Here is a 55,338-nt window from a genome sequence, read left to right on the forward strand (position 1 = left end):
AATCTGCGTTCCCCAGCGGCCATGCCCGCCCCAAGCCGCGGCGCCGCCTGCCGCTTGACCCGGTCACGCTTCGGCATTGCCAAAACCCCCCCGCCCCCCCCCCCCGCCGCTCCGCGGCGACCTCCCCCATCGAGGGGGAGGTAAAGAGGGCATAGCAACTCGGCTGGTCCCATGCAATCGGCGCATCCACGGACGATTGCCAAAAATATGCCGCTGCCTGTCGGGCCAGAGCGGGACCATCCGTCCTTGGGTCAAAGATCTCCATGAACCGAACGCGGCGCTGAAGCGACCAACGCTCAGGCAGAGAACTATTGGCTGAACGACCATGAAGACGGCATCGACATTCCTGCAGATCCTCGCGCTCAGCGCCTGTTTTGCGGCGCAGGCTCATGGCACGTTCACGATGCCCGGCGTTAGACAAGCGCTGCGGACAATGGCTGGTTCCAGCGGTCAAGGCGTATTGCCAATCAGCGCTTCAGTCGAAATCGCAAACAGCCTCTGGAGCTAGAGCATCGGACCCGGCGGCACGTTCGACTTGAAAGTCGCCGCTAAGCCGCCAGTCCACCTGCCTGCGTCAGCAAAAACGCCTCGCCGCAGGCTTTCGCCAGATTGCGCACCCGCAAGATGTAGCTCTGCCGCTCGGTGACCGAAATCACGCCGCGCGCGTCGAGCAGGTTGAAGACGTGGCTGGCCTTGATGCACTGGTCGTAGGCGGGAAATACCAGACGGTGGTATCCCTCCCCCTTGAGGGGAGGGTGGCCAGACGAAGTCTGGCCGGGAGGGGTCGCTCGGGCAGTGCTCGACGCCCTACTTGCGGTGCCTTCTGAGGCGACCCCCTCTGCCCGCTCCGCGGGCATCTCCCCCTCGAGGGGGGAGAAGGGCGCGCCGGCATCGAGCAGCGCCTTGCACTCGGCTTCGGCGTCTTCGAAATGCCGAAGCAGCATCGCGGTGTTGGCGAACTCGAAATTGTGCCGCGAATATTCCTGCTCGGCCTGCAGGAAGACCTCGCCATAGGTCACCTTATCGGCGCCGTCGCGGCCGTTGAAGTTGAGGTCGTAGACATTGTCGACGCCCTGCACATACATAGCCAGCCGCTCCAGCCCGTAGGTGAGCTCGCCCGCCACCGGCGCGCATTCGATGCCGCAGACCTGCTGGAAATAGGTGAACTGCGACACTTCCATGCCGTCGCACCAGCACTCCCAGCCCAGCCCCCAGGCGCCGAGCGTCGGGCTTTCCCAGTCGTCCTCGACGAAGCGGATGTCATGCAGAAGCGGATCGACGCCGATCGCCGCCAGCGAGCCGAGATACAGTTCCTGCAGGTTGGGCGGGTTCGGCTTCAGGATCACCTGGTACTGGTAATAGTGCTGCAGCCGGTTCGGGTTCTCGCCGTAGCGCCCGTCCTTGGGCCGGCGCGAAGGCTGCACATAGGCCGCGTTCCAGCGCTTTGGCCCGAGCGCGCGCAGCGTCGTCGCCGGGTGGAACGTGCCGGCGCCGACTTCCATGTCATAGGGCTGGAGAACGACGCAGCCATAGTCCGCCCAGTAATTATGCAAGGTCAGGATCAGCCCCTGGAACGAGCGGCTGGGATGCATATGGGCTGGGATATCAACTGTCACGGCGGCCTCGACGGGAAAGGCGGGGATGCGGCCCTCCCTAGAGCGCCCACCGGCAAGCGTCAAGGCAAGGGGCCGGCCGCAGCCAGGGCAATCGGGTGAGTTAACGCGTGACATACGGCGAAACGGCAGGGACGTGGCGGCCTGATCGTGGCCCTTCCTGGGAGCCAGAGATGAGAGCGCCCAGCGATCAGTCCCGCGCCTCAGCCGTCGGCGGCTCTCATGTGTGGTATCATCGGGTGGGGGGCCAGCACCCTCGAGGAGACAAAAGTCATGGATTCCCAAGGGACGGCTCAGATGTCCTCCGTCGATTCTCTTGCAGCGAGTTTATTGTCGGCAACATTGATGTTCGATCGGGCGTCGTTGCTGGCGCTCGAGGCTTTAGCTGCCGAATCCGACCGTCGGGTCCTGAGACGCGGTGAGGTTCTGGTTCGCGAAGGCGATGCGTCGGACAGGTTTTTCATCGTGCTGTCTGGACGCTTTACGGTACACAAAGGAGATTCGACTGGATCGGTCGCCGAGATCGCGCAGGGTGAACTCATCGGTGAAATCGGTTTCTTCGCGGGACTACCCCGCATGGCCACTGTCCTTGCAGCGCGCGATTCGATCGTCCTTGAAATCGGTCGCAATCATTTCGAGAAGGCGGCCGAGACATTGCCGAGCCTGAGAGAGGCGGTCACGGTATTTCTGGCGCGCCGGTTTGCCATCCAAGCTCCGAGTTCGTCGCGTCTCAAGGAACCTGCCAAGATCCGAACGCTTGCGATCATTGCAGCCGGCGGAAGTCGCATCTCACCGGTGTTCATCCAGCACCTGCGGCAAGCGTTCGGCGCGGCCACGCGCGCTCGGTTCGTTTCCCGGCTTGACATCCAAGCGAAGTTCCCAGGTCATCCGATCGACGACCAGCCGATCCTTAACTGGTTGAACGAACTGGAGGCGGAAGCCCAATTCATCGTCTATGTTGCCGATGAGGAACCTAATGAATGGACCCAAGTCTGCATTCGCCAGGCCGATACCGTCTTGTTGCTGGCCAACGCATCCTGCTCGCCTCGTCTGAACCCGTCTGAGGAACTGACGCTATCGGTCCATCCGCCATCGACCAGTCGGCTTGTCCTAATTCACGACACTCGCTCGGCTGCGGTCTCCGGTACCTCTGCATGGCTCGATGAGCGACCCTATGTTGACCAGCATCATCATGTTGCGCTGGACGACGCGTCTGATTTCCAGCGCCTGGTCCGATTTATTTCGGGCAAGGCACTGGGCTTCGTGGCGGCAGGGGGTGGGTCCCTCGGCAGCGCTCATTTAGGCGTCTACAAGGCTTTCGTTGAGGCGGGCGCTTGCTTCGACTATCTCGGCGGGACAAGTTCCGGCGCGGCGATGATGGCCGGCTTCGCAAGAGGCTTGGATGCCGACCAGATCGACCGAGGCACCCACAACATATTTATCAAGAGCCGGGCGTTTCGCCGTCCCACCTTGCCGCATTTCGCGCTTCTGGATCACAAAGCGTTTGATCGGGCCCTTCGGCTGGAATACGGCGACGTTCTGATCGAGGATCTTTGGCTTCCGTTCTTTGCACTTTCGACCAATCTGAGCAGCCGTCAGCCCCATGTCCACCGTCGTGGAAAGCTCTGGCACGCCGTTCGGGCGTCCGGCTCCATCCCGGGCGTCCTGCCGCCGTTCTTTACGGATGACGGCGATATGCTGGTGGACGGCGCTATCATGAACAATTTGCCGCTGGAGCAGATGAAGGAGCTCAAGACCGGACCCAATGTCATCGTTACCTTCGGGTCGAGTGCACCGCAGAAATACGACATAGACTATGACCGTATCCCCGGAGCTTCCGAACTGGCATTCGCCTTGCTGAACCCTTTCGGTCGTGCCCGCTTGCCTCGGGTTCCCAGCATGCTTCAGGTCATTGCCTCGAGCATGCTGGCACACCGGCCGCAGGACATTGCCGTCGGCGAAGAGGATATCCTGATCTGTCCGGAGGTTTCCAACACGATCAGCTTCATGGATTGGAGTCGGCATTCCGAGTTGTTTTCGGATGCCTACGACCGTACGACCCGATGGATCGAGGAACAGAACGACTCAGGGCTCCGAGCGGTGCTCGGCACCGCGCACGATTAGCATGGCTTATAGTCCAGACCCCTAAAGCGCGTCGCGTTCGATCGACCTCACGCGACGCGCTTTAGGTTGTTGTTTTATGCATGTCGTTAACGCAAAACCGTTGCACACTTTTGCGCGACATGCATTAGCGACAGCGGCGACGAGCCCCGCATAATCGAATTCAGAAGTATTCAGCCCTTTGGCGCAGTCGTCGGTTCGGGCTTGACCTTCGGGGTTTCCTGCGCCGTGTTGGATTCGATCGGCGGCAGGCCCTTCAGCAGTTTCTGCTGCAAGGCGGCGAGCACGCCGGGATCCGGCTTGAGGTCGCGAGCCTGGTTCCACTGGAAGGTGGCTTCCAATTTGCGGCCGACGCGCCAATAGGCATCGCCAAGGTGATCGTTGAGCACCGGATCTTCCGGCTTCAACGAAACGGCACGTTCCAATTCGCGCACCGCATCGTCGAATCGGCCAAGGCGGAAATAGGCCCAGCCCAGCGAATCGACGATGTAGCCGTCGCTCGGCCTGAGCTCGACGGCCTTCTGGATCATCTGAAGGCCTTCCTCGAGGTTGGTGTTCATGTCCACCCAGGAATAGCCAAGATAGTTCAGAACCTGCGGCTGGTCGGGGAACAATTCCAGCGCCTTGCGGAAATTCGGCTCGGCCTTCGGCCACTCCTTCAGTCGCTCATAGGCGATGCCGCGCTGGTAGAAAATGTTCCAATCGGCGCGGGTCGGGGCCTTCAGCATCGCCACCGCCTTGTCATAGAGACCGGCCGCGGAGCGGAAATCCTCCTTCGAGGCATAGACGCCACCGAGCGCCTGATAGGCGCGCATGTCGTCGGGACGCGCTTCGACGAGGGCGTTCAGATGGGCGATGGCCTCGTCATAGCGGTCGAGATCTGCAAGGTTGAGGCCGAGCTGCAGTTCCGACAGCGTCTTCAGCGGCGAACTGGCCGGGATGCGGCGATAGAAGGCGATGGCGCCCTCGCCGTCCTTCAACTGCTCGGAGACGGCGGCGAGTTGGACGAGGGCCGCGTCGCTGTCGGGCCTCAGTGCCAGGGCGTATTGCAGATAGAGGCGGACGAACGGCTCACCGCCGCCGCGATTGAGCGCGGTGGCGAGATCGAGCAGAATTTCCGAGGCGCCGTCGGACGGGCCGGCAACGAAGGGTTCGATCTTCTCGCCCTTGGCGATCCTGTCGCGAAGCGCCGATATCTCGACCTTGCCGGGTGCAAATGCCTCCGCCTGATCGAGCACGGACAGCGCCTTGTCCTTGTCACCCTTGCGGGCAAGGAAGGAGGCATAGGCCTGCGCGTTGCGCATCCAGGTTTCGGGCGCGGCGGCGCCGGTCGCGGTGTCCTGCAAGGTGGCGGCGTAGATCGCATCCGCCTTTTCGGGCAGGCCCGAGGCATCGGCGATAAGCCCGCGATGGAAGGATTTGAACAGGCCGAACCAGTCCGGGCCCTGCAGCTTTTCGATCGAGGCCATGGCCTCGCCGGGGTCGCCTGCGCCCTGCTTGGCCCAGCCGGTCATGACGCCGGAGATCAGCCGGTCGAGATCGGATTCGAGCGAAAGCTTGAGCCAGTATTCGGCCTTGGAAAAGTCCTTCTTGTGAAAGGAGCCGACGGCCAGCGCCAGGCGCGAGAACCGCTCGACGTCGGGAACCGTCTTGAGCTTGTCGGCATAGACCAGGGATTCTTCGAAGCGCCCCTGCGCGATCAGCGACAGCATCAGGCTTTGCTGCAACGAGGTGTCACCGGGAGCGAAGGCGAGCGCCTGCTTGTAGTAGGCGATGGCGCTGTCGAGATCATTGTCGCCTTCGGCGACCCGCGCGGCAAGATAGGCCCCCGAGAACGACGTGATATTGACTGGCTCGGTGGTCTCTTTGGCCAGGGCGGGCAGACCGGAGACCGCCATGCCCGTCACAATTGCCAGCCCTGTCAGCCAGCGCGCACATCCTTGCCGCATCATATCCCTTTCAGTCGAAGCCATACCCGCGTCAGCGGGATCGCCGTTGACTCGATCTTTTCCACGTTAAGCATGGCCTTTTTGGGGTGAGGCTTCAACCCGGCCCGAATTCACAATCGGGTAATGCTATCAAAAACAACGCGGAAAGGCGCCAAATTACGACCGTCGACCGCGATTTGCCGGCCTGACGCGCTGCCGGCCTGTCCTGCTGCAGCATCGGCGCCGCGATGCCGTAAGCGATCCGTAAGCGGCGGGCGTCGATAGTTTCCGCAGCGGAATGATGCGTGGAACCGTGCAGATGGATGCCGTTGCTTCGCCCAGGAAGATGCCGATGCTGGAAATGCCGCAGGGCCAGCAGGCCTTCGCCATTGTCGATCGAATCTACGAAGCGTCGTTCGCGGCCGAGCTGTGGCCGGAGGTATTGGCGGCGGCAAGCGCGATCTCCCGCTCGGCAAACGGCGCGATCTTTGTAGTCAGCGATCATTCGCCGGTCCGCGCCATCACCGAAACGCATCTCCAGCCCTTGCTCGATGAGTTCATGAAGGGAGACACTTGGCGGTTTTCCGAGAGCGTGAAGCGCTTGTGCGCCGCGCAGCCAGCAAGCTTTGTGCGGGTCGATAATTTCATCACCTGCGAGGAGATCGAGATCGATCCCGTTCGCAAAAGTGCCACCGCGTTTGGCATCGGGCCGCATCTATGCACAGCCATCCCCATGCCTGGCGGCGAGCTTGTCCTTTTTGTCTTCCAGCGCTGGCTGAAGGACGGGAGTTATGACCAGGCCGCAATCGATCTGTTGAACGGACTGCGTCCGCACCTCGCACGGGCCGGCCTCGTCGCCGGGCGCCTGGGTCTGGAACGGGCCAGGACCGCCGTGTCCATTCTCCGGGAAATCGGGCTGCCGGCCGCAATCATGAGTGGATCGGGCCGTGTGCTGACGGCCAATCCGCTTTTCGAAGGCATGGCGGACATCTTCCTTCCCACAGCCCATGGCGGCATGGCGATTGCCGATCAAACTGCAAACGCGCTTTTCCAGCAGGCCATCGCGCAGAACCGGGATAACCGCGTCGTGCGGTCCATCCCGGTTGCGGCCATCAAAGGGCGGCCCGCGCTGGTCATTCAGCTGTTGCCGCTGCGCCGCGCCGCAAACGATATTTTTTCGGATGCAGATGTATTGGTTGTCGCAACCACGGTCGGTACCGGCGCCGCTGTTCCGTCGCCCAATGTGCTTTCAGGCCTGTTCGACCTGACGCCGGCGGAAGCCCGGCTCGCCGTCGAGCTGGCCTCCGGCCATTCGGTGCAGGAGGCGGCCATGGAAATCGGCATCGCCGTCAAATCGGCCCGCACCTATCTCGAGCGAATCTTCCGGAAAACCGAAACCAGCCGTCAGAGCGAGCTCGTGGCGCTGCTGAAGAGCGCGTGGTCATTTTCATGACCCCGACAGTTTGCCGGGCGCGCTGACCGTCACGGAGCCCTGCCCTGCTTGCTGACCATGCTGCTGCGGAACGAGCATGATTTCACCGCCGCAATTCCGGGAAGACCAAAACACGGGCCGGCGCCGTGCCGGCCAAATGTCGGAGATATCTTTCAGTTCACCCGGCTGATGCAGAAATCGATGACGTCGAGCAGCGCCGATTTCTGCGGCGTCGCTTCGAGCGGCGCCAGCGCGTCGCGGGCGATCTCGCCGAAATGGCCGGCGCGCCCGATGGTGTCGGCGATAGCGCCGTGGCGGGTCATCAATCCGATCGCCTTTTCCAGCCCGGCGTCATCGGTGACATTGTCCTCGATGGCGCGCTTCCAGAAGCTGCGTTCGGACTTGGTGCCGCGCCGGTAGGCGAGGATCACTGGCAGCGTCACCTTGCCTTCGCGAAAATCGTCGCCGACATTCTTGCCCAGATCCTTGCTGGTGCCGCCATAATCCAGCGCATCGTCAATCAGCTGGAAGGCAAGGCCGAGATTCATGCCATAGGAGCGCAGCGCCGCGCGATCGTTTCGCGTCGCCTGGGCGATGACCGGACCGACCTCGGCGGCGGCCGAGAACAGGGCAGCGGTCTTGGCCTTGATCACCGCGAAATGCTCATCCTCCGTGGTTTCGAGGTTCTTGGCGGCGGCGAGCTGCATCACCTCGCCCTCGGCAATGATCGAGGCGGCGCTGGACAGGATGTCGAGCGCTTCCAGCGAACCGACATCGACCATCATGCGGAAAGCCTGGCCGAGCAGGAAATCGCCGACCAGCACGCTCGCCTGGTTGCCCCAGATCATGCGGGCGGTCTTCTTGCCGCGCCGCATGCCGCTCTCGTCGACGACATCGTCGTGGAGGAGCGTGGCGGTGTGCATGAACTCGACTGATGTGGCGAGCTTGACATGGCCCTCGCCGGAATAGCCGAACATCTGCGCTGAGGCGAGCGTCAGCATCGGCCTCAGCCGCTTGCCACCCGAAGAGATCAGGTGGTTGGCAATCTCCGGGATCATCTCGACGTCGGAACCGGCCTTCGACAGGATCAATTTGTTGACGCGCCCCATATCGGCCGAAGTCAGGTCGATGAGATCCTTAATGGAGGCGGCTTCCCGCTTCCCGTTTTCGATGTTGAGAACGACACCCACGACAAACTCCCGTCTTATGTCACGCGCACGACGGCACCCCGATACCGCCGCAGACTCTAGGGCGCTACCCACAGGCACGGCAAGAGGCGATTTGGCGCGGTGTCCTAAGCAGACGAGTTGTCCGGTTTGATCTGCAGCGAACGGAGGCTGGGGATGAGACGGGCAGCCTGGCTACAGGAGCGCCTGATGCAGCCGTTGCCAGGCGCCCCCCTGCCGCCCAAGTTCCCTGGATCAACGCCCCCAGAAGGCGTCTTCCTGCTCGGGGTCGGACGAGAACAGCCACACTTCAACGATCTTGCCGTCCTTGATGCGCAGGACGTCGATGCCGGACTGCGACAGTTTCAGGCCGCCATGATCGCCGGCGAACTCGAGTTCAACCGCCACCAGATCGCCGTTGGTAAGGTACCGATTGACCTTGGTGATGGCGAAACTGCCGCCCGAAGCCTCCATCATGCCCCCCAGCATCGCCCCAAGCTCGGCCATGCCGTTCTTGGCGCCGGAAAATCGGTTGGTTCCAGGCTGATGCCAGACGATTTCGGGCGCAAGAATCCCGCCGAGGGCGGCCTGATCGCCCGATTGGACAGCTTTGAAATACGCCTTCGCGATATCGATATTGCTCATCTTTTTTACCTCTGCTGCTTTGACGTTGACGCGACAGGCATCTCCAACCGCGCCCACCGAACCGATACTTTCCGGTTTCGGGATCGGTCTCCACGTTCCTGAAAAGCCGATGCCGGATAACTATGCGAACAATACGCCTGACTCTCGGTTGAATCTGGCGCATTTCAGATACATATTGGACATTCTTGGAGTTGCGCGCGCCGGAGTTCGCCATGCGGAAGTCTTCCGCGAATCTCACCTGGATGGGCTACACACCGTCCGGGCGCATGCTCGACGTAGAAATCTTCCCATTCTCCGACATTCGTCGCCGATCATCGCCGGCAAAGGTGCGGGCGACGCATCGCTACGACTTCCACATGCTCCTTCTGGTGACTGAGGGGGCGCCCAGGCAAATCGTTGACTTCGAACCGGTGAGCTGTTCGCCCGGGTCGATCCTGGTATTGCGCCCGGGCCAGGTGCACAGTTTTGGCCACGAAATACAGTGGGAAGGCTGGCTGATCCTCTTCCGTTCGGACTTCCTGCCGACCGCCTCCGACTTCCCCGCGGACCTCCTGCCTGGACGCATGCTCGACCGCATGCCGGACCATCTTGTGCTGGACGAGCGGGATTTTCGGACGACTTCCGAGGCGATCGTCACCATGGCAGCCGACGCTCGGGCCGATGCGACGCCGGTCGAGGTCGTTCACACACTCCTCAGACACCAGCTATGTATGCTTATCTTGCGACTTGACCTGCTCAGCGGCAGGCAGCGCGCCGCTGCCACCCGCCACAAACCCGCCTTGAAGCGGTTTGCGAGGTTTCAGGAATTGCTGGAAGCGAACTTTGCCGGTTGGCACCAGGTCGGCCCTTATACCGACGCGCTCGGCTGCACGCAAAAGAGTCTCAATCGGGCGACGAGAGAGGCGGCGGGACTCAGCGCCAAGAACTGCATTGCACGGCGCATTGCACTGGAGGCCAAGCGGCTCCTCGCGCATACGGATCGGCCGGTCTACCTGATCGCTGAGGGCCTCGGCTATGACGAGGCTACCAACTTTTCCAAATTCTTCCGAGCGAGCGTTGGACAGGCTCCGGCTGAATTTCGGGCGGCTTTCCGCTGATCGAGCCACTTGCCGGCTCAACTCTCCGCATCAGTTTTGCCAACGAATTGACCCGGCGCTGCTTAGGAGATCCCCACGGCAGTCTCGCCGTCTTGGCGCGGTCGAGGTGGCGACGGAAGCCACCCACGTTTACATAGACGCTGCAACCTGCGAGTTTCGTCCTATGATAGAGCTTATCCGCACCAACGACGCCGTGATCATCTCCTTTGTCGAATCGCTGATGCGCGATGCCGGCATCGGCTGTTTCGTCGCCGACCAGAACATGAGCGTGCTCGACGGTTCGATCGGCATCTTGCCCAGGCGCATCATGGTCGAAGCCGACCAGGCCGATGCGGCGCGGCGCATCCTGACGGATGCCGGCATCGCCAACGAGATGCGCCAGAAGTAATGCCAGCTGTGCGCGCCACCCTTGTCCAGGACACGCCGGCCCATACGGTCGATGCTTTCCATCGCGGGCGGTTCTGGTTGGTGCAGCCGAAACAGGCAGGCCATCGCGCCGGCATGGACGCCATGATGCTGGCGGCTGCCGTGCCGTCCTCCTTCGCCGGGCGCCTTGCCGACTTCGGCGCGGGTGCTGGCGCCGCGGGCCTGGCCGTGCTGTCGCGCTGTCCTGATGCCGAGGCCGTGCTCATCGAACGGTCTCCGGAAATGGCGGCCTTCGCCGCAACGACGCTTGCCCACCCCGGCAATGCGCATCTCAACGACCGCGCCTCGGTGCTCGCCGCCGACGTCGCGCTGTCGGGCCAGGCGCGAGCCGCCACCGGGCTTGCCGACAACTCCTTCGATTTCGTCATCATGAACCCGCCCTTCAACGCCGCCGAGGATCGCGCCACGCCCGACCCGCTCAGGAAGGCGGCGCATGTGATGGAGGACGGGCTGTTCGACAGCTGGATCCGAAGCGCGGCTGCCGTGGTCAGGCCGCGCGGCGGTCTTGCCGTGATTGCCAGGCCCGATCAGCTCGGCGCCATCCTCGATGCGCTATCAGGCCGCTTCGGCGACGCCGAGATGCTGGCCGTCCACCCCCGCCCCGAGGCAGCGGCGATCCGCATCGTCGTCAGGGCAATCCTCGGCGCCCGCGGAAAACTGTCGATCCGCCCACCGCTGATGCTGCACGCGCAATCCGGTGACGGCCCCACGGAGCGGACCGAGATGATCAACAACGGGATGGCTTCGCTGTTCGGCGACTGAGCCTTTTTGGCCGGCCGGGCGTCGCGGCATTGCCGTTGGCCGGCGAATCCCTACATGCCTGCAAGCCAATTTTGACCGGAGACCCCGTGAAACGCTTCCTGAACCGCCTGCTGCCGAAATCCTGGCGCTCCGACATCGTCACCATTCCCGTCATCCGGCTGCACGGCACCATCATGCCCGGCGGCGGCCCGTTCCGGCCGAGCCTGTCGCTGGCATCCACCGCCGGCCCCATCGAGAAGGCGTTTTCCTTCGACGCGCCCGCGGTCGCCATTTCGATCAATTCTCCGGGCGGCTCGCCGGTGCAGTCGCGGCTGATCTTCAGACGAATCCGCGACCTGGCGAGCGAGAAGAACAAAAAGGTCCTGGTCTTCGTCGAGGACGTGGCGGCGTCGGGCGGCTACATGATCGCGGTCGCCGGCGACGAGATCTTTGCCGATCCGTCGTCTATCGTCGGTTCGATCGGCGTGGTGTCGGCCTCGTTCGGCTTTCCCGAGTTGTTGAAGAAGATCGGCATCGAGCGCCGCGTCCATACGGCCGGCCAGAACAAGGCGGTGCTCGATCCGTTCAAGCCAGAGAAGAAGGAAGATATCGAGCGACTGAAGGCGCTGCAGCTCGAGGTCCACGAGACCTTCATCGACCTCGTCAAGGACCGGCGCGGGGCCAAGCTCAAGGACGACCCTGACCTGTTCACCGGCCTGTTCTGGACCGGCAAGAAGGGACTGGAGCTCGGCCTTGTCGATGCGCTCGGCGATATGCGCAGCGTGCTCAGGGCCCGTTTCGGGCCAAAAACCCAGCTCAAGCTGATCACGGCGCCGCGCGGCCTGTTCGGCCGCTTCGGCTGGTTTGGCTCAAACAGAGGCGGCTTTTCGGCGCCCGAGATCGCCGCTGCTGCCGCAAGCGGCGTGATCGATGCGGCGGAAGAGCGCGCGCTGTGGGCGCGCTTCGGGCTTTGAAAAACCGGCGAAAGCGTTTAACTTAAGCTTGATCGGCCCGACCGGCGCCGCAGTCGGCCTTGCGAGGGAGGAGTTTGACATGCCACAGATCATTTTCTTTATCGCAGTCGGCCTGCTCGCCTATTTCGGCTATCGCTCCTTCGTCAGGGAAGCCGAGCGGGTGACGGCCAAGATTCGGCGCACCGAAAAACAGGCTACCAACGGCACAATGGGCACGCTGGTCAGGGATCCGAAGACCGGCGAATACCGCCTGGCCAAGGACTGACATCATCCCCCTCGTGACTGAGACAGTGGCTTCCGGCAATAGGGTCCGGGCATTGCATGCGCATGCCAAGATAAATCTCGCGCTGCACGTCACCGGCAGGCGCGCCGACGGCTATCACATGATCGAGAGCCTGGCGGTGTTCACGCGCTTCGGCGACCGGGTTGACATCGAGCTCGCCGACAGCGACGGGTTTTCCGTGTCGGGCCGATATGCCTCCGCAGTCCCGCTCGACGACAGCAATCTGGCCGTGAAAGCGCGCGATGCGCTGCGAAAACAGGCTGGTGCGCGGCATACGCCGCCGGTCGCAATCAGGCTCGAAAAGAACCTGCCGGTCGCATCCGGCGTCGGCGGCGGCTCGAGCGACGCCGCAACGGTGCTGCGCGGGCTGGTTGAGACATGGCGGCTGGACCTCGACGATGCCGACCTGGCGCGGGTCGGCCTCTCGCTGGGCGCCGACGTTCCCATGTGCCTTATGGCAAGGCCGCTGATCGCGCGCGGCGTCGGTGACGAATTGTCGGCCGTGCCGGGCTTTCCCGCGCTCGGGCTGGTTCTCGTCAATCCCGGCACTGCCATCTCCACGGCAGAGGTGTTCAATGCGCTTTCTGATCGCGACAATGAGGGACTGCCACCGCTGCCGCGCGACCTCGACTTCCACAGTATCCGCAATTGGCTGGAGATCACGCGCAACGATCTCGAGCCTGCGGTACGGGCGATCCAACCGATCATCGGCAAGGCGCTTTCGGTGCTCAACAAGGCCGGAGCGGGGTTCGCGCGAATGTCGGGTTCCGGTGCGACCTGTTTTGGGCTGTTCGAGACCGGCAATGTCGCCAAGCGCGCCGCCGTCGATATCCGCAGCCGCCATCCCGACTGGTTCGTCGCCGCGACGCGAAGCATGACATCGGAGCCTGACGCATATGGCCAGGATTGACGAAAGCCGTTCCTTCATTCCCGTGCGCATCGCAGTGCTGACCGTTTCCGATACGCGCGGCCCTGCCGACGACAAATCCGGCCAGACGCTGGCCGACCGCATCGTCGAGGCCGGCCATATTCTCGCTGCCCGTGACATCGTCACCGACGACCGCGAGAAAATCCGCGACAAGGTTCAGAACTGGTCGAGGGACGAAGCGATCGATGTCGTCATCACCACCGGCGGGACCGGTTTTACCGGCCGCGACGTAACGCCGGAGGCGCTGGAGCCGATCTTCGAAAAGCGCATGGACGGCTTTTCCGAAGTGTTCCACCGCATTTCCTACGACAAGATCGGCACGTCGACGATCCAGAGCCGGGCGACCGGCGGCGTCGTCAACGCGACCTTCGTCTTCGTGCTGCCGGGTTCGCCCGGCGCCTGCAAGGACGCCTGGGACGGTATTTTGAAGCCGCAGCTCGACTACCGGCACATGCCCTGCAACTTCGTCGAGATCATGCCGCGCCTGGACGAGCATCTGCGGCGCGGCGGCACCAAGACAAGTTAGCAAGAGGCCACGCATGGCGGATTGGATCGAGCCGAAGCGATCAGACACCTTCGAGGATGATGATCGTGGGCCGGTCGGGCAGCGTCTTCAGTGAGACCGTCAGCGATCGGCCGGAGAGGAATTCCACCGCGAAATCATCGCCCATCCTGCCTGTGAATTCACTGATCGGGGTCGCATGGCGATGCATCGGCAGGATCATCGAGGAATAGAGCCGCGCGGTGATTTCGGTCATCCGGTCGAGCGACAGCGTCATGCCGCCGTCGATAGGCACCATGAGGATATCGAGCCGGCCGATGGCGCCGTAATGCGCGTCCTCCAGCCGGTGATGCAGATGGCCGAGATGGCCGATGCAGAGTCCAGCCACTTCGAAAATGAAGATGGAATTGCCGTCCTTGCCGAGATCGCCGCCATTGCGGATATCCGTCGGCACGTTGCGGATATAGACATCGTCGACGACAAGCGCGTGGCGCGCCGGACCGCCGTCCGGATTCCAGCCGCGCAACACATATTCGATGCCGGGATCGACATGGTCCGAATAGTGGGTGCGGTGGGCCTTGTTCATAGTCACGACGCGCGGCAGCGGGTCTGCGCCATAGACGCCGGAAAAGTCAGTGGCGATCCTGACGCCGGAGGGTGTCTCGATCACGTAGGTCGAATGGCCGGCATAGGTGATTGTAACGTCGCCATCGACGAAAGCCTGGGCCAGCCGAGACGTCTGCGCCTTTGGCGCCGTGAAGCTGGCAAAGGTGGCCGACGGCAGCGCTTCAGCGATCGCAACGCATCTCGACGGCGGCGGCTCTTCCTGGGCCGAAGCGGCGAACGGCCAGAAAGCCACAGTCAGCAGAACGGCGGCGGACAGGCGGAGCAAGGCTGTCTCCCGTGGCAGGATTGGCGCACGTGCCACGATAGCGCCAGCAATTGTGATGACTATCGTCGGGACAGTCACGTTTTCGCGAGCGCGGAGGAGCTGATCGTCTGGACCTTTGTCCCGACTTGCGCGACAAATCGCGTGGAATGCGCCATGGCCCGGGCTCCTGACTGACATCGCCAGTGATCAGGGTGTCGGGCGGAAGACGCCGTTCTCGTCGCGCTTGAGCGGCGCGGTTTGCCGGGAAAGCGGCGCACCAGGCGCTTCGGTGACCGAGACGCCCTCGGTCCAGTCGGCGGGTGCAATCGCGATGTAACGCGCGTATCCGCCTGACCCGCCGAGCGGCTTGGCGAAGCCGATTGTGACCAACGCACCGGCCTCTGGCACCTTGTCGAGATTTGCAACGCCTTCTGCCTGAGTGAAATCGTTGTGAAGCAGCCAGTGTTCGCCTTCGAGATTGGGCGTGGTGTCAGTGTCGAGCGGCTCATGACCATGAAACAGGATCTTCCGCTCCAGGTGCAGGAATTTCAGTGCGTTCAAACTGACGCCTGGAAACGGTTTTTGGTTGAAGCGGGCGGCATCGGACCATTTCCTGTACCAATCCGAACGCACGAAGACGACTGAACCTTCTGGTATGCGGCCGTGCCGCTTTTCCCACTCCTCGATGTCGGCGACCTGGAGGTGATAGCCTTCGTCAGTCCGCACCTTGCCGCTGATGTCGATGACGACGAGCGGCCGCACGGCATAGGTGGCCGGCAGGTCGCTGATCGTTGCGCCGAGCGGGTTCCAGTGCGAGGGCGGATCGAGCTGCGTGCCATATTGGTCCGTCGTCAACTCGTAGGCGCTCGCGACAAACCCGTGCTTGTCGTAAGTGAACTCTTCGCCGGCCTTGACGTAGCCATCGATGTCCTTCCCGGCGACAGCCGGCCTGAACCTGGCATTGGCGAAGCCCGGCCATACCGGCTGCACCGGCTCGAAGGCGTGGGTCAGATCGATGTACTTGGCCGATTTGAGCGTGTTCTCATAAACCGACCAAAGCGACGATTCCTGCGCCACCGCGATCGTTGGCACTGAGCAAGCGGCTGCCAGCAAGGCGATACGAACGAATTTGGATATATTCATCTGCGATCTCCCCGAAATCTCGCCGAGTATCGCGAGTTTCCCGCAGGACGACAAGCATGTGCATCCCTCCCACGAATATCGCGCCAATGCGGTTCCATCATGCCCGGCCATCACCGCATGCAGGAGTTCGTCGGCTGATTCAATTTGCTTCAATCGCTCCGGATAATTGTCGTAAGATCAAGCGTTGACCAACACGGAAAAATCGCGCTGCCGTCGTCTAAAGTTCCCGATTGCCGTTCTGTCCACACGCCGCTCGACGACGGCGCTGACGCGCGACCTCAGGAGAGAACCATGACCATCACCGTCAAGGTCGGAGAGGCCAAGACACACCTGTCAAATCTGCTGGCCAAGGTCGAAGCCGGCGAAGAAGTCATCATTTCGCGCGGCAACGAACCGATCGCGAAACTGAGCCGAATTCCCAAAATCAACGACCTGGGCGCCCTGATCGAAGAAGTCCGCGCCGCGCGGTCCAGGGCCAAGCCCGTCACCGCCGAGGAGGTTCTGGCCTGGAAGCATGACAGCCATCGCTACTAATGGTCTTCGTCCTTGATGCGTCCGTTGCGGTCGCATGGCTCCTTCGGAGGAACACAGACGACGCGACCGTCCCTCGCCCGCTTACCGGCAAAGAAACGACCGTCACTTCACCGGCGCCACCCAGATCTCGGCGTCGAGCCGCTTGGTCGCAAGGCCGCGGGCGATGGCTTCGGCGCTGCCGACATTTTTCGATAGAGCCGCGGCCTGACGCTTGCTGATCACCAGCCCTTCGGCCAGTGCCCGGTTTCCCAAAAACACCCGCGACAGGAACGACACGCGGCTACCGCGCGCCCGCGAAAATCGCGCCGGCATGGTTTGCCTGGCGGTGTGGGCGACGACCTCATCGATCCAGCCCTCGCCCAACCGCGCGCCCGGCTCCAGCAGCAGCAGCCAGTCGCCCTTGGCCTGCCTGATGCCGGCAGCGATGCCGCCGCTCGCCACATAAAGGCAGCCGGCATGTTCGGCAACGCGGTGCGTCTGGTCGGTCGAGCCGGTGTCGCAGACGATAACGTCGCGCACCACGCCCTCGACCGCGCCGCCGATCAGCGAGGCGAGCGTGCGGGCAAGTCTTTCCTCGTCATTCAGGGTCTGGATGAGAACGCTGAGCATCGTTAGCCGAATAGCGGAAAGCCGGGCACAGCGCCAGTTTTTGCGTCGCCCCATAAAAATGTTCTTGCTTTGTTCCAACGGATGAAATAGGATTATTTTCATGAACAGAGCGATTCGACAGCCAGCCGACAGTCCCTGGGAGAGGGCGAAAATGGAACAGATCGTGCGTGCCGACATTGCTGCCTTCGGGGCTGGAAGAGCCGAGATGGCCAATGCAATGATCGAGCAGAGTGGCGTCCGTATCCGTCCGGAGCGCAATCGCGGCCGGTCCGCCGGCATCAACCCGTCCGGCCGGTTCGAGCCGGTCAGCCGGCATGTGTTCGACGATGGCTGGAATTCGCTTGAGGAGTTGCCGCCGTTTAAGACCGAGGTGCAGGTCGAGAAGCCGCGCACCATCGTCACCCGCAACGAATCGCCCGACATTTCCTTCGACCGCTCGATCAATCCGTATCGCGGCTGCGAACATGGCTGCGTCTATTGCTTCGCGCGGCCGACGCACAGCTTCATGGGCCTGTCGCCGGGACTGGATTTCGAATCGAAGCTGTTCGCCAAGCCGGATGCGGCGCGGCTGCTCGACAAGGAATTGTCGAAGGACGGCTACCAGCCGCGCACCATTGCCATCGGCACCAACACCGATCCCTATCAGCCGATCGAGAAGCAGTACCGGATCATGCGCGAGATCCTCGAAGTGCTGGAGGCGCGCGGCCACCCGGTCGGCATCGTCACCAAATCCGCGCTGGTGACGCGCGACATCGACATTCTGTCGCGCATGGCCGAACGCGGGCTGGCCAAGGTGGCGCTGTCGGTGACGACGCTCGACCGTATGCTGGCCAGAACGATGGAGCCGCGCGCGTCGACGCCGACCAAGCGGCTGGAGGCGATCAGGCAGCTTTCGGATGCCGGCATTCCGGCCTCGGTCATGGTCGCTCCGATCATCCCCGGCCTGACCGATCAGGAGATGGAACGAATCCTCGATTCGGCACGTGCGGCAGGAGCGCGCGAGGCCGGCTACGTCCTGCTGCGCCTGCCGCTGGAGGTCGCGCCGATCTTCAAGGATTGGCTGCTGCGTCATTATCCGGACCGCTACCGACACGTCATGTCGCTGATCCGCTCGATGCGCGACGGCAAGGATTACGATTCGGAATGGGGCAAGCGCATGAAAGGCTCCGGCCCCTATGCCTGGCAGATCGGCCGGCGCTTCGAGATCGCCGCCAAACGGCTTGGCCTCAACGCCGAGCGGCGGTCGCTCAGGACCGACCAGTTCGTCGCCGCAGCCAAGGCAACCGAGCAACTGATGCTGCTTTGAAGACATCGTCTGCCGCCGACGCCGGCGGCAGATGAAAAAATCCCGTCCGGCCTGTCCTGTCCCCGGGCTTGCAGACGGTGCCCTCCGGGTCCGGTGCCTCACCCGACCCGGAGGGGCTTGCGGAGAATCGGAGCCGATGCGAACCTCGCCGCAACATGGCTCGCGCGCGTTCTGATTCTCCGCTTCTCTTCGAAATCGTTGAGAGACCCGATTTCTCCTTCGAGACGAAGGCGATGGCCGAAGGCCTGTGGCCGGTGGCGGGAATGGACGAGGCTGGGCGCGGCCCGCTCGCCGGACCGGTCGTCGCGGCAGCGGTAGTGCTCGATCCCGCCAACATTCCCGACGGTCTCGACGATTCCAAGCGCCTCAGCCACCTGCAGCGCGAGGCGCTGTTCCTGAAAATCCTCGGCTCCGCTCTTGCCGTGTCGATGGCGTCGGTCAGCGCGGAAGGCATCGATGGCAGCAATATTCTCAAGGCCAGCCTCGAGGCGATGCGCCGCGCCTTGGTCGGGCTCTCGGTGCAGCCAAAGCTGGCCCTGGCCGACGGCCGCGACGTGCCGCCCGGACTGCCATGCGAAGGCAGAGCGCTGATCAAGGGCGACCAGCGCTCGCAGTCGATCGCCGCCGCCTCGATCGTCGCCAAGGTGATGCGCGACCGCATGATGTGCGGCTGCGGCAGCCATCACGCGCATTACGGTTTCGAGCTCCATATGGGCTACGCCACGGTCCGCCACCGCACGGCGATCGAGGTGCATGGACCGGTGGCGCGGCTGCACCGCGCGTCCTTCGCACCGTTCCGGCTTGGCGGAACCGAAGTGCTCGACGAAGAGAGTTTTTCCGGTCTGGATTGAGGCGAGCGCCCATCTCCCCCCTTGAGGGGGAGATGGCCGGCAGGCCAGAGGGGGTAGCCGCGCGTGAAGCGCCGCGCCCCTCTTTCATTCGACATATTATCCGATAGGGCGTCGCGACGCCGAGGCGACCCCCTCTGTCGCCTTCGGCGACATCTCCCCCTCAAGGGGGGAGATTCTCCCCGCTTTAATTCAGCCTGGACTTGACGTCCTGAAGCGAGGCCTGGAACAGGTCGGCGCCCGCCTTGGCGTCAATCTTGGCGGCGAGCAGCGTGCGGGCGGCTTCGACGGCGATATCGACGGCACTGGCGCGCACTTCGCCGATCGCCTCGCGCTCCGCCTGACCGATCTTCTGTTCGGCAAGCGCGGTGCGCCGGGTGACATAGTCCTCGGTCTTCTTGTGCGCCTCGGCAGCCAGCATGTCGGCCTCGCGCTTGGCGGCGGCGACGATGTCGGCGGCCTCCCGCTCGGCTTCCTTGCGCTTGCGCTGGTATTGGCCGAGCAGTTGCTGGGCCTCCTCGCGCAGCCGGCGCGCTCCTTCAAGCTCGTTGCTGATCTTGTCGGCGCGGGCGTCGAGCGCCTTGGCGATCAGCTTCGGCACCTTGACGTAGACGGCAATGGCCAGAAAAATGACGAGGGCAACGGTGGCCCAAAGCGTCGCGAGTGATGTGGCGTCCATGATGCGCTCCTCACCGGGCCACGGATTTGACGGCTGCCGCGATCTCGGCCTTGCTGGCCTTGCCGCCGACAAGCGCCTCGACGATAGCCGAAGCCGTGTCCTCGGCGATCGTGCCGACTTCCTTCATGGCATTGGCCTTGATGGTCGAAATGCGAGCCTCGGCTTCGCCAAGCTTCTGGTCAAGCGCTGCCTCGACCTTCTTGCGGGCGGCCTCGGCTTCCGCCTTGGCGGCATCGTTGGCCTGCTGGCCGATCGCATTGGCCTTGGTCTTGGCCTCCGCCAGTTCCTGCTCATAGGCGGCAACGGCGGCATCGGCCTCGCCCTTCAGCCTGGCGGCATGGTCGAGGTCCTGGGTGATGCGGTCGTTGCGGACATCGATGATGCCGCCAACACGCGGCATCACCACCTTCTTCAGGAACAGGTAGAACAACCCGAAGGTGATCGCCAGCCACACAAGCTGCGACGGGAATGTCGCCGGATCGAATGGCGGGAACACGCCGTGCGCCTCGGCAGGCACACCGGTGCTGGAATGCGTATCGCCTTCCGTGCCGGTATGGCCGCCTTCGACAGCAGGCGCGGACTCTTGCGCAAAGGCAGATGTCACGAACATGGACTATCCCCTGATGTCAGGTCTGCCGCGGATTTGCGGCCGGCCCTTCCAATTCCCAATGTTAGCCGAACAGGGGCTCAGCCGAACAGGGCCAAAAGCGCGATGAGCAGGGAGAAGATGCCCAGCGCTTCAGTCACGGCGAAGCCGAAGATCAGGCGGCCGAACTGGCCATCCGCGGCCGACGGGTTGCGCAGCGCGCCCGCCAGATAGCTGCCGAAGATGTTGCCAAGGCCAATACCGGCGCCACCCATGCCGAGGCATGCGATGCCGGCGCCGATGAACTTTGCTGCTTCTGCTTCCATGTGTTCAACTCCTTTGGATCTAAAAATTCCGTTGCGATTTCTATCCCGGCAGCAGGGCCGGAAACTCTTGGGTCAACCTGGGTCAGTGCCCGGGATGCAGGGCGTCGTTCAGATACATGCAGGTCAGCACGGCAAAGACGTAGGCCTGCAGGAAGGCGACCAGCAGCTCCAGCGCCGTCAGCGCCACGGCCATCGCCAGCGGCAGGACCGATCCGGCAATGCCGAGCGTGCCAAGCGCGCTCAAGCTCACCACGAAGCCCGAGAACACCTTCAGCGTGATGTGGCCGGCCAGCATGTTGGCGAACAGACGAACCGAGAGGCTGACCGGGCGCGATACGAAGGAAATCACCTCGATCAGCACCACCAGCGGCAGCAGGTAAACCGGCACGCCATGCGGCACGAACAGTTTCAGGAAACCAAGGCCATGCTTCATGAAGCCGTAGACGACGACGGTTCCGATCACCAGCGCGGCAAGGCCGAAGGTGACGATGATATGGCTTGTGACGGTGAAGAAATATGGAAAAAGACCGAGCAGATTGGCAACAAGAACGAACATGAACAGCGAAAATACCAAGGGAAAAAACTTCATGCCTTGGGTTCCGGCTGCGTCCCTCAGCATGTTGCCGACGAATTCGTAGGCCATTTCCGAGACCGACTGAAGACGGCTGGGAACGAGGCTGCGGCTCGAGGTGCTGAGATAGAGGAACGCCGAGGCAACCGCGACGGTCGCGACCATGAAGAGCGCCGAATTGGTGAACGACAGGTCGTAGCCGCCGATCTCGATTGGAATCAGCTTGTTGATATGGAACTGGTGGATCGGATCGACCTTGTCAGCAGCCACTTTAAATCCCCATCAAAGCCGCGCGCGGCTTTAGTGTCCTGTTCACTGCGCCGGCAAGCGGCGCCTCAAGTCATTCTTTCGGATCGCGGGCTTTGTCGCCCTGTCCGAATTCCGCCATAAGTCCCGCGGAGCGCAGGACATTGAGCACGCCGGCGCCAAAACCGAGCAGCAAAAAAACAATCAGACCCCATGGCGATGTCCCCGCCACACGGTCGATGATCCAGCCAAGACCCGCACCAACCACTATCCCGGCGATGAACTCGCTGGATAGCTTGAGCGCCTGGCCATATCCGGCCGCACTGCCCGCTTTCGCGTCGTCTTTCCCCTCGAGCCGGTCCGGCCGCCTTGTCGCAAGCGATGCTTCAAGGTCACGCCGGCGGCGCTCAAGATCGTCGTCGCGGATGTCGGCTTGACGCTGTTTGCCGCGGCCGGTTTCTCCGGTTCCGTCTGGCCCATTCTTGTCGGCCATCGCAACCCCCTTGCCCGGTCAGATCGTCACCGTCCGTCCGCTCTTAAGTCGCCGGCAACATAGTTAGAGGGTCCCCGCCCGTCAAGCCACGGGCAGGCCTTCAGCGTCAAGTATTTTTCCCATGAAAATCAATAGCTTGCCAAGGTGCGACATCGTGCCCGCTACCTCTGCTGGCGTGCCGCAGCCGAATCCCTGCGGCGACGGGTCTTGGATCGGCCGCGCCCGGGGCCTTGCCGGGGCGCTCAGCTCCAGCCGCCGCCGTAGGTGCGGTAAAAGATATGCAGGCCGATCCTGGTCATTTTTTTCATCGTCCGCGCCCAACCCGGGTTGACGTAGTTGGCGTAGTAATGGGTCGACGATCCGACTTCCGGGATGAAGATCTTGCCGGCAGTGACCGCCATGGCGATGTCCTGCGCGGTCTTGTAATGGGCCGGACTCTGGATGCGCTTCTTCCTGCCGTCGCAGGCGAAGGAAAACTGGCAACGATTGAACCATTTGTCGTTCTGATAGACGACGCCGCAGATCGAGTTCGGATAGGCCGGATTGCGAACGCGATTGAGGATGACCTGGGCGACGGCGGCCTGGCCGCGCACCGATTCCCCGCGCGCCTCGAAATAGATCCCGTTGGCGAGGCAAGTCTGTTCCGCTTTGGAGAAGACGCTCGCCGGCAACGGAGTTTGCATCCACGAATGATCGCCCTTGGCCACCGGCGGAATGAAGCGGCCATCGTTCGGCTTCTCGTCCTGAAGCAAGGCCTCGAAGGGCGAAGCCTGGGCATAGTCAGGCGCGGCCGCTGCGTAGGCCGTCGCCAGGACGTCGGGGCGGTCGTTGTTGACCAGCGCGGCCAGCATGGCCGGCACGCCGGGATCCGGCTTCTTGTCGACGCGTCTATGGAACGCGGCGGCAATCTGGATCTCCTTGCCTTTGATCTCGGGCTTGGCGAAAGCCATTTTCAGGCCGCTGTCCATGCTCGGGCGACGCAGCGAGGACGTGCGCTCAAACACCGAGCCGGCATTAAAATTCTTCGGCGGCGCGACCGGCGAGACGATGATGATGCGGCCCTTCTTGTCGGCGCGCATGATGCGGTCCTCGTCGGGCGTCGTGCCGGCCACGCTGCCCTTGCCGCGAAACGATACGGCGCCGATCCCGGGCAAGCGGACGCCGGAACCCGAGATCGAGCCGGTGGCATCCGAATCGAGGAAAGGCATTTCGGCGGCATGGACCGAGCCGGCGACGGACTTCTCGACATAGGCGTTCCAGCGGGCGCTCGGCCGCTTGAGGCCGGAGACCAGGCTCGTCATGTCCTGATAGGCGATGACATTGGGAAAGCCGACCCAGATGCCAAGTCCAATGACCAGAGGAGACAGAAAGGAACGTCTTTTCTCACCGGCGAAAGCGACAAGCCGCTTCAAAACACGTCGATGCACGGAACTCTCCAGAAACGCAACGGACCCCACTGGAGAGGCACGATGATGCATTAACCTTGATGGGGCGTTAACGGACCTCGACAGCGGCAATCATTTCAAAGGCGTTGTTGGAGAACGGCTGCAACGGTCGCAATAACTGCTCCGCAGAGCGCTGTTGAGAGATGCAGGAGCCTCCCCCATGCCATCAACATGCTTAACGGCTATGCCACGTACATGCTTAACGGCCCGCCATCGGCGAGCGGTCTCTTGCTTCAATGAGGTTTTTCCGTGGCGTGCTGGTCCGGTCAGGTCAGGGGGTAATTCCCCGAGGGCCCCGGCGCAGCTGGATCTGGCGGGCACCGCAGCATTTCTTGAACTTCAACCCTGAACCGCAAGGACATTGATCATTGCCGCTGCGTTGCAGCCGGCCGACCAGGGGCAGCATCGCTGCGGAAGGCAGGAGCGTCGCCGCAAGGGCCACCAACTTGGCCGAGATTCCCGGCACGACCAAGCGACGACCCGATTTGAACCCTCGCCACGCCCGTTCGGCCACATACTGCGCATCCACCTTGGGCAAGACGTTGAAGAGCACCGTCTGATTGGCGCCTGACCTTGCGAGAAACTCCGTCGACACAGGGCCAGGCGCCACGCATGTGACCGTCACACCGGTTCGGCGCACCTCCTGGTGAAGCGCCTCTGAGAAGAAGCGCACGAAACCTTTGCTGGCGAAGTACAGAGCCATATAAGGCCCGGGGAGGAACCCGGCCACGGAACTGAGATTGAGCACCCCGCCCCGTCGGCGCGCCACCATTGCGGGCAGAAAATGGAGGGTCAGTTCTGTGAGGGAATGTATGTTGAGATCGATGATGCCGAGTTGACCATCAACAGGCAGCGCCGTCGTCGCGCCGCGCAAGCCATAGCCGGCGCTGTTGACCAGGACATCGCAGACCAGGCCATGTGCGGACAGAAAGCCCTCCAGGCGCGTTGGCGCGTCGCCTGCCACGAGATCCAATTCGAGCGTGAAGGCCTCGCCACCCGCCTGCCGAACCTCAGACGCCGCGGCGGCCAAGCCCTCGGGCGAGCGGGCAACCAGCACGATCGCGACGCGCTCCCGTGCAGCGACGCCTGCAATTGCCCGGCCAATTCCACCCGAGCCGCCAATCACGACGACGGCCGGCCGCAATTCATGGTGCGAAATCACGTCGCGTTCCTTCGTATTGCGGGAGCGACAACATCCTGACCGAGCAGCACCACTTCATTGGCGACAGTGCCGTTCAGGATCTTTTCGAATCGCTCCAGTGCTCGTGCGACGTTCGCTCCATCCATGACCCGGTGATCGTAGTGGATGCGGACATTCACCGATCCGTCGTTGCCGATCGGACCGTAGTTCAGAAGCGTGGTCAATGGTGTCAGCGGGTTGAGTGATTCCGCGCCGAGACCAGAATAGACGGACAGTTGGAAGGTACCGAAGTAATTTGCCCTTTGCCGGGCGATGTTCAACCCCAGCCACATAAGCAGCCACCTGACCGGCGCGGGCGCAGCTGCCATGCGCAAGGCACGCCGGAACTCCGGGACCTCGAGGACCGGCCGTGACCGAGCCGCGTGGATGGCCGCCTCGAGTTGCGTGATGGAGTAGCGCTCCGGGCACTTGATGCAGCTCAGCAGAACGGCCGGCTCGCCTTCATATTCGCGCTCGTGGGCAATCGAGGCTACGCTTGCCGGATACTCGTAAAGCTGCGGCCAGGGCAACTTCACATAGGCGCGCCGCAGTTCCGGCATCTCGATGGCGAGAAGCGCATATCCTTTCAGGAAGATCGCGGTCCACGAGGGCCGGGTCTGCTGCGCCATTCTGGCCCTTACCAGTGGGCCGAGGTTCATCTGACGCTGCACCGCGACCCGTGGCACGCCGATCGAAAACCTCATCAGATCGCCAACAAGGCGCCGGGGCGCCGAAAGCTTGAGGGCTCGGCCTCGCATGAAACGACCTCTAATAAAGATAAGGGATTATTCGCTTGGTCCTTTCCATATAGGCACGGTATTGCGGGCCTAAAGTCTCCAGCATCATACGCTCTTCCTTATCCACTCTCAGCAGGAAAAGCACGGCGAAACCAATCAAGCCGGATATGCCCGCAACCCAGTTCGGCAGCAGAAAGAGCTGGCCGAGCCCCATAAGCAGGAACGAGGTGTACATCGGGTGACGGACCAAGGCGTACGGCCCGGCGCTAACCAGTTCGTGCCGTTCGCGAATCTCGAGCGTGATCGACCAGTTACGGCCAAGTTCCTTGTGGGACATGCGAAAAATCCACAGCGCGGAGCAGAAGATGATGGTTCCGAGCGCCACCGACCACACGCTGGACGGATGGTCAGCCGCTGCGGGGATGCCGGTGGCGACATAGAAGCCAGGCAGGATCGCCAGGCCAAGGAGAGCCGATGCAAGCCCGACGGTGTCGGAACTTGAGCGGCCGCCAGCTACAATCCGCACGCGCCTTGCCCGGCGCTCGAACGGATACCGGATCACATACCAGGCAACGAGGCCGATCACCCATATGATCTCGCCAAATGAAGCTACAGAAATGGTCACTTCAGGTCACCGGAGCCTTTTCTCGATCTGGGATCACGATAGACCGTCGCAACGATGCCAGCGTCCGAAATGTCGACCGATAGACATTCAGAGCGCGCTCCTTTCGGAGTTGACCAGGCGAATGAGGCGAAAGCGGTTTGCCAATCGCATTTCAACCGCCGTTCATCTCCCGAAGGTTGGTTATGAATTGTTGCGGCCGGAGCCAGGTACCGGGGGTCTTATACCCCATCGATTTGGCGATGTCCGCTACGAATGCGTTGCAGTTGTAGAGCGAGGCGTGCCAAAGTGGAGAGCTGGCCTGCAGCTTTCGTATGCTCGCGACGACTTTCCTATATTCGGCTTCGGTAAGTAAAACGCGCCAGCTTGCCGACCGGTAGGCATCTTCCAGGTCGCCGTCCGTCCACCCGGTCGTGGCTGGCACAGGCGCCAAATGGCCGAGAACATAGACATTGGGATCATCGGACTTCGGAGCGAGCCCCGCGACTTCGGGGTTGACCATCCGTCCCGCCTGGTTCAATCGTCCAAAAATCACATAGGAATGGCCGTAGGTAAGGGCGTACCGGGAGCGGAACTCGATGAAATGCCGTTGGGCCGCGCGCGCCGGCATCGCCGCGGTACTCAGTGCCCGATTATTGGATACAAAAGTCGGCTGGGGTTTGTTGTCTTGCGACTGGCATGACGCCGCGACTAGCGCGAGCAGGGCCACAATTGCTGAACGGCCACTTACAAGCGTCATCTCATCCAGAACTCCGAGGACCGCAGACCTGCTGCCAGCCTATGCCCGTTAACCGCAGGTAGGCTGCGAATCCGGTGGCCCCTGCATATCGATAGGGAAGGGCCTGGCGGCCCTTCCCAAAATCTTCGAAAGCCGATGCTTACTTAATCACTGGCTCTTCTACGGCAACGGGTTCCGGCGGAGGAGCCTTCCCCTTTCCTTTACCGATCCCGTTCGCGCAGCCGCTCAGGCTGGTAACGGCGAGGGTAGCAACCATTACAATCAACATTCTGTTCATCAAGCAATCCTTTCCCCAGGGGCGGAACAGCCTATAGAATCGCCACAAATAAAAAATTACATGCAGCCCAACCAAGTTAGCTGCGATCTACACCAAAGCCTAGTGCAGAAATGACACAGTCGGCATTCGGTTGCAGCCGAAATCCTTGCGGTGACGTGCCGGCAGGTCTCACCATGCAACGGAGATCAGGCCTGCCCACCATCAAACCACCACCACCATCAAACCACCACCATCATCAAACCACCACCACCGTCGTGCCCAAAGGAGTCCGTTCGTAGAGGTCGATGACGTCGTCATTTGTCAAACGGATGCACCCGTTCGATACCGCGGTGCCTATCGTCCATGGCTCGTTTGTACCATGTATCCGGAAGTAGGTGTCGCGCCCGTTGCGATAGAGATAAAGGGCACGCGCACCAAGCGGGTTGTTTGGTCCGCCAGGGACCCCCCCTGCATACTTCACCAAGCGCGGCTTGCGCCTCATCATGCTGGTGGTGGGTGTCCACGACGGCCAGTCCGCCTTGCGGGCGATGGTCGCTGTACCCTTGAACGAAAGTCCCTGCTCGCCGACGCCGACGCCGTAGCGCGTCGCCCACCCGTCGGTCTCGACGGCATAGAGAAAACGTTGCGAAGTATCGACGACGATCGTTCCAGGCGGCTCGTTTCCGTGGTACCGCACCTGCCTCCGTCGGAAACGAGGATTGATGCCATCCCCTGGTCCGAACGCGGATGAAATCGGCTCCGTCACCTGTCGTAACGTCGACGTACATCCGGAGAGCATCAGAGCCAGAGTACCCAGCACGAGCCCCCGGCGCGCAATGTGGTGTTCTTCCATTTCTACCTGCTAGGAAACTGGTCGATCTACCGCCCCGCTCGTCTCTACCATTCCACGGCCTGCGGGCCAAGTCTCGCTGTGGGGTGGCAAAATGAATTCACAGGATTGACAAGCGAATTGGAGCGAAACTTCTTGCGATAACCGTCTGCCTCTGTTCGTTAGGTCACAAAGGGCATAGGACAGAGACGATGAAGCCTGACTTCCAAGGTAAAGTCGCGATTGTGACCGGCGCAGGCTCCGGAATAGGAGCGGCTGTTTCACGGCAACTCGCGCAAGAGGGAGCCGAGGTCGTTGTCGCCGACATTGATGCCGAGGCCGCGCGCCGCATGGCCGCCGAAATAGGCGCGCAAGGCGGCAGTGCCTACGACTTTGCGGTCGATGTCACGGATGCGGCAGCCGTCGAAAAGCTGATCGAGTTCACTGTCCAGAAATGCGGCGGACTGGATATGGCGGTAAACAATGCCGGCATCGACGGCGTTCGAAAAGCGACGGCAGACTATCCGCTCGACAACTGGCACAGGCTGATGAACGTCAATCTGAATGGCGTCTTCTACAGCATGAAGTACGAAATCGCCGCCATGCTGGATCGAGGCGGAGGCGCCATCGTGAACATGTCCTCGATTCTCGGTTCCGTCGGCTTGCCGACTGCGTCCGCATACACGGCAGCGAAACACGGGGTCGTTGGGCTGACCAAGGTTGCGGCGATTGAATATGCGAGGATGGGCATCCGGATCAATGCCGTCGGCCCCGGCTGGATCGAAACGCCGCTTCTATCGGAGCAAGCGGAGGCATTAGCCAATACCAGGCGCATGGCAGCCCTTCAGCCGATGGGCAGGCGCGGCAAACCGGAAGAGGTAGCGGCTCTTGTGTGCTTCCTGTTGTCCGATCAGGCCAGCTTTATCACCGGCAGCTACCATCTGGTGGACGGAGCCTACACCGCCCATTAAAGCGCGTCGCAGCTGATGCCGGCGCCCGGAGACGCGGCGCTCAGCGGCGTTTCTTCGCCTTGCCGGCGAACGGATTTTCCGAGGTGCGCAAGGCGATGCGGATCGGCACGCCTGGCATGTCGAAGGCTTCGCGCAGGCTGTTGGAGAGATAGCGAACATAGGATTGGGGCATCGCGTCCGGCCGTGAGCAGGACACGACGAAGCCCGGCGGGCGCGTCTTGGCCTGGGTGACATATTTGATCTTCAGCCGGCGACCGGCGACGGCGGGCGGTGGATGATGCGCCAGGATGCCTTCCAGCCAGCGGTTGAGCTTGCCGGTCGAGACGCGGCTGTTCCACACTCTGTGCGTTTTGATGACGGCATCCATCAGCTTGTCGAGGCCGCGCCCGGTCTCGGCCGAGACCGGCACCGCCTGGATGCCGCGCGCCTGCGGCAACAGCCGCTCGGTCTTCTCGCGCAGTTCCGCCAGAAGTTCCTGGGGACGGTCGATCATATCCCATTTGTTGAAGGCGATCACCGGCGCACGGCCCTCGCGGATGATCAGGTCGGCGATCTGCAGATCCTGCTTCTCGAAGGGAATGGTGGCGTCGAGCACGATGATGACGATCTCGGCAAAGCGGATGGCGCGCAAGCCGTCCTGCACCGACATGACTTCCAGCTTTTCGTGGATCCGGGCCTTGCGGCGCATGCCGGCGGTGTCGAACAGTTTGAGACGGCGGCCATGCCAGTCCCAGTCGACGGAGATGGAATCGCGGGTGATGCCGGCTTCTGGCCCAGTCAGGAGCCGCTCCTCGCCGATCAGGGCATTGATCAGCGTCGACTTGCCGGCGTTCGGACGGCCGACGACGGCGATGCGCATCGGTTTGGTATCGTCATAGCTCGGCTCGGCGTCCGGATCGGTGATGTCCTCGCCGATCAGCACCTCGCTGGCGGCGGCCTCCTCGTCGGCATCTTCTTCTTCGCCGAAGGCGCGCGCCTCGCCCAGTGCTGATATCACCGCATCGCGCAAATCGGGCAGGCCTTGGCCGTGTTCGGCCGAGACCGGGATCGGCTCGCCAAGGCCGAGTTCCCAAGCCTCCAGCATGCCGCCCTGGGCGCCGCGCGCTTCGGCCTTGTTGGCGACCACGACAACCGGCTTGCCGGACTTGCGCACGATCTCGGCGAAAGTCTTGTCGTCAGGCATCAGCCCGGACTTGGCGTCGATGGTGAAAAAGATCAGGTCGGCTTCGCGGATGGCGATCTCGGTCTGGGCGCGCATGCGGCCCGGCAGCGTCGAAGCAGCAGCATCCTCGAAGCCGGCGGTGTCGATAACGTCGAAATGCAGATCGTAGAGCTTGGCGGCATGGACGCGACGGTCGCGGGTGACGCCCGGCGTGTCGTCGACAAGCGCCAGCTTCCTTCCCACCAGACGATTGAAAAGGGTCGATTTGCCGACGTTAGGCCGGCCGATGATGGCGACTTTGAACGTCATCCGTCACGACACATTGCCCGACCCACGGATCAACTCGGACATCAACGTCGCCCGCTCGCGCGCGTTGCGCGGGGCGCTTTCATCCGAGGCGATCTGGTCGAACAGTTTCAGTGCGTCCGTTGCCTTACCTTCCTTCCAGGCGGCAAGGCCGAGCGCCTCGCGCGCGGTATGGCGCAGCGGATTGGTGTCGGCGGTGAGCGTCTCGACGCGGCTCGAGACATCGGCGAACGAACCGTGGTCGACGAGCAGCAGCGCAGCCCTGAGGCGCGCCATATCGCGAAGGCCTGATGGAATGTCCGTGTCGGCGGCGACTTCGTCGAAGTCCTTGACGGCGGCGGCGACGTCGCCCTTATCCGCCTTGACGGTTGCCGCCCGCATGCGGGCGAGCAGCGGATAAGCGCCGTAGCCATCTTTTTCCAGCGCATCGAGGGCCGCCAGCGCTTCGTCGCTCTTGCCCTCATTGGCAAGCTTCAGCGCCTGCGAGAAGGCATCGCCCGAGCGATTGGCGCGGGTCTCGTCCCAATAGCGATAGCCGACGAAGGCGGCGGTGCCGACCACAACCAGTATCGCGAGCGCAAGCAAGGCAGGACCAAAACGGTCCCACAGCGCATGCGCCTGATCGCGACGCATCTCTTCATTGACTTCGCGGATAAAACTGTCGTCCGACATCTCAAAACCATCCTGCCCGCCTCAGGGCGGTTTAGAGCGACGTGCGTCCATGGAAAGTACGCTCTAACACTTTGAATTTGCGCATCGTGTTTCCTGAAAAAAAATCAATTCTGCACTTCAGGCCGATGCGGTAGCCCGCGTTTTAGCGAAATTTTGCCGGCATGGAAGGGGTTCGACCGGAAAATCGGCTAATCGCCGGACGACGATGTAAAGGATGACTGCAAAGGGCGACCGCACCCACGCCACATTTCGCCGATAGCCGGTGCGCGAACCCTCCTCAAAATCCAGATCAGACATCGATGCCTCGTTTGTCCCGCGCTGTTGCGTTTTCGATCGCGTCGCTTGCTGCGGCGGGCGCTGCTGTCGCCGACCCGCCAGCGCCGGCAAAGCCGAAGCAGGCCGTCCTCATCTCGTTCGACAGCGCCCGCGATATTTCGCAATGGAAGCGCAGCCGGGCGCTGGCCCAGCGCACCGGCGCCCATTTCACCTACTTCGTGTCCTGCGTCTTCCTGCTCTCGCCGGAGACGCGCAAGCAATACACGGCGCCCGGCAAGGCATCAGGCAAATCCAATATCGGCTTCGCCGCCTCGAAACAGGAAATCGCTTACCGGCTCGAGCAGATAAACCTTGCCGCCTCGGAAGGCCATGACATCGGCAGCCACGCTTGCGGCCATTTCGACGGCAAGGACTGGAACAAGGCCGACTGGCTGAGCGAGTTCGGTTCGTTCAAGCGCATTCTCGAAAATGCCTATTCGATCAACGCTATTACCTCCGAACCCGCAGGCTGGCGCGAAATTGCACGTAAGGCGGTTGGCTTTCGCGCACCCTATCTGTCGGCAAACAAGGCGCTCTACGAGGCGCTGCCAAAGGCGGGCTATTGGTTCGACGCGAGCGGTGTGTCGCGCGGCCCTGCCCGGCCACCGACCAGCGACGGCATCACGCGCTTCTCACTGCCGAAGATTCCGGAAGGTCCTGACACAAGGCCGGTGATCGCGATGGACTACAATCTCTATCTCAGGCATTCCGGCGGCTTCGAGCGGCCGAGCCAGGCGGACGAATTCGCCAACCGGACCCATGACGCCTTTCGCGCCGCCTTCGACGCGCAATATCAGGGCAAACGCATTCCGCTGGAACTCGGCTTCCATTTCACACTGATGAATGACGGCGCCTACTGGAAGGCGCTGGAGCGCTTTGCCGGCGAGGTCTGCACCAGGCCCGATGTCGAGTGCATCAGCTATCGCGACTATGTTTCGCGCCAACGCCGGCAAAAGTGGGCGTCGGTGGGCGGCTGAACCGAAAGCGCTCGCCGCCCCGTCACTCTCAACTTACCGGCTGATCCTCAGGGCGCAAGCCGGCTCGCTCTCGCTCCAGATAGGCCTGGTCGATTTCCGGCAGCGGCGCCCCTTCAAGTGTCGCCTCGAAGGCGCGCAGGCGCTTGTAGATGGATATCAGCTCGACGATGGTCGGCCAGGAATTCACGAGATATTGGAACGAAGTGGCGACTTGTGAAAAGGCGGTAACAATCTGCTGGAAAACGCCAAATGTTATCTTGCCGATTGCCAAGGTCGGAACAAGAATAAGCGTAGCGAATACATTATCGACTTGAAGGTATAGATAGCGGACCATGTCGAAATAGACATAGTGCGCGTAAAGAGTGAAATAGTTCTTGCGAACATTTCTGAAAAGCTCGGCCAGAGTTGGTGGCTGCGCTCGCGCCGTATCGTCCTCACCGAGGACAAGTTCCTTGCGCAGCGCGGCTTCAACCCGCTGATTGCGAAATTCCAACCCGGGCAGCCTGACGCCGACGACTGCCAACAAGCCGGTGCCAAACAGCGACCAGGCGATCGCCGCAATGACCAGCGGATAAGGGATTGCGCCGACGATTGGTAGCGTTGAGACATGGAGAGAAAGGGAGGCCAGCAAGGGCAGGAATGCAATCAGGGTCATGATGGAGTCGATGAAGTTCACGCCGAGCCCCTGCATTGTGCCGGAGAAGCGCATCGTGTCGTCCTGAACGCGCTGCGACGCCCCTTCGATATGGCGCAGCCTCGGCCAGTAAGCGGTAAAATAATCGTTCATCGCGGTGCGCCAGCGAAACACATAGTGTCTGACGAAAAAGACGTTCAGAACGGCGATGCTCATATAGACCAGGGCCAAGGACAGAAACTGCCATACTCCGTAGTAAAGCTCGGCAGGGGAAACGGAGCCCGGCGTGGTCAGCGCCTTCTGCACCATATCGTAAAACATGCCGCGCCAGTCATTGAGCGCCACGCTGATCTGCACGATGAAATTGGTGACGAAAATAATCAAACCAGAGCCAAGGATCGACCAGTTCTGCCAGCGATGCGGGGAATACAGCGCCCAGAAAAGGTAGAATACGCCCATGCCGGCGAAGAAATATCCGTAAAACCAGAGGAATGCCGGCGTCAGGAATCTTATCGGGCTGATGACTGGTGCTGCCTGCGGGTCGACCGGCGGCATGCCGAGCATCGTGCCAAGGTGCTCGCCGCCGAAAAACCACAGGAGGACGAGCAGAAGGCTCCAGGCGACGGCCGAAGTGAAAAACAACTTCGGCTGCGGGAAGAAGGATACGAACACTGTTGGGAAATCCTCGGTCGATGCGCAAATCAGCGGCGTTGCTGTTCAGCGGGCATAAGGTCACACATCGATCGGAATGAAAATGGCCGGTGCGTGATGCCCGGCACCGAGCAAGACCACAATCATGGCGATTTTGGCGCAGCCGACCAGATGACCGCGCCAGAGACCAGCAGCACCGCGGCGGCCACGATCGATGCGAGGAGGAAGTCGCCGGAGGCTTGCGCAAGCAAGCCGGCGACGATCGGACCGATGATCTGGCCGAGGCCGAAGGACGCCGTCATCGATGCCAGGATCCGGCGTGGCGCCTGCGGGGCAAGCTGCCTTCCGGTCTGAAGGCCGAGCGCGGTGATGGCGATGAAGGTGCCGCCAAGCAGAAACCCGCCGAGCAGCGGCCCAATGTGTCCGCCCATGGTGACGCTCGCGCTGACGCCGACGACCTCGACGAGGCACCCCCAGGCATAAGCCCGGTAGAGCCCGATCTTTGCCGCGATCTTCTGCCAAAGCCAGACCGAGGGAATCCCGGCAAGGCCGGTGACCATCCACACCACGGCCTCGAAGACGCGGCCGCCGCCGCCCTGCCGGACGATGGCGACCAGGAACGTCGCCGTCACGATATAGCCGAAGCCGAACAGCCCGTAGGCGACAATGACCTTCACCAGTGACCGGTCCTTCGGCAGCGCCGGTTCGCGGCCATCGGCGCCGTTGGCGATCGCAGTGCTGCCGAGCAGCAAGGCCACGACGGCAATGGCGCAGGCCGAGATCGCGGCGGACCAGAACCAGCCCGCCGGCCAGCCGGCCTGTCCGGTGACGAGTATTGCCATCAGCGCCGAGGACGCTGCTATGCCAAGGCCGACGCCGCCGAAATGCAGCGCCTGCAGGTCGTTTCGGCCGACCGCGGCGAGATGGCCGAAAACGATGCTGGACATGAACACAAGGACGAAGGCGCTGGCCACACCGGCAAGAAAGCGGATGACGAGAAAGGCCGCCATCGTGTCGGCCAGGCCCATCAGCCCGGTGAGGACTGCGGTGGCGGCAAGACCGGCAAGCATCAGCAGGCGCTCGAGACCGTGCGCCCAGCCGCCGACGGCTGCGAGCGCGCCAACGAGATAGCCGAGATAGTTGGCGGACGCGATCCAGCCGGCATCGGCCGGCGTCAGGCCAAGTTCCTCCATCATGCCGGGCAGGATCGGCGTATAGACGAAGCGGCCGATGCCCATGGCAACGGCCAGGGCAATCATGCCGGCGAAGGCGAGGCGCAAAGGGGACGGCGAAGCGGCTTTCATTGCGGTGCACAATAGGTGCACGAGCGGGTGAAACAATCCGCTTCTTGTTGGGCCAGAACGGGTTGCAAGGACCGTGTCCGAGCGCCGCGGCGGCACAGAACGAACGTCGGCGATCCTTCGCGCCCCCCTCTGCCCTGCCGGGCATCTCCCCCACGAGGGGGGAGATCGGCAGCATCGGCGCCGGCTCTCCTTCTTCAACTTCTGGAGATTTGGCGAAAGCGGAGATGACGGCCAATCTCCCCCCTTGTGGGGGAGATGTCCGGCAGGACAGAGGGGGGCGCTGTCCCGCGAACGTTTCGGCAGCGACCGTCCGCAGTCTCATAAGCCGTGCGCCGGGCTGTCATCCGGAACGGCAGGTCGCCGAGTTCGCGCTCCGACATGGTGTCGAGCACAGGATGCGACACCGGATCGGTGGCCCATCGGGTGGCCTCGCTTTCATGCGACTGGCCTTGCCGCGCGCCGGCAGCGGAAAAGACCCCGAGCAGTGACAAAATCTTCATCGTATTTTCCTCCACAGGTCTGCTTGTTCCTTAAAATTTGCCGTTCCTCGCCGCTTTTCAATTGAGATTTCAACCGTGTCGGTTTAGAAAAACTGTATGGCCATGCTGAACCGCGTCCACCTCAACGGCCTGCGCGCCGTGGAAACCGTCGCCCGCCTGGGATCGCTTTCGGCTGCGGCGAGCGAACTCAACGTGTCCGCCAGCGCCGTCAGCCAGCAGGTCAAGCGGACGGAAGCGCAACTTGGCCAGGCGCTGTTCGAACGAACGGCAAGCGGTCTGGTACCGACCGAATTCGGCACCGTCTTCACCGCCCGGCTCGGGGCAGGTTTCCGCGAGCTCGCCCAAGCCGTGGCGCTCGCCGACGAGGCCTCCGAATGCACGCTGGTGGTCTCGGTCGCGCCGGCCTTTGCCTCGAAGTGGCTGCTGCCTCGACTGTCACGTCACTTCGCCCGGCATCCGAATGTGCTTTTGCGCATCGACGCCTCGGTGCGGATTGCCGATCTCGATCGCTCGGACATCGACATCGCCATCCGGCTCGGCGACGGCAGATGGCCGGGCGTGCGCGCGCAATTGCTACTGGCCCAGGAAGTCTTCCCGGTCTGCGCCCCGGCGATCGCCGACAAACTGAAATCGATCGAAGATCTCGCCCTGACCTGCGCGATCACCGACGAAAGAGCGATGATCAGCTGGGAAAGCTGGTTCGAGGCGGCCGGGGTGAAGCCGGTCAGCTTCCTCAAGGGCGCGCGCTTCACCGACCCGATGCTTTGCCTGGAATCGGCGATCGCCGGCCACGGCGTCATGCTCGGCTGGCAATTGCTGACGGCTGACGCTCTCGCCGACGGCCGGCTGGTCGCGCCGTTCGGCGTCCGCGCCGAGAGCGGGCTGGGCTACTGGCTGGTGACCTCGGCCAGCAAGAGCGAGAGCCGCAAGCTGCGCGATTTCAAGATCTGGATCCGCGAGGAGATCGAGGCGACGATGGCGCAGTTCGGCGCGCTCGCCGGCGCGGCCTGAGCAGGCCCGGTCGATCACGGTGGAAAGACCGATGGCACCGGTCTATGTAAGAACCAGACTCCCACATCGCGACAGGCAGGATCATGACCACACATTCGCGCGGCGTTGCCGCAACGATCGACCCGGTGAAGCTCGACAGGCTGGCAGAAGTCGCCATCAAGGTCGGGCTGCAATTGCAGCCGGGACAGGATCTGGTGCTGACATCGTCGATCGCAGCGCTGCCTTTGACGCGACGGATCGTCGAGCATGCCTACAAAGCTGGCGCCGGCCTGGTGACGCCGATCTTCAACGACGACGAGATGACGCTGGCACGTTTTCGCCATGGCGCTGACGCCGGCTTCGACCACGCCGCCGGCTGGCTCTATGAGGGCATGGCGAAGGCCTTCGCCAACAACGCGGCGCGGCTTGCCGTGCGCGGCGAGGACCCGTCGCTGCTGTCGGCGCAGGATCCGGCGAAAGTGGCGCGCGCCAACAAGGCGAACTCGATCGCCTACCAGCCGGCACTGGAAAAGATCACCGGCTTCGACATCAACTGGAACATCGTCGCCTATCCCGACCTGGCCTGGGCCAGGCAGGTTTTTCCGGGCGATAGCGACGACGTCGCGGTGGCGAAGCTCGCCGACGCGATCTTTGCCGCCTCACGGGTCGATGTCGACGACCCGATCGGCAACTGGAAGGCGCACAATGCGGCGCTTCGCAGCCGCACCGAATGGCTGAACGGCCATAATTTCCATGCGCTGCATTTCACCGGACCTGGCACCGACCTGACCGTCGGCCTGGCCGACGGCCATGAATGGATGGGCGGCGCCTCGACCGCCAGGAACGGCATAACCTGCAACCCGAACATCCCGACCGAGGAGGTTTTCACCACGCCGCATGCAAGGCGCGTCGAAGGCCATGTTACGAGCACCAAGCCGCTGTCGTACCAGGGCACGCTGATCGACGGCATTGCGGTGCGTTTCGAGCAGGGTCGCATCGTCGAGGCCAGGGCCAGCCGCGGCGAGGATGTGCTGAAAAAAGTGCTCGACACCGATGAAGGCGCACGCCGGCTCGGCGAGGTCGCGCTGGTGCCGCATTCCTCGCCTATCGCGGCGAGCGGCCTGCTGTTCTTCAACACGCTGTTCGACGAGAATGCCGCCTGCCATATCGCGCTCGGCCAGTGCTATTCGAAATGCTTTGTCGACGGCGCCTCGCTCACCCAGGACGAGATCGCGGCGCGCGGCGGCAACAAGAGCTTCATCCATATCGACTGGATGATCGGTTCGGACAAGGTCGACATCGACGGCCTCGGCAAGGACGGCGGCCGCGTGCCGGTCATGCGCAAGGGCGAATGGGCTTAGGGGGCGAGTGGGCGTAAGGGCGAGTGGGCGTAAACAGCCGCCAGCAAGCCGTCATGGCCAGCAAGACGACATGGCCAGCAAGACGACATGGCGGCCAACCCCGGAGTTGGCAATGAAACTCGATATCAGGGTCAAACGCATCTACGAGCCGCCCTCGCCTGGCGATGGGCAGCGGGTGCTCATAGACCGCCTATGGCCGCGCGGCGTCCGCAAGGAATACGCCGCGCTGACGCTATGGCTGAAGACCGTCGCGCCAAGCGATGAATTGCGCAAATGGTTCGGCCACGATCCGACGCGGTGGATGGAGTTCCAGCAGCGCTATCGCGGCGAGCTCGACAGGAACAGCGAGGCGGTCGGCCAGTTGCGCGCCCTGCTCGACAACGGCCGGGTGACGCTGCTCTACGGCGCCCAGGACGACATGCACAACAACGCAGTGGCTTTGGCTGATTATCTCAGCCTGAAGGGCTGAGGCAGCGCGTGCTGCCTATCTCTAGGGAGTGCGGGATGACTTATCATCTGGCTGCCAACAATCACTCTCATGTCGCAGATGTCAGCACCGCGCGAAACCAATCTGGGTGTTCCCATCTATGATTCGATAGCGGCCGCAGTCAGTCAGCCAGGCGGGACAAAGGCAACCGTTGGCAAACTTAACCGAAGGGCGAGATTATGACCGAAGGGGAAAGAAAGCCGCCTGCTGGCCAAACTGCCGGAAAGAATTGGGGTAATCTGGTTGCGTGGGCTGTGGTGATCTGCCTCGGCTTGATGATAGCTTGGGAGGTGTTCCAGCGTGTTGTTCTCTTTCTCATAATCATCACCGGCAACTTCGCTCCATAACTGGGGCAGATGCTTCATCATGCCCAGCCGGAGCACGAACCGCTTCCGGCAGTACAATAGGTCGCCTATTCGTCACTGAAACCCAGCAGTGACGCGTGGCGTATGTGGGCGTGGTCGCCGCGAAGATGTTTGACACGCAGCTTTATGCCGGGCTTGACCCACTGAGCCTCCGGCTTCTCCTTCATCACCTCCGGCCTCGACCCGGCATGATCCTGGACACGCTTCCACAGCCGATCCTTTATGTCTCGGCCCAAGGTGATGAAGGCCGAGCCACGATATTTCCCGGTGCCGGGCTCGGCCAAATAGGCGAATGCCGCCTTACCTCGCTCGCGCTTGACACCGAGCAATTCGAATTCATCTTCCGTGAAGCTCTTGGTCTTCAGCCAGTTCGTCGTTGGACCGCTGCGATATTTGCTGTCAGCGCGCTTCGAGTCGATCCCTTCGAACCCAGCCTGGTCGGCGAGGTAGAAGATCGCCTTGGCGTCGCCAGGCATGGCCTCGCTGAACTGAATCCGGCTGTGTTCGGTTTTATGATGCCCATGGAGAATTTCGCGGCGTGCCAGACAGCCGATGTCGCGCAGATCGCGACCATTCAGGTGCAAAATGTCGAAGGCACCGAGATACATGGCATAGGGGTTCACGTGGACGGCTGTTTGGAGCGCGCGGAAATCGGGCAGACCGGCCTGGTTGATGACAATAGCCTCGCCATCGATGATCGCGTTCTTGACATCAAGCTCCCGCGCTGCATCCACGAGCCCTGCATGCTTCTTCGTCCAGTCCGCACCGGTTTTCGTATAGACGCGGATATCCTCGGGGCTGTTGATGACGATCTGGGAGCGATAGCCGTCGAGCTTGATTTCGTGAATCCAGTTTTCACCCTCGGGCGGCTTGACGACCAGCTTGGGCTCCATCGGAGGGATAAACGCCAGCCGCCCCCCACGGAGGGACGAAAGACGCGGGCTGATCGGAATGGGACACCGATCTCGCAGCGTGTCTGCATGCTGCAGGATTCAAACTTCCTGCCCGCCTCTCTGTTCCACACGGAAGGCAAAATCCTGAAGCGCGCCCGCGCCACCGCCTAATCGACCCAAAGCCCGCGGAGGGCTTCCCAAATAACCAACCCGAGTATCAGAAAAAACATAACAACGATCCCACGGTTTAGAATTGGAGTGAGCCCGTATTTCTCGAACGCCCGCCGCAAACGTTCGCTGCTTTCGACGGGGTGTAATGGATCGACGCGGGTGTCCTCTTTGAATTGGAGTTCAATTCTTTTTTGCAACTCAGTTGGCTCTCTTTTCCACATTTGGTGCTCCCCCAGACCAGCTTAGCCAATAGCGCGCGCTCTGCCGCTGCCATCTGCCCGCCATAATCACTACCTGATCTGTATATGAATATGGTCGTCGTGGCGGGCGGCGCGGCATCCCTGAAACCGGATATGGCTAACGGTGGTGCCCAGCGCATTCTTAATATGCGGTTCCAGGAAGATCTTATCCAGCCCGAACCTTTCGACGCCTTTCGTGGAAAGCCAATGGAGGGAAAAGGCCGTGCGCCGCTTTTCGATTTGATAGCCGGGAAAGAATGGCTGCAGCCACTCGAGATCCCATCGCGCAGTGATGAAGTCGTTCCTTCCTTCACAGGGCTGTTCGTCGCCCGCCGCCGGTTCCTCGAAGGCAAAATACCCGATCGGGGACCTTGCTACGCCATTCAGGAAGTTGCCTTGCGGGGACTTATAGTAGAATGCGAGATCGAGTTTCTTGCCATCGGCATGGGAAAGATGCGGAAGCAGCGGAAAACCGTCCCAAAAGGGGAAGTTTCCATCCAGTGCGACTGTGGCAGTGCCAGGGAATTCGCGGTCCACATCTTCCGCAAGCGCCGTGACGAGATCATGCATGGGCGGCGCCACGTAGTTGCGGTTGAGCAAGCAATAGATCGGCGACTTCACGACAAGACGGACCTTCTCGTTTGGAAAGCAGGATAGAGGAACCCGCCCGAATATCGGTGCAACAAAACTCGCTGCAAATGCTGTAGCGGCGTAGAAAAGGATGAACATCCCAAATTTTGCCGCGAGGCGCCGCGTGCCCAAAGCGTGGGTTGCGAGCAAAGCCAGAAGATAGGCAAGGCCACCGATCTGGGTCACGATTGTCAGCGCGACAAAGATGAGAAACCGGCAAACGCGAGGTAATGAAAGCATTGATCTAAGTATCGAATTTCCAGTGTTGCGGGACGTTGGATTTGGACGATACCTCACTTGGTTGCCGACACAACGTCCGCTGTTGGGCAGACCTCTTTGCGACCTGGCCCTAGATGGACCAGTCGCCCTGTTGTCGTCCGAGTAGACGTCGAGCATCTCAACCGTTTCGCGCTTGGGGGTGCTCATCATGCCGCCACTTGCAGAGGCACGATGTTCGAAACGCCCGTGCAGTAATTGCCCCAAGCCCGCATGATCTTGATGCGCTCCCCAAACATTTCGACGCGGTCATAGGACTGCTGGGTTTTGGTGCCGACGACGTGCGCAAGGCAAAGCTCGGCGGCATCGTTATCGAACTTGTGCTCCTTCGCCCATGTGCGGAACGAGGCGCGCATGCCCATGCTGGGTGGCGATGCCCTGCAGGGCCAGCAGACCGCCGCGCGAGCGGTTCTTGGCGATCATGTCGTTGAGCGCCGTCTCGCCGACCGCCTGACCCTTCTTCGTGCCAGCGAACACGTAGTCGTTGCCGAGGTCGCATCGACGCCGTCGGCGCTAATCTCAGGCGACACGCAGTTCCGTGGCCGCATCGAAGAGGTGCACCTTGCCCGGCAGCACCGAAAGATTGATCGCGGCGCCGGCGTTGCGGCGCTCGTCACGCGGCACCACGGCGACGGCGTCGTATCCCGCCACGCGCAAATGAATCTGGACATCGGCGCCGGTCGTTTCGGACAGCACGACCTCGCCCTTGATCTCACCCGTATCCGAAATGCCGAGATCGTGTGGCCGCACCCCCATGATGACCCTTTGGCCTGGCTTCGCCTTGATCTGCGGTGACAGGCCGATCGACACGCCTTCGGCGACGAAGCGAGGGCTGCCGCCTGCGGTCTCGACAGCGCCGGCGATGAAGTTCATCGACGGCGAACCGATGAAATCAGCGACATATTTCGAGTTCGGGCGCTCGTAGACCTCGTCGGGCGTGCCGATCTGCATGATCCTGCCGGCGTGCATCAGCACGATCTTGTCGGCCATCGTCATCGCCTCGATCTGGTCATGGGTGACGTAGATCGTAGTCGTGCCGAGACGATTGTGGAGTTGGCGGATTTCCACGCGCATATGCGTGCGCAGCTTGGCGTCGAGATTGGAGAGCGGCTCGTCGAAAAGGAAGACGGCGGCATTGCGCACCATGGCGCGGCCCATGGCGACGCGCTGGCGCTGGCCACCCGACAGTTCCTTGGGATAGCGCCCGAGGTAGGGCGTAAGGTTCAGGATTTCCGCCGCCCATTCGACCTTCTTCCTGATCTCCGCCTTTGGCACTTTCGCCACTTCGAGGCTGAAGCCGATATTGTCGAACACCTTCATTGTCGGATAGAGCGCGTAGTTCTGGAACACCATCGCGATGTCGCGATCGCGCGGGTGAACGTCATTGACCCGCCTGTCGCCGATCAAAAGGTCGCCGTTGGTCACGCGCTCGAGCCCGGCTGTCATGCGAAGGAGCGTGGTCTTGCCGCAGCCCGACGGCCCGAGAAGGACGACGAATTCGCGGTCGGCAATGCCGAAGGAGATGTCCTTCATCACCTCGACATGGCCGAAATTCTTGGCGATGTTCTTGTATTCTACGGTGGCCATTCTCTGTCTCCAGACGCCCGGGTCAGGGTCGTCAGTATTTCTGCCTGGTCGGCGTGATGACGATTTCCTGCACGAGAGCGTTTTGTGGCAGCTGGTAGGTGTGCAGCATGAGGTCAGCGACGTGCTCCGGGCCGATGCCGCCGCCGATCTTGAGCTTGTTGGCCTTGTAGTTGGCGAGTGTCTGCGGATCGAGGACGCCGCTCAGAACCTCGGTTTCGATCACCCCGGGCGAAAGCACGACGACGCGGACGTCGTAGTCGGAAAGATAGTCGCGCAGCGATTCCGACACGGCGTGAACGAAGAATTTCGTGCCGCAGTAAACGGTATGGTCCGGATAGATTTTTCGGCCGGCGATCGAACTCATCATGAACAGCGTTCCATGACGGCGCTCCATCATGCCCGACATCACGGCGTGGACCGAATTCAGCACGCCTTTGGTGTTGATGTCGATCATCTCGTCCCATTCCTCGGGCGGCTGGCGGCCTATGTCGGCGAGCCGCGCAATGCCGGCATTGGCAAACAGCATGTCGACCGGTCCGTATTCGGCTTCCGCCTCCTTCACGGCAGCCGCGATCGCGGCGCGGTCGCGGACATCGACCTGCCGGGCCATGCTGTCGGGCAGGTTCAGCGCCTCCATGCGCTCCAGACGGCGGGCCATCATCAAAACAGGGTGGCCGGCGCGGGAAAACGCCTTGGCGACCGCCTCGCCGATACCAGAACTGGCTCCTGTCACTGCTACGAGCTGTTTTCCAGCCATGGCTTTCCTCAATCGAAAATTGTCGATACCCCGGGCTGGCGGCCTTCGGGCAGCCAGCCCGGGGGAAGACTCAGCCCTTGGCGACGAGATCGTCGACCTGGGTTTTCAGGGCGTCGAGCGACTCCTTGGCCGAGCCCGACTGGCCGGCGAAGTATTTGCCCAGCGCAACCGGGATCATGTCGCTCGAGAGTTCTGCCCATGCCGGCAGGTCGGGCTCGGATCCCATGTAGTTGGCGATGGTGTCGCGCACGACCGGCAAGTGGCGGGTCGTGCCGGCGCCGACACGCGCATTGGCCAGCACGCGCGGATCGTCATAGACGCTGGTGCGCGTTGGCCCGGTACCGCCGCCCAGAACCGTTATCAGCGCCTGAGTATCGGCTGAGGTCGCCCACTGCATGAAAATCCAAGCGGCGTCCGGGCTCTTCGAGTATTTCGATACGGCGAGCGAAGAACCGCCCTGGTGACCAACGCCCGGAATTTCGCCGAATCCGGTCTGCTCGACGGTGCGAAGCGTCGCGGCAGGTTTCGGCGGAACCATCGCTTCCATCAGGCCGGAGACCTTGGAGGCCTTGGGATCGTCGAAGAACGGGAAGAACTCGCCCCAGGACAGCATCGAGGCGGCGACGCCCTGGCCGACCGACTGGCCCTCGCCATCCCATGTCCAGCCGTCGACGCCGGGCGGCATCGTCTTCTTGAGCTTGTCCCAGTAGGCCATGGCGGCCAAGCCGGCGTCGTCATTGCCGGTGAACTTGCCGTCGGGGCCGAAAATCGAACCGCCATGGCCCCAAAGCCACGCCGTCCAATCGCATTCGAGGCTGTAATGGCCCGATTTCATCTGGCCGCTGGTGCCGTACATGTTCGGGCCCTTGGCGTCGGTGATCGCCGCAGACGCCTTCAGCAAATCGTCCAGCGTCGCCGGAGGCGGCAGCTTGAGCTCGTCCCAGACGTCCTTGCGGTACTGCATGATGAAGATCGGGATGTCGTAGGGTACGCCGACCATGCGGTCCTCGTACATGGCGATACCGTCGACGAGCGGCTTCAGGAAGTCGTCGATGTTGTAGTTCGGCATTGCCAGGTCGGCGTTCTTGAGCTGCTCGCGCGGATCGAAGACGTCCTGGCTGAAGCTCGCCGCCCAGCTCTGGTCGATATAGTAGAGGTCGTAGGTGCCAAGGCTCGAGGCGACGTCGAGCGTCAGCTTCTGCAGCACCTGCTCGAGCGGCAGCACTTCGATCTCGACCTTGATGCCGGTAGCCTCCTCGAAATACTGCTTGAGCTGCGTGGCGATGGCATTCGACGGCGGCGTCGATTCGGTGGCGAGACGAAGCGTCGTTCCGGCAAACGGCTTGCCGACATCCGAGAGCCATTTGGTGATTTCGGCGCTGGGCTTCAGTTCCTGTTCCTGGGCCGATGCCTGGCTGATGCCGTAGAACGGACGTCGTCCAAAACCCATGCCGAGCGCGCCGGCGCCGAGGCCGAGAATGCCTGCTGCGCGAAGAAACGAGCGGCGGTCCATCTGTCCGCGAACGAAGCGGTCGGTGACAGAAGCAAGATGCGCCTTTCTGATGCTGTCTTTCATTGTCTACTCCTCCGGTTTAATTCGCGATTTTCACAAGGCTGCGAATTCGAGCCTCCCATCTATTGTTTCAACGATCCCATCGTGAGACCGCGCACGAGGTGCTTCTGAACCAACAGAATGAAGATGAATGCGGGAATGATGGATGCGGCGCCAAGCGCGGCCATGTTGCCCCAGGCGGTGCCGATCGAGGTGACGAAGGTCGACGAGACGACAGGCACGGTCTTGACCGACGTGGTGGTCAGGGTCAGCGCGAAGAGGAATTCGGTCCAGCTGAAGATGAAGCAGAGCACCGCCGTGGCGGCGATGCCGCCCTTGGCCATCGGCAGCACGATCCTGCGAAAAATCATGAAGCGGCTGGCGCCGTCGACGATGGCGCTCTCGTCGATCTCGGAGGGAATGTCGTCGAAGAAGCTCTTCATCAGGAGGACGGCGAGCGGCAGGTTCATCAGCGCGTGGATCAGCACCATGCCGGTATAGGTGTCGATGAGACCGAAATTCTTGTAGATGAAGAACATCGGCACCGCGACCGCGACGGGCGGCATCATGCGCGTCGACAACACCCAGCCGACGAAACTGTGCCGGCCGCGGAAGTTCATGCGCGACAGGGCATAGGCGGCAAGCGTGGCGATGGCGACAGCGAGCACGGTCGACAGCGTCGCGATGACGATCGAATCCCAGACGCGGGGCGCCATGTAGAAATTGCCGCCGCCCGGCGTCACGGTGATGCCGCCGCTGCCCAGCGAAATCCCGAACACCTTCTGGAAATTGTCGAAGGTCGGCGTGAAGGCGAACAGTTTCGGCGGCCGGTTGAAGATGTCGTTGCCGTGTTTGAACGCCACCGACGTCCAGTAGTAGATCGGAAAGAAGAAGATCGCGACCACAACCCAGGCGGCGATGGTGCGAAGCATGCGGGTCGAGAAGGAGCCGTTCATTCTACCACCTCACCTTGGCGATACGGATGAAGAGGTTGGCAATGACGAGGATGATCACCAGGGTGACGAGGCTGAGCGTGGCTCCATAGCCCCATTTTACGAAGCTGAACGTCTGCTGCCATGCATAGAGGGACAGCGAGTAGGTCGACGCTCCCGGCCCGCCGGAGGTCATGACGAAGACGTAGTCGAAGACCCGGAACAGATCGATGCCGCGGACCAGCACGGCGATGGCGATCACCTTCGACATCATCGGCAAGGTGATGCGCCGGAAGATCTGGAACGACGACGCGCCGTCGATCATCGCGGCCTCGTAAGGCTCCGGCGGCAGCGCCCTGAGACCGGCGAGGAAGATGAGCACCATGAACGGCGTCCACTGCCAGATTTCCGCGACGAGAACGCCGGCAAGCGCGGTCGACGCGGTGGCGAGGATGGGGTTGTTCGAATTGAGCAGTCCGATCGACTGCAGGAGATAGCTGATCACGCCGAACTGCGGATCCTCCATCAGCAGATACATCATGCCGACAATGGCCGGCGGGATGACGAGCGTCATCGTCAGCACGCCGCGCAGGAATCCGAAACCGAAGCCGTCGCTGTCGAGGAGCAGCGCGATCGCCATGCCGAGCACCAGCTCGAACACCAGCGCGATGGCGAAATAGGTGAATGTGATGACGAGCGACTGCCAGAACCGCGTGTCGTTCCACAGCTGCACCCAGTTTTCCGTTCCGACGAATTCGAGCGCCCGCCGGCGCGGGACGAACTCATGGAAGCTCAGCCAGATGTTGTAGATGAGGGGATACACGGTGAAGACAAGGAGGATCGCCACCAGCGGCAGCAGCCAAGGCAGCGGGTGATCCGAAATGACGAAACGTCTGGCTTGGGCAACCCGCACGCGTTCCTCCCGAACCGCTTCGTTTTGCGATGCACAAATGTTCATATCTTGTGCATTTGTTCAAATGCTATATCGTCGCCTTGTCTGTGGCAAGCACTTGTTGGCCGGCTACAGCGGCATTCGGATGGGTGCGCCACAAGCATCGGAGGACCCTCATGACGTCGATCGGTCTGCTGGCACGGGTTGCCCATCAGTATTTCGTGCTGGGCGAAACGCAGCAGGCCATCGCCGAGCGGCTGCAGATCAACCGCACCAAGATCCACAGGCTGCTGGCCGAGGCGAAGGAGCGCGGCATCGTCTCGATCCGCATCAATGCCGGGACGTCCCAGGCGCTCGAAATGGAAGAACAGCTCAGGCGGAAGTACCGGCTCGACATATGCAGCGTCACACCTGATGACACCGGGTCGGAACTCGGGCTCTCCGAAGTGATCGGCATCTATGCCGCGCAGACCGTCGAGACGCTGCTCAGGGACGACATGACGGTCGCCATGGCGTGGGGCCGAACCATGCGATGGCTCGCTTCCAACATCGAGCCGGTGGCGCTCAGAAACGTTACCGTCGTACCGCTTCTCGGCTCGCTGTCGCGCCGGTCGTCGATCGACAAATACGACGCGGCCGCCGTCTTTGCCCAGCGCACCCAGGCCGAATCCTATTATCTCCCCGGACCCATCATCTGCGACAGCCGTGAAAGCCGTGAGACGATCCTGCAGCAACCGAGCGCGCGCGAGGTTATCCAGAAGGCGCTGAACGCCGACCTTGCGCTGATGAGCGTCGGCGGCACAACCAGTTCGACGCTGCGAAGCGTCGGTTACATGACCGACGAGGAATTCGACGATGTCCTGAGACTGAAGCCGATCGGGAACTTTCTCGGCTATTTCTTCGACCGGGACGCCGAACTCATCGACCATCCCGTCAACGAGCGCATTGTCGGGGTCTATCCTCGCGACACGCTGAACATTCCCAAGCGCATCCTCGTTTCCGGCGGAAAGAACAAGGTCGGCATCATGACCAAGCTCCTGGAAAAGGGATTCTTCACCGGCCTCATCACCGACCAGGGGACGGGCAGTTCGCTGTGACCGGCCGGGGTTGCGGCGGCAGCCGAAGCTGCCGTGCGATGTTGCCTGGCGCATTGCGCCCGCTTGCCTAAGCCGTCCCTGGTTCGGTTCCATCGCCTGCAGAACATCCTTTTTTGCGCCTTTTGCAGTCCGCATTTTTCGCGCCCGCCGATCAGCCCAATCCCGACCTCCGGTTCGCCAGGATCATATCGGCAATCTCGACGAAGCCGCGGCCACCCCGCGACCTGGCGACGAAAGCGGGTTCGGCGTCGATCTGTCCCTGGAAATCCACCACATTCGCGACCCCGAACGCGTTCGGAAAGAACCCGAACATCGGGGCGTCGTTCGGGCTGTCTCCAACGAAAGCATAGGCCTGCCTTTCAGCATCGAGATCGGTTCCCAGCCTCTCGCTTGCAAAGCGGCGCGTCATCGCCAGCTTGTCGTATCGGCCAAACCAGCCGTTCACATGGATCGACGAAATCTTGGCGACAGCGCCGGCCTCCTCGAAAATCTGCTTGATGCGCCTGGCATCGGACAGCGGCAGCGCCGGAACATCCTCGCAAAAGTCGATGGCCAGGTCGGCTTCGCGATATTGCTGGTCGGCGGATACTGCCGAACCCGGCACCTCCTGGACAATGCGCTTTTCCAGTTCGGTGAGCCTGCGCCTGTTTTCCCGGCGTTCGTCAGCGCTTGCCGCGAAAACCCGGATCATCTTTCGCGTTGCCTGATCATAAGCGAAGTAAAAAGCGCCATTTTCGCCGACCACGCCGGTGACCGGCCAGAACCGGGCAATCATGTCGCACCAGCCTGCCGGCCTCCCGGTAATGGGAGCAACGACAAGGCCCGCCTCGTGCAGGCGTTCGAGCGCACGGTAGGCGTCGGCCGGAAGACGACCCTCGGTGGTCAAGGTGTCGTCGATATCGCAGAAGACGCCGCGAATGCGCGATGCAGTTTCGGGTCCGAATTCGGCGAGGTCGCGCATCCGGTCAGGCTTCCCCACGCGCAAAATCCTCCAGCATTCCTGCATCCGCAGCAATGTCGAGGAACGAGAAGCGATTGCGCATCTCCCGGCAATGAACGACGGCTTCGCGATAGAAATCGGCGGGCGTGCCCAATTCGGCCGCTGAAATCGGCCCGCCGGTCGATTTCAGCAGGCGCTGCATCTCGTCGACAGGCACCATGAATTGCTTGAGCTCCTGCCTGAGTGTCGGCCAGAGCTCCTGCAGCCGCTCGTTGAATGCCGCGGCGGAAGTCTCGTCGAAGGCCTTCTTGTTCAGTTCGTCGAGACATTGTGCGGCGACAGCCGGGCCCATGCGACGGATCATGTCGTCAGGATCGATCTTCGTCGCCTTCACCAACGGCGGCTTGTCGCTTGCAAGCATTGCCTGCTGCAATCGCGCCATGGTGAGCGAAGCGACGCCGACCTGGGTGCCGTGCAGCGTGCCGGGGTGACGCTCGCCGGCGAAACAGTCGATGTAGTGCGATATTTGATGCTCGCCCATGGAACCGTGATTGGAGACGCCGGTGAAGGAAATTCCGAGACCGCAGAGCGTCAGCACGCGATAGAGGTAGCCATTGGCCTCGATGTCGTGTTCGGCAAGATTTCCGGCACGCTGGTTGAGCGCCGTCTCATCCTTTTCCTGGATGAGAAACGGGACCTGATGGTAGGCAGTGCCAAGCAGGCGGTGCGACATCCACCAGTCGATCTGGGCGACCGAGCGGCAAAGGCAGTCACCGAACCCCGCCGCCGATAGATAGGTCGGGGCGGCAGCGGAGACGCCAAGATCGACGAAAAAGCCTGATGGCGCGTGGGAAGGCAGCGATACCTTCAGGCCGCTTTCAAGTGTGATCGACGCAGTCGTCGATGTGTAGCCGTTCATCGAACCGGCCGTTCCGAACACGCAATAGCGCCGTCCATTCCTTCCGGTGACGAACTTGCAGAGATCGTTGATCGTCCCGGAACCGACCGCGACCACGGCGTCTGCATCGGCGAGTTTGACGGCGAGGCTCTCGACATTGGCCATGTCGGCATGTGGGTGATCCAGGATCACCACATCGACGGGGCCGAGCGTCTTCAGTTCGCGCGCAACGCGTTGGCCAAGCGCCTCATAGGTGGCGGCATCCGCAACGACCGTGAACCGCTCGCCCAGATCGAGCTCCGAAACGAGATCGACCGCCCGCCCGTCGAGGCTTTCTTCGATGACAATCCGGTCATACGGCACCACGGCCTTTTCACCGGTCTCCGGGTTGGTCCAGCGCCCGTCCAGAATGTCGTCGATCAATGCCGTCCAGGATCCGGCTGCCGGATTGGTCATGACGTCCTCATGCTGGCGACCCTGTAATCGAGGCGCAGGAGCGTTGGTGTTATAAACAATAGTCACCTATCACTGTCTTTTGTCAAGCATTTGCCCGCGACGCTTGACTTCGTTCTGCAAACCTGCGGAAAAAGGGACATGAATGCCAACGCCGACATCGACGTAGTCCGACCATCTGGGCTCTCGGCACTGCCGCCCGAATTCGACAGCGCGGTAGCGTGGGCTGCCTGGCTCTACTATGTCGACCAGCTCAACCAGAGCGACGTGGCCAAGGTCATGAACGTCTCCAGGGCGAGCGTGGTGCACTATCTGCAAGAGGCGCGCGAAAGCGGACTTGTCGCCGTGCAGGTCGACCACGACGCTTTTGCCCGCACCTTGACCTCGCGGCGTCTCATGGAAAAATACGGGCTTCGCGGCGCCGCGGTTATCCCCGACCTCGATCCCAACGATGCCGACCGCCGCATCGGCGAAGCGGCAGGACGGTTGCTGGCGTCGATGGTCGATCCGGGCGACACGATCGGCGTTGCCTGGGGAAAAACGGTGCTCGCTGCCGCCCGCTCGATCCCACGACTACTGCATGACCGGAACCTCACCGTCGTCCAGCTCTCGGGAAGCTCGATCGGCACCAGCGATTTCTCGCCGGAATTCTGCACCTCGCTGATGGCCAATCGGCTCGGCGCCCGCTGCATCAACCTGCTTGCCCCGGCGATCGTCTCCACCGACGAACTGCACGACCAACTCATGCAGGAGCCGATGCTCGTCAACCAGTTCCGCATGATCCATGCCGCCGGCAAAGTCATCTTCGGGATCGGCGATATCGGGCCGGAGAGCACCTATGCCCGAGCCGGGATATCGGATGCCGCCGCACTTGCCGGCATGATCGAGCAGGGCGCGCTCGGGGTCATCATCGGGCGGTTCATCGACGCTCAGGGAGCCCCTTTCGCAACGCCGCTCGACGGACGCACCGTCGGCATCACACTCGACGAACTGAAAGCGGTGCCGGTCCGCATCTGCGCCGCCGGTGGCGCCCGCAAGATGGCGGCGATCAGGGCCGGGCTCGGCGGCGGATATGCGACACATTTTGTCACCGACATGGCCACCGCGAACAGTCTCTTGGAATAGCCGGTAACCAGCATCGGTGGAACTCATCGTCTCGGGAGGACAATCATGGGCAGCAGCGACGGACCTCTTGTCGTCGGCCTCGACAGTTCCACCCAATCCTGCAAGGCGATTGCCTGGAGCCGGGACGGACGAGCCGTGGCGGAAGGCCGGGCGCCGCTCGAACTGATGAAGCCGAGGCCGGACTATGTCGAGCAGGAGGTCACCGACTGGTGGCGGGCCGCAACAGCGGCGCTGCGACAGCTTGTCGACGCGGTCGACGCGACACGCATCGCCGGGATTGCGATCTCCAACCAGCGCGAGACCGTTGCCCTCATCGACGGCGCCGGCGCGCCGATCGGACCCGCGAGCCTGTGGCTCGACGAACGCGCCGCCGGGCTGGTCGACCGTTTCGCGGCGGAGATCGGCCGTGAGCGGCTGCACCAGATCACCGGCAAGCCGATCGACGTGACGCCGGTCGTCTATCGCCTGAAATGGCTGCGCGAGAACGAGCCGGAACGGTTGGACCAGGCGAACAAAATCCTCGACGTGCATGGCTATCTGACGCTGAGACTGACGGGAACGCCAAGCGCGAGCTGGACCAGCGCCGATCCGTTCGGTCTCTTCGACATCTCGCGCAAGGCATGGTCGCAGCCGATCCTCGATCATCTGGGCATCAAACCGTCGCAACTTCCCAATGCGGTGCGGTCCGGCACGCGAGTCGGGACCGTTCATGCCGCCGCAGCCGCCGCAACCGGCCTTTCGGAAGGAACCCCGGTGATTGCCGCCGGCGGCGATGGGCAATGCGCCGGGCTCGGCGTCAATGCCATGCGCGACGGCGTCGTCTATCTCAATCTCGGAACCGCGATCATCGCGGGAATCTGGTCGCCAGAACCGGTGGTCGGCGCCTTCTGGCGCACCATGACCTCGCCAACCGGCGATGGCTATTTCCTCGAGGCCGTGCAGCGGGCGGGTGTCTATTTCGTCAACTGGTTCGTCGACATGTTTGCCGGCGGGCGCTCCGATTCGGCGATCTTCGACCGCCTCGAAAGGGAAGCGGCGGCCGTGCCGATCGGCTCGGACGGACTTCTCGCCGGCACCACCCTGGTCGGCTGCATGGACCCGCACTGGGATCCGAGCGCACGCGCCAGCTTCATCGGCATGCACCCCTCGCACACGCTCGGTCATTTTTATCGTGCAGGGCTCGAGGCAATGACGCTGCAAACCGCCCGGGCTCTCGAAGAGATGCGCAGCCATGGTCTTTCGCCGGCGCAAATGGTGGCGATCGGCGGCGGCGCCAACAGCAGGCTTTGGACAAAGATGATCGCGGACGCAACCGGGATCGCGATCCATAAGGGTCACAATGCCGAAGCCTCGTCGCTCGGCGCAGCGATCAGCGCGGCGGTCGGCATCGGATGGTTCGAGGGTTTTGCCGAGGCTGCGGATGCGATGACGAGCATCGCCGAGACAATCGAGCCCGACCCCGGCTGCCGCGCAGCGTGGGACGCGCTCTCGGCCAGGCAGGCCAAGGTCTTTTCCGCGACCCGATTCGCCTGGCGAACCGGAGCGTGAAAAGCATCCCGTCCGGCTACTTCAACCCACCCAGCGCCTGCTGATAGACATCAGGCTTGAAGCCGACGAGGATACGATCGCCGAGATCGAGGACCGGCCGCTTGATCATCGTCGGTTTGGCCAGCATCAGCGCCTTGACCTTCCTCTCGTCGAGGCTCAGCCTGTCCGTGTCCGACAGTTCGCGAAACGTCGTGCTCGACTTGTTGAGCAGGGTTTCCCAGCCGACCTTGCCGGACCAGCCGTCGAGCCTATCCGCCTCCAGCCCCTCGACCCTGTAGTCGTGAAAACGATAGGCGACATCGTGGCTTTCCAGCCAGATGCGCGCCTTTTTGATCGTGTCGCAATTGGTGATGCCGTACATGGTGATCGTCAATATTTTGGCCCTCGGGCTGGTCGCTCATCGAATCTGCCGCACCGTAAACCACCGTTCAAGCATTGCCAGCGGCCATATGTGAAGGGGATTTGAGCTTGCTCACATGGCGGCCAGGGCATCGTCCTGGCCGCCATGCCTGATCACCAACGATGCAGCGAGTGACAGAGCTTCCGAAATCCGGTTTCAGCCTCAATAATAGAAGCGCTCTTCGGCAATTTTGCCGTTCTTGACCGTGTACAGACCAACCTCATCCATGCTGACACGCTCGCCTGTAGCCTTGGGCGTTATGTCAAACCTGAAGCGCACTGCGAACTGGTCGCCGTTGACATATGGGCCCTCGACCGAGCCGTCATGAACTTCGTTGTTCTCCTCCCACCACTGGCCCTTCTGCTTCACGGCCTCCTTGCCATTGCAGACCGCCATCGGCCCTTCCATCGCTTCGTAACTGACGATGTCATCGGCATTGAACTTCTCAGCCGCAGCTTTGTTCTGACCTTGCTTGAGCAGCTCTGTGAATTCCTTGGCAATTTCCGCCGTAGTCATGCGTGTTCCTCCTGTTCAGACGCGTTCCAAGTAGGGAACCGTTTGCTAACCTGCCACCGGCGGTCCGCTCGACAGCTGACAATTGTTGTCAGGATGAGTATTGCGCGCCAGCCTTGACCGCTGAAGCACTTGTGATGCGACGATCAATAGCCATGCGATCCAGATCTCTGCCGATACATCTGTACTCGTTCGCCCGGGGAGAGCGAGGCGGCAACTTCACGATTGGTACATCAATAGCAGCCGCGCTCGATGGCGAGGCGGCGCACCAGCGCCAGCACGCTGTCGATGGTCGGCGTCGGCTGGCCGGTCAGCCGGCCAAGCTCCTGGACCGCCGTCACCAGCGCATCGATCTCCATCGGCCGGCCACGCTCCAGATCCTGCAGCATCGAGGTCTTGTGCTCGCCGACGTCGCCGGCACCCTTGATGCGGCGGTCGACCGAGATCGGGAAACGAACGCCGAGGCTTTCGCCGATCGCCTGCGACTCCAGCATCATGGTGCGGGCAAGCGCGCGGGTGGCCTCGTCGGCAGCGATTGCCGCAAGCGTGCTGCCGGTCAGCGCGGAAATCGGGTTGAAGGAGAGATTGCCCCACAGCTTCACCCAGATCTCGCTGCGGATGTCGTCGCGAACCGGCGCCTGCAGCCCGGCTGCGACCATCTCCTCGGCAAGCCGGGTGACACGCTCGCTCTTCTCGCCCGAGGGCTCGCCGAGCGAGAACCGCTTTCCCTCGATATGGCGGACCAGGCCGGGCGCATCCACCTCGGCCGCGGGATAGACGACCGAGCCGATGACGCGATCCGGCCCAAGCCGGTCCCAGATCACCCCGCCGGGATCCACCGCTTGCAACCGCGTGCCTTCGAGCGGCCCGCCGATGCTGTGGAAATACCACCACGGCACGCCATTCTGCATGGTCACGACGGCCGTCCCCTCGCCCAGCAGCGGCGCGATCTGGTCGAGCGCTGGCGCAACCGAATGGGCCTTGAGCGCCAGCACGACATAGTCCTGGACGCCTAGCTCTTGCGCCTGCGCGGCGGCCCTGACCGAGGCGACGGATTCATGACCGTCTTCGATCAGGCGAAGCCCGTTTGCCCTGATCGCGTCGAGATGCGCGCCGCGCGCCACGATCGACAGATCGACGCGGCCGGCCATGGCAAGCTTGGCCGCGAGATAGCCGCCGATCGCGCCGGCGCCAAAAATGCTGATCCGCATTATCCCAGCCCAGGTTTTGCAAGACCGAGTTTGGTCGCGAGGCCGATGCGCTGCAGCTTTCCGGTCGCGCCCTTCGGGATTTCGTCCAGGATCAGGACAATGCGCGGCACCTTGAAGTCGGCAAGCCGTGTCGCGGCAAAGCTGCGGATTTCGCCTTCTGTCGCAGCCATGCCCTCGCGCAGCACGATTGCAGCCGCGACCTCCTCGCCGAGCTTGTCGTGCGGCGTGGCGAAGGTGACGACCTGCGCCACCGCCGGATGATCCATCAGCACGTCGTCGACCTCGAGCGGCGAGATCTTCTCGCCGCCGCGGTTGATGATCTCCTTGAGCCGGCCGGTGACGCGCAGATAGAAGTCGTCGTCGAGCACGCCCTGGTCGCCGGTATGAAACCAGCCATGCGCAAAAGCCGTGGCATTGGCGTCCGGATTGTTCTCGTAGCCCGCGGTGACATTAGGCCCGCGAATGACGATCTCGCCGGTGTCACCGGGCTTCAGCAATCGCCCGTCCGGCGCCATCACCGCCACCTCCGGTCCGGCGGCGGCGCCGACGCTGCCCGGCTTGCGCTGGCCCGGCGGCAGCCGGTTCGAAGCCATCTGGTGCGCGGCCTCGGTCATGCCATAGGATTCGATCACCGGGCAGCCGAAAGTCGCCTC

61 protein-coding genes (1 of these 61 only partly in view) are annotated in these 55,338 nt (G+C 62.3%); 20 read left to right on the plus strand and 41 right to left on the minus strand.

The annotated features are described in order from the left end of the window. Positions 1 to 548: 548 nt before the first annotated feature. Positions 549 to 1,616 (minus strand): glycine--tRNA ligase subunit alpha, encoded by a 1,068-nt coding sequence (locus tag AC0L17_RS03125; RefSeq protein ID WP_473514728.1) that lies wholly within the window; start codon positions 1,614 to 1,616, stop codon positions 549 to 551. Between the two features lie 294 nt (positions 1,617 to 1,910). Here AC0L17_RS03125 and AC0L17_RS03130 point away from each other — a divergent pair, with 294 nt between their 5' ends. Continuing rightward, positions 1,911 to 3,737 (plus strand): patatin-like phospholipase family protein, encoded by a 1,827-nt coding sequence (locus AC0L17_RS03130; protein WP_473514729.1) that lies wholly within the window; start codon positions 1,911 to 1,913, stop codon positions 3,735 to 3,737. 170 nt (positions 3,738 to 3,907) lie between these two features. Here the strand turns inward: AC0L17_RS03130 and AC0L17_RS03135 are convergent, their stop codons facing one another. Both AC0L17_RS03135 and AC0L17_RS03140 read right to left on the minus strand, forming a co-directional pair. Further along, positions 3,908 to 5,683 carry a tetratricopeptide repeat protein gene (locus AC0L17_RS03135; protein WP_473514826.1) on the minus strand — a complete coding sequence of 592 codons (1,776 nt, stop codon included), beginning with the start codon at positions 5,681 to 5,683 and terminating at the stop codon, positions 3,908 to 3,910. A 94-nt stretch (positions 5,684 to 5,777) separates the two neighbouring features. Then, the gene (locus AC0L17_RS03140; protein ID WP_473514730.1) at positions 5,778 to 6,377 is read right to left on the minus strand and encodes a hypothetical protein; all 600 of its coding nucleotides are present in this window, start codon (positions 6,375 to 6,377) and stop codon (positions 5,778 to 5,780) included. 234 nt (positions 6,378 to 6,611) lie between these two features. On the opposite strand from AC0L17_RS03140, the gene AC0L17_RS03145 reads away from it, so the two are divergent. Continuing rightward, positions 6,612 to 7,115 (plus strand): helix-turn-helix transcriptional regulator, encoded by a 504-nt coding sequence (locus AC0L17_RS03145; RefSeq protein ID WP_473514731.1) that lies wholly within the window; start codon positions 6,612 to 6,614, stop codon positions 7,113 to 7,115. 152 nt (positions 7,116 to 7,267) lie between these two features. Here AC0L17_RS03145 and AC0L17_RS03150 read toward each other — a convergent pair whose 3' ends face one another. Continuing rightward, positions 7,268 to 8,284: a polyprenyl synthetase family protein gene (locus AC0L17_RS03150; protein ID WP_473514732.1), complete on the minus strand. Its 1,017-nt coding sequence runs from the start codon at positions 8,282 to 8,284 to the stop codon at positions 7,268 to 7,270. A gap of 231 nt (positions 8,285 to 8,515) precedes the next feature. Further along, the gene (locus AC0L17_RS03155) at positions 8,516 to 8,905 is read right to left on the minus strand and encodes a nuclear transport factor 2 family protein (protein ID WP_473514733.1); all 390 of its coding nucleotides are present in this window, start codon (positions 8,903 to 8,905) and stop codon (positions 8,516 to 8,518) included. Positions 8,906 to 9,117: 212 nt separating this feature from the next. On the opposite strand from AC0L17_RS03155, the gene AC0L17_RS03160 reads away from it, so the two are divergent. The 7 genes from AC0L17_RS03160 (at position 9,118) to moaB (ending at position 13,880) form a co-directional block, all read left to right on the plus strand. Further along, positions 9,118 to 10,002: an AraC family transcriptional regulator gene (locus AC0L17_RS03160; RefSeq protein ID WP_473514734.1), complete on the plus strand. Its 885-nt coding sequence runs from the start codon at positions 9,118 to 9,120 to the stop codon at positions 10,000 to 10,002. Between the two features lie 163 nt (positions 10,003 to 10,165). Next, positions 10,166 to 10,390, plus strand: coding sequence for a putative signal transducing protein (locus tag AC0L17_RS03165; RefSeq protein WP_023799382.1), 225 nt, complete (start codon positions 10,166 to 10,168; stop codon positions 10,388 to 10,390). Beyond that, positions 10,390 to 11,190 carry a tRNA1(Val) (adenine(37)-N6)-methyltransferase gene (locus tag AC0L17_RS03170; RefSeq protein WP_473514735.1) on the plus strand — a complete coding sequence of 267 codons (801 nt, stop codon included), beginning with the start codon at positions 10,390 to 10,392 and terminating at the stop codon, positions 11,188 to 11,190. The genes AC0L17_RS03165 and AC0L17_RS03170 overlap by 1 nt, the downstream gene beginning before the upstream one ends. 86 nt (positions 11,191 to 11,276) lie before the next feature. Beyond that, positions 11,277 to 12,143 carry a S49 family peptidase gene (locus tag AC0L17_RS03175; RefSeq protein WP_473514736.1) on the plus strand — a complete coding sequence of 289 codons (867 nt, stop codon included), beginning with the start codon at positions 11,277 to 11,279 and terminating at the stop codon, positions 12,141 to 12,143. 79 nt (positions 12,144 to 12,222) lie between these two features. Continuing rightward, positions 12,223 to 12,408: a hypothetical protein gene (locus AC0L17_RS03180; RefSeq protein ID WP_077381693.1), complete on the plus strand. Its 186-nt coding sequence runs from the start codon at positions 12,223 to 12,225 to the stop codon at positions 12,406 to 12,408. Between the two features lie 25 nt (positions 12,409 to 12,433). After that, positions 12,434 to 13,336 carry a 4-(cytidine 5'-diphospho)-2-C-methyl-D-erythritol kinase gene (locus AC0L17_RS03185; protein ID WP_473514737.1) on the plus strand — a complete coding sequence of 301 codons (903 nt, stop codon included), beginning with the start codon at positions 12,434 to 12,436 and terminating at the stop codon, positions 13,334 to 13,336. Beyond that, positions 13,323 to 13,880, plus strand: a complete 558-nt coding sequence (moaB, locus tag AC0L17_RS03190; RefSeq protein WP_473514738.1) for a molybdenum cofactor biosynthesis protein B — start codon at positions 13,323 to 13,325, stop codon at positions 13,878 to 13,880. Before AC0L17_RS03185 ends, moaB begins: the two co-directional genes overlap by 14 nt. Positions 13,881 to 13,920: 40 nt before the next feature. Here the strand turns inward: moaB and AC0L17_RS03195 are convergent, their stop codons facing one another. Together AC0L17_RS03195 and AC0L17_RS03200 are read right to left on the minus strand one after the other, a co-directional pair. Next, positions 13,921 to 14,748 carry an MBL fold metallo-hydrolase gene (locus AC0L17_RS03195; RefSeq protein WP_473514739.1) on the minus strand — a complete coding sequence of 276 codons (828 nt, stop codon included), beginning with the start codon at positions 14,746 to 14,748 and terminating at the stop codon, positions 13,921 to 13,923. Positions 14,749 to 14,934: 186 nt separating this feature from the next. Next, a complete protein-coding gene (locus AC0L17_RS03200) occupies positions 14,935 to 15,870 on the minus strand; it encodes a cyclase family protein (protein ID WP_473514740.1) in 936 nt (311 codons plus the stop codon). A 291-nt stretch (positions 15,871 to 16,161) separates the two neighbouring features. Here AC0L17_RS03200 and AC0L17_RS03205 point away from each other — a divergent pair, with 291 nt between their 5' ends. Further along, the gene (locus AC0L17_RS03205) at positions 16,162 to 16,404 is read left to right on the plus strand and encodes a type II toxin-antitoxin system Phd/YefM family antitoxin (protein ID WP_091596052.1); all 243 of its coding nucleotides are present in this window, start codon (positions 16,162 to 16,164) and stop codon (positions 16,402 to 16,404) included. Positions 16,405 to 16,506: 102 nt separating this feature from the next. Here AC0L17_RS03205 and AC0L17_RS03210 read toward each other — a convergent pair whose 3' ends face one another. Then, positions 16,507 to 17,013 carry a glycosyltransferase gene (locus AC0L17_RS03210; protein WP_473514827.1) on the minus strand — a complete coding sequence of 169 codons (507 nt, stop codon included), beginning with the start codon at positions 17,011 to 17,013 and terminating at the stop codon, positions 16,507 to 16,509. Between the two features lie 151 nt (positions 17,014 to 17,164). On the opposite strand from AC0L17_RS03210, the gene AC0L17_RS03215 reads away from it, so the two are divergent. Then, positions 17,165 to 18,319, plus strand: coding sequence for a PA0069 family radical SAM protein (locus AC0L17_RS03215; protein ID WP_027152303.1), 1,155 nt, complete (start codon positions 17,165 to 17,167; stop codon positions 18,317 to 18,319). A gap of 155 nt (positions 18,320 to 18,474) precedes the next feature. After that, the gene (locus AC0L17_RS03220) at positions 18,475 to 19,170 is read left to right on the plus strand and encodes a ribonuclease HII (protein WP_287061527.1); all 696 of its coding nucleotides are present in this window, start codon (positions 18,475 to 18,477) and stop codon (positions 19,168 to 19,170) included. Positions 19,171 to 19,354: 184 nt separating this feature from the next. Here AC0L17_RS03220 and AC0L17_RS03225 read toward each other — a convergent pair whose 3' ends face one another. From AC0L17_RS03225 to AC0L17_RS03280, 12 genes are all read right to left on the minus strand, one after another. Then, positions 19,355 to 19,846, minus strand: coding sequence for a F0F1 ATP synthase subunit B (locus tag AC0L17_RS03225; RefSeq protein WP_473514741.1), 492 nt, complete (start codon positions 19,844 to 19,846; stop codon positions 19,355 to 19,357). A gap of 10 nt (positions 19,847 to 19,856) precedes the next feature. Then, positions 19,857 to 20,456, minus strand: a complete 600-nt coding sequence (locus AC0L17_RS03230) for a F0F1 ATP synthase subunit B (RefSeq protein WP_473508769.1) — start codon at positions 20,454 to 20,456, stop codon at positions 19,857 to 19,859. A 77-nt stretch (positions 20,457 to 20,533) separates the two neighbouring features. After that, positions 20,534 to 20,758, minus strand: a complete 225-nt coding sequence (locus AC0L17_RS03235; protein WP_023799397.1) for a F0F1 ATP synthase subunit C — start codon at positions 20,756 to 20,758, stop codon at positions 20,534 to 20,536. An 82-nt stretch (positions 20,759 to 20,840) separates the two neighbouring features. Then, the gene (locus AC0L17_RS03240) at positions 20,841 to 21,599 is read right to left on the minus strand and encodes a F0F1 ATP synthase subunit A (protein ID WP_077381387.1); all 759 of its coding nucleotides are present in this window, start codon (positions 21,597 to 21,599) and stop codon (positions 20,841 to 20,843) included. 70 nt (positions 21,600 to 21,669) lie between these two features. Then, on the minus strand, positions 21,670 to 22,068 hold the full coding sequence (locus tag AC0L17_RS03245) for an AtpZ/AtpI family protein (RefSeq protein ID WP_023799399.1): 399 nt from the start codon (positions 22,066 to 22,068) through the stop codon (positions 21,670 to 21,672). Between the two features lie 242 nt (positions 22,069 to 22,310). Then, positions 22,311 to 23,495, minus strand: coding sequence for a cell wall hydrolase (locus AC0L17_RS03250; RefSeq protein ID WP_473514742.1), 1,185 nt, complete (start codon positions 23,493 to 23,495; stop codon positions 22,311 to 22,313). A gap of 289 nt (positions 23,496 to 23,784) precedes the next feature. Next, positions 23,785 to 24,672, minus strand: a complete 888-nt coding sequence (locus AC0L17_RS03255) for an SDR family NAD(P)-dependent oxidoreductase (protein WP_473514828.1) — start codon at positions 24,670 to 24,672, stop codon at positions 23,785 to 23,787. Then, the gene (locus tag AC0L17_RS03260; protein ID WP_473494403.1) at positions 24,672 to 25,451 is read right to left on the minus strand and encodes a hypothetical protein; all 780 of its coding nucleotides are present in this window, start codon (positions 25,449 to 25,451) and stop codon (positions 24,672 to 24,674) included. The genes AC0L17_RS03255 and AC0L17_RS03260 overlap by 1 nt, the downstream gene beginning before the upstream one ends. Before the next feature lie 10 nt (positions 25,452 to 25,461). Continuing rightward, a complete protein-coding gene (locus tag AC0L17_RS03265; RefSeq protein WP_473514829.1) occupies positions 25,462 to 26,049 on the minus strand; it encodes a protein-S-isoprenylcysteine O-methyltransferase in 588 nt (195 codons plus the stop codon). 157 nt (positions 26,050 to 26,206) lie between these two features. Then, positions 26,207 to 26,791, minus strand: coding sequence for a hypothetical protein (locus tag AC0L17_RS03270; RefSeq protein ID WP_473514743.1), 585 nt, complete (start codon positions 26,789 to 26,791; stop codon positions 26,207 to 26,209). 139 nt (positions 26,792 to 26,930) lie between these two features. Next, positions 26,931 to 27,068 (minus strand): ABC transporter, encoded by a 138-nt coding sequence (locus AC0L17_RS03275; protein ID WP_091596207.1) that lies wholly within the window; start codon positions 27,066 to 27,068, stop codon positions 26,931 to 26,933. 235 nt (positions 27,069 to 27,303) lie between these two features. Further along, positions 27,304 to 27,900, minus strand: coding sequence for a L,D-transpeptidase (locus tag AC0L17_RS03280; RefSeq protein WP_473514744.1), 597 nt, complete (start codon positions 27,898 to 27,900; stop codon positions 27,304 to 27,306). A gap of 188 nt (positions 27,901 to 28,088) precedes the next feature. Here AC0L17_RS03280 and AC0L17_RS03285 point away from each other — a divergent pair, with 188 nt between their 5' ends. Next, positions 28,089 to 28,847 (plus strand): SDR family NAD(P)-dependent oxidoreductase, encoded by a 759-nt coding sequence (locus AC0L17_RS03285; protein WP_473494406.1) that lies wholly within the window; start codon positions 28,089 to 28,091, stop codon positions 28,845 to 28,847. Positions 28,848 to 28,887: 40 nt separating this feature from the next. Here AC0L17_RS03285 and der read toward each other — a convergent pair whose 3' ends face one another. Both der and AC0L17_RS03295 read right to left on the minus strand, forming a co-directional pair. Next, positions 28,888 to 30,318 (minus strand): ribosome biogenesis GTPase Der, encoded by a 1,431-nt coding sequence (gene der / locus AC0L17_RS03290; RefSeq protein WP_473514745.1) that lies wholly within the window; start codon positions 30,316 to 30,318, stop codon positions 28,888 to 28,890. Between the two features lie 3 nt (positions 30,319 to 30,321). Beyond that, positions 30,322 to 30,987 carry a tetratricopeptide repeat protein gene (locus AC0L17_RS03295; protein WP_473514746.1) on the minus strand — a complete coding sequence of 222 codons (666 nt, stop codon included), beginning with the start codon at positions 30,985 to 30,987 and terminating at the stop codon, positions 30,322 to 30,324. 299 nt (positions 30,988 to 31,286) lie between these two features. Here AC0L17_RS03295 and AC0L17_RS03300 point away from each other — a divergent pair, with 299 nt between their 5' ends. Continuing rightward, positions 31,287 to 32,279 carry a polysaccharide deacetylase family protein gene (locus tag AC0L17_RS03300; protein WP_473514747.1) on the plus strand — a complete coding sequence of 331 codons (993 nt, stop codon included), beginning with the start codon at positions 31,287 to 31,289 and terminating at the stop codon, positions 32,277 to 32,279. 28 nt (positions 32,280 to 32,307) lie between these two features. On the opposite strand, the gene sbmA is transcribed toward AC0L17_RS03300, so the two are convergent. From sbmA to AC0L17_RS03315, 3 genes are all read right to left on the minus strand, one after another. Next, positions 32,308 to 33,585 (minus strand): peptide antibiotic transporter SbmA, encoded by a 1,278-nt coding sequence (gene sbmA / locus AC0L17_RS03305; protein ID WP_023799410.1) that lies wholly within the window; start codon positions 33,583 to 33,585, stop codon positions 32,308 to 32,310. Positions 33,586 to 33,707: 122 nt separating this feature from the next. Then, entirely contained in the window at positions 33,708 to 34,868 is a 1,161-nt protein-coding gene (locus AC0L17_RS03310) for a YbfB/YjiJ family MFS transporter (RefSeq protein WP_473514748.1), read from the minus strand. Between the two features lie 194 nt (positions 34,869 to 35,062). Next, the gene (locus AC0L17_RS03315) at positions 35,063 to 35,368 is read right to left on the minus strand and encodes a hypothetical protein (RefSeq protein ID WP_473514749.1); all 306 of its coding nucleotides are present in this window, start codon (positions 35,366 to 35,368) and stop codon (positions 35,063 to 35,065) included. Positions 35,369 to 35,464: 96 nt separating this feature from the next. On the opposite strand from AC0L17_RS03315, the gene AC0L17_RS03320 reads away from it, so the two are divergent. From AC0L17_RS03320 to AC0L17_RS03330, 3 genes are all read left to right on the plus strand, one after another. Beyond that, positions 35,465 to 36,379 (plus strand): LysR substrate-binding domain-containing protein, encoded by a 915-nt coding sequence (locus tag AC0L17_RS03320; protein WP_473514750.1) that lies wholly within the window; start codon positions 35,465 to 35,467, stop codon positions 36,377 to 36,379. Positions 36,380 to 36,462: 83 nt separating this feature from the next. Continuing rightward, the gene (locus AC0L17_RS03325) at positions 36,463 to 37,719 is read left to right on the plus strand and encodes an aminopeptidase (RefSeq protein ID WP_473514751.1); all 1,257 of its coding nucleotides are present in this window, start codon (positions 36,463 to 36,465) and stop codon (positions 37,717 to 37,719) included. Between the two features lie 112 nt (positions 37,720 to 37,831). Further along, on the plus strand, positions 37,832 to 38,188 hold the full coding sequence (locus tag AC0L17_RS03330; protein WP_473514752.1) for a DUF488 domain-containing protein: 357 nt from the start codon (positions 37,832 to 37,834) through the stop codon (positions 38,186 to 38,188). A gap of 143 nt (positions 38,189 to 38,331) precedes the next feature. Here the strand turns inward: AC0L17_RS03330 and AC0L17_RS03335 are convergent, their stop codons facing one another. From AC0L17_RS03335 to AC0L17_RS03380, 10 genes are all read right to left on the minus strand, one after another. Continuing rightward, on the minus strand, positions 38,332 to 38,589 hold the full coding sequence (locus tag AC0L17_RS03335) for a hypothetical protein (RefSeq protein WP_473508784.1): 258 nt from the start codon (positions 38,587 to 38,589) through the stop codon (positions 38,332 to 38,334). Positions 38,590 to 38,618: 29 nt separating this feature from the next. Beyond that, positions 38,619 to 39,464, minus strand: coding sequence for an ATP-dependent DNA ligase (locus AC0L17_RS03340; RefSeq protein ID WP_473514753.1), 846 nt, complete (start codon positions 39,462 to 39,464; stop codon positions 38,619 to 38,621). 461 nt (positions 39,465 to 39,925) lie between these two features. After that, positions 39,926 to 40,744, minus strand: coding sequence for a hypothetical protein (locus AC0L17_RS03345; protein WP_473514754.1), 819 nt, complete (start codon positions 40,742 to 40,744; stop codon positions 39,926 to 39,928). A gap of 185 nt (positions 40,745 to 40,929) precedes the next feature. Continuing rightward, a complete protein-coding gene (locus AC0L17_RS03350) occupies positions 40,930 to 41,136 on the minus strand; it encodes a hypothetical protein (RefSeq protein WP_473514755.1) in 207 nt (68 codons plus the stop codon). Beyond that, positions 41,090 to 41,257 (minus strand): hypothetical protein, encoded by a 168-nt coding sequence (locus tag AC0L17_RS03355; protein WP_473514756.1) that lies wholly within the window; start codon positions 41,255 to 41,257, stop codon positions 41,090 to 41,092. Before AC0L17_RS03355 ends, AC0L17_RS03350 begins: the two co-directional genes overlap by 47 nt. 42 nt (positions 41,258 to 41,299) lie before the next feature. Further along, entirely contained in the window at positions 41,300 to 42,367 is a 1,068-nt protein-coding gene (locus AC0L17_RS03360; RefSeq protein ID WP_473514757.1) for an ABC transporter ATP-binding protein, read from the minus strand. Between the two features lie 31 nt (positions 42,368 to 42,398). Continuing rightward, the gene (locus AC0L17_RS03365; RefSeq protein ID WP_091596091.1) at positions 42,399 to 43,124 is read right to left on the minus strand and encodes an SDR family oxidoreductase; all 726 of its coding nucleotides are present in this window, start codon (positions 43,122 to 43,124) and stop codon (positions 42,399 to 42,401) included. 70 nt (positions 43,125 to 43,194) lie between these two features. Continuing rightward, the gene (locus tag AC0L17_RS03370) at positions 43,195 to 44,700 is read right to left on the minus strand and encodes an ABC transporter substrate-binding protein (RefSeq protein ID WP_473514758.1); all 1,506 of its coding nucleotides are present in this window, start codon (positions 44,698 to 44,700) and stop codon (positions 43,195 to 43,197) included. A 59-nt stretch (positions 44,701 to 44,759) separates the two neighbouring features. Next, a complete protein-coding gene (locus AC0L17_RS03375; RefSeq protein WP_077381408.1) occupies positions 44,760 to 45,632 on the minus strand; it encodes a carbohydrate ABC transporter permease in 873 nt (290 codons plus the stop codon). Between the two features lies 1 nt (position 45,633). Further along, complete coding sequence (locus AC0L17_RS03380; protein ID WP_128179817.1) at positions 45,634 to 46,521, minus strand: carbohydrate ABC transporter permease; 888 nt, start codon at positions 46,519 to 46,521, stop codon at positions 45,634 to 45,636. A gap of 155 nt (positions 46,522 to 46,676) precedes the next feature. Between AC0L17_RS03380 and AC0L17_RS03385 the strand changes: the two genes are divergently transcribed. Next, positions 46,677 to 47,597, plus strand: a complete 921-nt coding sequence (locus AC0L17_RS03385) for a sugar-binding transcriptional regulator (protein ID WP_287213783.1) — start codon at positions 46,677 to 46,679, stop codon at positions 47,595 to 47,597. Positions 47,598 to 47,748: 151 nt separating this feature from the next. On the opposite strand, the gene AC0L17_RS03390 is transcribed toward AC0L17_RS03385, so the two are convergent. Continuing rightward, positions 47,749 to 48,558: an HAD-IIB family hydrolase gene (locus tag AC0L17_RS03390; protein WP_128245667.1), complete on the minus strand. Its 810-nt coding sequence runs from the start codon at positions 48,556 to 48,558 to the stop codon at positions 47,749 to 47,751. A gap of 4 nt (positions 48,559 to 48,562) precedes the next feature. Then, a complete protein-coding gene (locus AC0L17_RS03395) occupies positions 48,563 to 49,891 on the minus strand; it encodes a sn-glycerol-1-phosphate dehydrogenase (RefSeq protein ID WP_473514759.1) in 1,329 nt (442 codons plus the stop codon). 138 nt (positions 49,892 to 50,029) lie between these two features. Here AC0L17_RS03395 and AC0L17_RS03400 point away from each other — a divergent pair, with 138 nt between their 5' ends. Beyond that, positions 50,030 to 51,013, plus strand: a complete 984-nt coding sequence (locus AC0L17_RS03400) for a sugar-binding transcriptional regulator (protein ID WP_473514760.1) — start codon at positions 50,030 to 50,032, stop codon at positions 51,011 to 51,013. A 45-nt stretch (positions 51,014 to 51,058) separates the two neighbouring features. Then, a complete protein-coding gene (locus AC0L17_RS03405; protein WP_473514761.1) occupies positions 51,059 to 52,561 on the plus strand; it encodes a xylulokinase in 1,503 nt (500 codons plus the stop codon). Between the two features lie 16 nt (positions 52,562 to 52,577). On the opposite strand, the gene AC0L17_RS03410 is transcribed toward AC0L17_RS03405, so the two are convergent. From AC0L17_RS03410 to AC0L17_RS03425, 4 genes are all read right to left on the minus strand, one after another. Continuing rightward, positions 52,578 to 52,934: an ArsC family reductase gene (locus AC0L17_RS03410; RefSeq protein ID WP_473514762.1), complete on the minus strand. Its 357-nt coding sequence runs from the start codon at positions 52,932 to 52,934 to the stop codon at positions 52,578 to 52,580. 189 nt (positions 52,935 to 53,123) lie between these two features. Beyond that, positions 53,124 to 53,477 carry a SnoaL-like domain-containing protein gene (locus AC0L17_RS03415; protein ID WP_473514763.1) on the minus strand — a complete coding sequence of 118 codons (354 nt, stop codon included), beginning with the start codon at positions 53,475 to 53,477 and terminating at the stop codon, positions 53,124 to 53,126. Positions 53,478 to 53,707: 230 nt separating this feature from the next. Next, entirely contained in the window at positions 53,708 to 54,685 is a 978-nt protein-coding gene (locus AC0L17_RS03420; RefSeq protein ID WP_473514764.1) for a 2-dehydropantoate 2-reductase, read from the minus strand. Continuing rightward, positions 54,685 to 55,338, minus strand: partial view of an acyl--CoA ligase gene (locus AC0L17_RS03425; protein ID WP_473514765.1) — the end only. It continues 882 nt past the right edge of the window; the window shows 654 of its 1,536 coding nt (coding positions 883-1,536); its start codon lies beyond the right edge, outside the window — the gene reads right to left on this strand; it ends in the stop codon at positions 54,685 to 54,687. The genes AC0L17_RS03420 and AC0L17_RS03425 overlap by 1 nt, the downstream gene beginning before the upstream one ends.

The organism is Mesorhizobium sp. WSM4829 (assembly GCF_055811475.1).

Coding starts and splice junctions, on each gene's coding strand:
- AC0L17_RS03340 (WP_473514753.1), bottom strand. CDS start 39,464: ATGGAGCCCAAGCTGGTCGTCAAGCCGCCCGAGGGTGAAAACTGGATT.
- AC0L17_RS03155 (WP_473514733.1), bottom strand. CDS start 8,905: ATGAGCAATATCGATATCGCGAAGGCGTATTTCAAAGCTGTCCAATCG.
- AC0L17_RS03135 (WP_473514826.1), bottom strand. CDS start 5,683: ATGCGGCAAGGATGTGCGCGCTGGCTGACAGGGCTGGCAATTGTGACG.
- AC0L17_RS03320 (WP_473514750.1), top strand. CDS start 35,465: ATGGCCATGCTGAACCGCGTCCACCTCAACGGCCTGCGCGCCGTGGAA.
- AC0L17_RS03370 (WP_473514758.1), bottom strand. CDS start 44,700: ATGAAAGACAGCATCAGAAAGGCGCATCTTGCTTCTGTCACCGACCGC.
- AC0L17_RS03245 (WP_023799399.1), bottom strand. CDS start 22,068: ATGGCCGACAAGAATGGGCCAGACGGAACCGGAGAAACCGGCCGCGGC.
- moaB (WP_473514738.1), top strand. CDS start 13,323: ATGGCCAGGATTGACGAAAGCCGTTCCTTCATTCCCGTGCGCATCGCA.
- AC0L17_RS03160 (WP_473514734.1), top strand. CDS start 9,118: ATGCGGAAGTCTTCCGCGAATCTCACCTGGATGGGCTACACACCGTCC.
- AC0L17_RS03420 (WP_473514764.1), bottom strand. CDS start 54,685: ATGCGGATCAGCATTTTTGGCGCCGGCGCGATCGGCGGCTATCTCGCG.
- AC0L17_RS03310 (WP_473514748.1), bottom strand. CDS start 34,868: ATGAAAGCCGCTTCGCCGTCCCCTTTGCGCCTCGCCTTCGCCGGCATG.
- AC0L17_RS03375 (WP_077381408.1), bottom strand. CDS start 45,632: ATGAACGGCTCCTTCTCGACCCGCATGCTTCGCACCATCGCCGCCTGG.
- AC0L17_RS03325 (WP_473514751.1), top strand. CDS start 36,463: ATGACCACACATTCGCGCGGCGTTGCCGCAACGATCGACCCGGTGAAG.
- AC0L17_RS03365 (WP_091596091.1), bottom strand. CDS start 43,124: ATGGCTGGAAAACAGCTCGTAGCAGTGACAGGAGCCAGTTCTGGTATC.
- AC0L17_RS03215 (WP_027152303.1), top strand. CDS start 17,165: ATGGAACAGATCGTGCGTGCCGACATTGCTGCCTTCGGGGCTGGAAGA.
- AC0L17_RS03220 (WP_287061527.1), top strand. CDS start 18,475: ATGGCTCGCGCGCGTTCTGATTCTCCGCTTCTCTTCGAAATCGTTGAG.
- AC0L17_RS03350 (WP_473514755.1), bottom strand. CDS start 41,136: ATGCGCGCCTCGTTCCGCACATGGGCGAAGGAGCACAAGTTCGATAAC.
- AC0L17_RS03405 (WP_473514761.1), top strand. CDS start 51,059: ATGGGCAGCAGCGACGGACCTCTTGTCGTCGGCCTCGACAGTTCCACC.
- AC0L17_RS03280 (WP_473514744.1), bottom strand. CDS start 27,900: ATGGAAGAACACCACATTGCGCGCCGGGGGCTCGTGCTGGGTACTCTG.
- AC0L17_RS03235 (WP_023799397.1), bottom strand. CDS start 20,758: ATGGAAGCAGAAGCAGCAAAGTTCATCGGCGCCGGCATCGCATGCCTC.
- AC0L17_RS03300 (WP_473514747.1), top strand. CDS start 31,287: ATGCCTCGTTTGTCCCGCGCTGTTGCGTTTTCGATCGCGTCGCTTGCT.
- AC0L17_RS03275 (WP_091596207.1), bottom strand. CDS start 27,068: ATGAACAGAATGTTGATTGTAATGGTTGCTACCCTCGCCGTTACCAGC.
- AC0L17_RS03230 (WP_473508769.1), bottom strand. CDS start 20,456: ATGTTCGTGACATCTGCCTTTGCGCAAGAGTCCGCGCCTGCTGTCGAA.
- AC0L17_RS03260 (WP_473494403.1), bottom strand. CDS start 25,451: ATGCGAGGCCGAGCCCTCAAGCTTTCGGCGCCCCGGCGCCTTGTTGGC.
- AC0L17_RS03130 (WP_473514729.1), top strand. CDS start 1,911: ATGTCCTCCGTCGATTCTCTTGCAGCGAGTTTATTGTCGGCAACATTG.
- AC0L17_RS03345 (WP_473514754.1), bottom strand. CDS start 40,744: ATGCTTTCATTACCTCGCGTTTGCCGGTTTCTCATCTTTGTCGCGCTG.
- AC0L17_RS03415 (WP_473514763.1), bottom strand. CDS start 53,477: ATGACTACGGCGGAAATTGCCAAGGAATTCACAGAGCTGCTCAAGCAA.
- AC0L17_RS03360 (WP_473514757.1), bottom strand. CDS start 42,367: ATGGCCACCGTAGAATACAAGAACATCGCCAAGAATTTCGGCCATGTC.
- AC0L17_RS03170 (WP_473514735.1), top strand. CDS start 10,390: ATGCCAGCTGTGCGCGCCACCCTTGTCCAGGACACGCCGGCCCATACG.
- AC0L17_RS03385 (WP_287213783.1), top strand. CDS start 46,677: ATGACGTCGATCGGTCTGCTGGCACGGGTTGCCCATCAGTATTTCGTG.
- AC0L17_RS03165 (WP_023799382.1), top strand. CDS start 10,166: ATGATAGAGCTTATCCGCACCAACGACGCCGTGATCATCTCCTTTGTC.
- AC0L17_RS03180 (WP_077381693.1), top strand. CDS start 12,223: ATGCCACAGATCATTTTCTTTATCGCAGTCGGCCTGCTCGCCTATTTC.
- AC0L17_RS03200 (WP_473514740.1), bottom strand. CDS start 15,870: ATGAATATATCCAAATTCGTTCGTATCGCCTTGCTGGCAGCCGCTTGC.
- AC0L17_RS03140 (WP_473514730.1), bottom strand. CDS start 6,377: ATGCGGCCCGATGCCAAACGCGGTGGCACTTTTGCGAACGGGATCGAT.
- AC0L17_RS03330 (WP_473514752.1), top strand. CDS start 37,832: ATGAAACTCGATATCAGGGTCAAACGCATCTACGAGCCGCCCTCGCCT.
- AC0L17_RS03270 (WP_473514743.1), bottom strand. CDS start 26,791: ATGACGCTTGTAAGTGGCCGTTCAGCAATTGTGGCCCTGCTCGCGCTA.
- AC0L17_RS03295 (WP_473514746.1), bottom strand. CDS start 30,987: ATGTCGGACGACAGTTTTATCCGCGAAGTCAATGAAGAGATGCGTCGC.
- AC0L17_RS03285 (WP_473494406.1), top strand. CDS start 28,089: ATGAAGCCTGACTTCCAAGGTAAAGTCGCGATTGTGACCGGCGCAGGC.
- AC0L17_RS03225 (WP_473514741.1), bottom strand. CDS start 19,846: ATGGACGCCACATCACTCGCGACGCTTTGGGCCACCGTTGCCCTCGTC.
- der (WP_473514745.1), bottom strand. CDS start 30,318: ATGACGTTCAAAGTCGCCATCATCGGCCGGCCTAACGTCGGCAAATCG.
- AC0L17_RS03210 (WP_473514827.1), bottom strand. CDS start 17,013: ATGCTCAGCGTTCTCATCCAGACCCTGAATGACGAGGAAAGACTTGCC.
- AC0L17_RS03315 (WP_473514749.1), bottom strand. CDS start 35,368: ATGAAGATTTTGTCACTGCTCGGGGTCTTTTCCGCTGCCGGCGCGCGG.
- AC0L17_RS03390 (WP_128245667.1), bottom strand. CDS start 48,558: ATGCGCGACCTCGCCGAATTCGGACCCGAAACTGCATCGCGCATTCGC.
- AC0L17_RS03205 (WP_091596052.1), top strand. CDS start 16,162: ATGACCATCACCGTCAAGGTCGGAGAGGCCAAGACACACCTGTCAAAT.
- AC0L17_RS03395 (WP_473514759.1), bottom strand. CDS start 49,891: ATGACCAATCCGGCAGCCGGATCCTGGACGGCATTGATCGACGACATT.
- AC0L17_RS03400 (WP_473514760.1), top strand. CDS start 50,030: ATGAATGCCAACGCCGACATCGACGTAGTCCGACCATCTGGGCTCTCG.